General features: G+C 63.5%; 52 protein-coding genes, 1 tRNA gene and 1 pseudogene. 24 read left to right on the plus strand and 30 right to left on the minus strand.

Features of this window, described 5'->3' with window-relative positions; all coding sequences use genetic code 11:
* Positions 1 to 244: pseudogene (locus tag FNA46_RS11070) on the minus strand (hypothetical protein); the annotation flags it as partial.
* Positions 245 to 489: 245 nt separating this feature from the next.
* Between FNA46_RS11070 and FNA46_RS11075 the strand changes: the two are divergent.
* Positions 490 to 1,449, plus strand: coding sequence for a diacylglycerol/lipid kinase family protein (locus FNA46_RS11075; protein ID WP_143125305.1), 960 nt, complete (start codon positions 490 to 492; stop codon positions 1,447 to 1,449).
* A gap of 6 nt (positions 1,450 to 1,455) precedes the next feature.
* On the opposite strand, the gene FNA46_RS11080 is transcribed toward FNA46_RS11075, so the two are convergent.
* Entirely contained in the window at positions 1,456 to 2,814 is a 1,359-nt protein-coding gene (locus FNA46_RS11080) for a glutamine synthetase family protein (protein WP_143125261.1), read from the minus strand.
* Positions 2,815 to 2,969: 155 nt separating this feature from the next.
* On the opposite strand from FNA46_RS11080, the gene FNA46_RS11085 reads away from it, so the two are divergent.
* A complete protein-coding gene (locus FNA46_RS11085; RefSeq protein WP_143125262.1) occupies positions 2,970 to 4,337 on the plus strand; it encodes an aspartate aminotransferase family protein in 1,368 nt (455 codons plus the stop codon).
* Between the two features lie 37 nt (positions 4,338 to 4,374).
* Here FNA46_RS11085 and FNA46_RS11090 read toward each other — a convergent pair whose 3' ends face one another.
* The 3 genes from FNA46_RS11090 to FNA46_RS11100 all read right to left on the minus strand — a co-directional run bounded on the left by FNA46_RS11090 (position 4,375) and on the right by FNA46_RS11100 (position 8,739).
* Positions 4,375 to 5,895 (minus strand): ArnT family glycosyltransferase, encoded by a 1,521-nt coding sequence (locus FNA46_RS11090; protein WP_185969805.1) that lies wholly within the window; start codon positions 5,893 to 5,895, stop codon positions 4,375 to 4,377.
* The gene (locus FNA46_RS11095; RefSeq protein ID WP_185969806.1) at positions 5,876 to 6,892 is read right to left on the minus strand and encodes a glycosyltransferase family 2 protein; all 1,017 of its coding nucleotides are present in this window, start codon (positions 6,890 to 6,892) and stop codon (positions 5,876 to 5,878) included. The genes FNA46_RS11090 and FNA46_RS11095 overlap by 20 nt, the downstream gene beginning before the upstream one ends.
* A gap of 224 nt (positions 6,893 to 7,116) precedes the next feature.
* Positions 7,117 to 8,739, minus strand: coding sequence for a glycosyltransferase family 39 protein (locus FNA46_RS11100; protein WP_185969807.1), 1,623 nt, complete (start codon positions 8,737 to 8,739; stop codon positions 7,117 to 7,119).
* A 162-nt stretch (positions 8,740 to 8,901) separates the two neighbouring features.
* On the opposite strand from FNA46_RS11100, the gene FNA46_RS11105 reads away from it, so the two are divergent.
* Positions 8,902 to 9,864, plus strand: coding sequence for a lysylphosphatidylglycerol synthase domain-containing protein (locus tag FNA46_RS11105; RefSeq protein WP_143125265.1), 963 nt, complete (start codon positions 8,902 to 8,904; stop codon positions 9,862 to 9,864).
* A 22-nt stretch (positions 9,865 to 9,886) separates the two neighbouring features.
* On the opposite strand, the gene amn is transcribed toward FNA46_RS11105, so the two are convergent.
* The 3 genes from amn to FNA46_RS11115 form a co-directional block, all read right to left on the minus strand.
* Positions 9,887 to 11,386, minus strand: coding sequence for an AMP nucleosidase (gene amn, locus FNA46_RS11110; RefSeq protein WP_143125266.1), 1,500 nt, complete (start codon positions 11,384 to 11,386; stop codon positions 9,887 to 9,889).
* Positions 11,387 to 11,478: 92 nt separating this feature from the next.
* Positions 11,479 to 11,619, minus strand: coding sequence for a hypothetical protein (locus tag FNA46_RS26005; RefSeq protein WP_185969808.1), 141 nt, complete (start codon positions 11,617 to 11,619; stop codon positions 11,479 to 11,481).
* Positions 11,620 to 11,860: 241 nt separating this feature from the next.
* Positions 11,861 to 12,202: a DUF2147 domain-containing protein gene (locus tag FNA46_RS11115; protein ID WP_143125267.1), complete on the minus strand. Its 342-nt coding sequence runs from the start codon at positions 12,200 to 12,202 to the stop codon at positions 11,861 to 11,863.
* Positions 12,203 to 12,712: 510 nt separating this feature from the next.
* Between FNA46_RS11115 and FNA46_RS11120 the strand changes: the two genes are divergently transcribed.
* The gene (locus FNA46_RS11120; RefSeq protein ID WP_143125268.1) at positions 12,713 to 12,979 is read left to right on the plus strand and encodes a sel1 repeat family protein; all 267 of its coding nucleotides are present in this window, start codon (positions 12,713 to 12,715) and stop codon (positions 12,977 to 12,979) included.
* A gap of 86 nt (positions 12,980 to 13,065) precedes the next feature.
* On the opposite strand, the gene FNA46_RS11125 is transcribed toward FNA46_RS11120, so the two are convergent.
* The gene (locus FNA46_RS11125) at positions 13,066 to 14,178 is read right to left on the minus strand and encodes a pyridoxal phosphate-dependent aminotransferase (RefSeq protein WP_143125269.1); all 1,113 of its coding nucleotides are present in this window, start codon (positions 14,176 to 14,178) and stop codon (positions 13,066 to 13,068) included.
* Positions 14,179 to 14,330: 152 nt separating this feature from the next.
* Positions 14,331 to 14,684 (minus strand): hypothetical protein, encoded by a 354-nt coding sequence (locus FNA46_RS11130; RefSeq protein ID WP_143125270.1) that lies wholly within the window; start codon positions 14,682 to 14,684, stop codon positions 14,331 to 14,333.
* Between the two features lie 200 nt (positions 14,685 to 14,884).
* Here FNA46_RS11130 and FNA46_RS11135 point away from each other — a divergent pair, with 200 nt between their 5' ends.
* The 4 genes from FNA46_RS11135 to FNA46_RS11150 all read left to right on the plus strand — a co-directional run bounded on the left by FNA46_RS11135 (position 14,885) and on the right by FNA46_RS11150 (position 19,418).
* Positions 14,885 to 16,138, plus strand: coding sequence for an NAD(P)/FAD-dependent oxidoreductase (locus FNA46_RS11135; protein ID WP_185969809.1), 1,254 nt, complete (start codon positions 14,885 to 14,887; stop codon positions 16,136 to 16,138).
* Between the two features lie 117 nt (positions 16,139 to 16,255).
* A tRNA-Ser gene (locus FNA46_RS11140) sits at positions 16,256 to 16,346 on the plus strand.
* A gap of 411 nt (positions 16,347 to 16,757) precedes the next feature.
* Entirely contained in the window at positions 16,758 to 17,768 is a 1,011-nt protein-coding gene (locus tag FNA46_RS11145; RefSeq protein ID WP_143125272.1) for a porin, read from the plus strand.
* 639 nt (positions 17,769 to 18,407) lie between these two features.
* On the plus strand, positions 18,408 to 19,418 hold the full coding sequence (locus FNA46_RS11150; RefSeq protein WP_143125273.1) for a porin: 1,011 nt from the start codon (positions 18,408 to 18,410) through the stop codon (positions 19,416 to 19,418).
* Positions 19,419 to 19,514: 96 nt separating this feature from the next.
* On the opposite strand, the gene FNA46_RS11155 is transcribed toward FNA46_RS11150, so the two are convergent.
* Positions 19,515 to 20,408 carry an alpha/beta fold hydrolase gene (locus FNA46_RS11155; RefSeq protein WP_143125274.1) on the minus strand — a complete coding sequence of 298 codons (894 nt, stop codon included), beginning with the start codon at positions 20,406 to 20,408 and terminating at the stop codon, positions 19,515 to 19,517.
* A gap of 73 nt (positions 20,409 to 20,481) precedes the next feature.
* On the minus strand, positions 20,482 to 22,554 hold the full coding sequence (locus tag FNA46_RS11160) for a lytic transglycosylase domain-containing protein (RefSeq protein ID WP_143125275.1): 2,073 nt from the start codon (positions 22,552 to 22,554) through the stop codon (positions 20,482 to 20,484).
* A gap of 218 nt (positions 22,555 to 22,772) precedes the next feature.
* Here FNA46_RS11160 and dapA point away from each other — a divergent pair, with 218 nt between their 5' ends.
* Together dapA and smpB are read left to right on the plus strand one after the other, a co-directional pair.
* Complete coding sequence (gene dapA, locus FNA46_RS11165) at positions 22,773 to 23,657, plus strand: 4-hydroxy-tetrahydrodipicolinate synthase (protein WP_143125276.1); 885 nt, start codon at positions 22,773 to 22,775, stop codon at positions 23,655 to 23,657.
* A 142-nt stretch (positions 23,658 to 23,799) separates the two neighbouring features.
* Positions 23,800 to 24,276, plus strand: a complete 477-nt coding sequence (gene smpB, locus FNA46_RS11170) for an SsrA-binding protein SmpB (RefSeq protein ID WP_143125277.1) — start codon at positions 23,800 to 23,802, stop codon at positions 24,274 to 24,276.
* 82 nt (positions 24,277 to 24,358) lie between these two features.
* On the opposite strand, the gene FNA46_RS11175 is transcribed toward smpB, so the two are convergent.
* The 3 genes from FNA46_RS11175 to FNA46_RS11185 form a co-directional block, all read right to left on the minus strand.
* Positions 24,359 to 24,655, minus strand: coding sequence for a hypothetical protein (locus FNA46_RS11175; protein ID WP_143125278.1), 297 nt, complete (start codon positions 24,653 to 24,655; stop codon positions 24,359 to 24,361).
* A gap of 175 nt (positions 24,656 to 24,830) precedes the next feature.
* Positions 24,831 to 25,916, minus strand: coding sequence for a bifunctional transcriptional activator/DNA repair enzyme AdaA (locus tag FNA46_RS11180; protein ID WP_143125279.1), 1,086 nt, complete (start codon positions 25,914 to 25,916; stop codon positions 24,831 to 24,833).
* A 130-nt stretch (positions 25,917 to 26,046) separates the two neighbouring features.
* The gene (locus FNA46_RS11185; protein WP_143125280.1) at positions 26,047 to 26,625 is read right to left on the minus strand and encodes a LabA-like NYN domain-containing protein; all 579 of its coding nucleotides are present in this window, start codon (positions 26,623 to 26,625) and stop codon (positions 26,047 to 26,049) included.
* Positions 26,626 to 26,909: 284 nt separating this feature from the next.
* Here FNA46_RS11185 and rpoZ point away from each other — a divergent pair, with 284 nt between their 5' ends.
* The 8 genes from rpoZ to era all read left to right on the plus strand — a co-directional run bounded on the left by rpoZ (position 26,910) and on the right by era (position 33,532).
* The gene (gene rpoZ, locus FNA46_RS11190) at positions 26,910 to 27,323 is read left to right on the plus strand and encodes a DNA-directed RNA polymerase subunit omega (protein ID WP_143125281.1); all 414 of its coding nucleotides are present in this window, start codon (positions 26,910 to 26,912) and stop codon (positions 27,321 to 27,323) included.
* A 118-nt stretch (positions 27,324 to 27,441) separates the two neighbouring features.
* Complete coding sequence (locus FNA46_RS11195) at positions 27,442 to 29,670, plus strand: RelA/SpoT family protein (RefSeq protein WP_143125282.1); 2,229 nt, start codon at positions 27,442 to 27,444, stop codon at positions 29,668 to 29,670.
* A gap of 133 nt (positions 29,671 to 29,803) precedes the next feature.
* On the plus strand, positions 29,804 to 29,956 hold the full coding sequence (locus tag FNA46_RS11200; protein ID WP_143125283.1) for a DUF3563 family protein: 153 nt from the start codon (positions 29,804 to 29,806) through the stop codon (positions 29,954 to 29,956).
* 142 nt (positions 29,957 to 30,098) lie between these two features.
* The gene (locus FNA46_RS11205; protein ID WP_185969810.1) at positions 30,099 to 30,605 is read left to right on the plus strand and encodes a DUF2062 domain-containing protein; all 507 of its coding nucleotides are present in this window, start codon (positions 30,099 to 30,101) and stop codon (positions 30,603 to 30,605) included.
* Positions 30,606 to 30,638: 33 nt separating this feature from the next.
* A complete protein-coding gene (gene acpS / locus FNA46_RS11210) occupies positions 30,639 to 31,037 on the plus strand; it encodes a holo-ACP synthase (RefSeq protein WP_143125285.1) in 399 nt (132 codons plus the stop codon).
* A gap of 84 nt (positions 31,038 to 31,121) precedes the next feature.
* On the plus strand, positions 31,122 to 31,868 hold the full coding sequence (gene lepB, locus FNA46_RS11215; RefSeq protein WP_143125286.1) for a signal peptidase I: 747 nt from the start codon (positions 31,122 to 31,124) through the stop codon (positions 31,866 to 31,868).
* Positions 31,865 to 32,581: a ribonuclease III gene (gene rnc / locus FNA46_RS11220; protein WP_143125307.1), complete on the plus strand. Its 717-nt coding sequence runs from the start codon at positions 31,865 to 31,867 to the stop codon at positions 32,579 to 32,581. Before lepB ends, rnc begins: the two co-directional genes overlap by 4 nt.
* Positions 32,582 to 32,590: 9 nt before the next feature.
* Positions 32,591 to 33,532: a GTPase Era gene (era, locus tag FNA46_RS11225; RefSeq protein WP_143125287.1), complete on the plus strand. Its 942-nt coding sequence runs from the start codon at positions 32,591 to 32,593 to the stop codon at positions 33,530 to 33,532.
* A gap of 36 nt (positions 33,533 to 33,568) precedes the next feature.
* On the opposite strand, the gene FNA46_RS11230 is transcribed toward era, so the two are convergent.
* A complete protein-coding gene (locus FNA46_RS11230; protein ID WP_143125288.1) occupies positions 33,569 to 33,958 on the minus strand; it encodes a hypothetical protein in 390 nt (129 codons plus the stop codon).
* Between the two features lie 202 nt (positions 33,959 to 34,160).
* Between FNA46_RS11230 and recO the strand changes: the two genes are divergently transcribed.
* Complete coding sequence (gene recO, locus FNA46_RS11235) at positions 34,161 to 34,928, plus strand: DNA repair protein RecO (RefSeq protein ID WP_143125289.1); 768 nt, start codon at positions 34,161 to 34,163, stop codon at positions 34,926 to 34,928.
* A gap of 9 nt (positions 34,929 to 34,937) precedes the next feature.
* Here the strand turns inward: recO and FNA46_RS11240 are convergent, their stop codons facing one another.
* From FNA46_RS11240 to FNA46_RS11265, 6 genes are all read right to left on the minus strand, one after another.
* Complete coding sequence (locus FNA46_RS11240) at positions 34,938 to 36,152, minus strand: MFS transporter (RefSeq protein ID WP_143125290.1); 1,215 nt, start codon at positions 36,150 to 36,152, stop codon at positions 34,938 to 34,940.
* Between the two features lie 159 nt (positions 36,153 to 36,311).
* Complete coding sequence (locus FNA46_RS11245) at positions 36,312 to 37,286, minus strand: flagellin N-terminal helical domain-containing protein (RefSeq protein WP_143125291.1); 975 nt, start codon at positions 37,284 to 37,286, stop codon at positions 36,312 to 36,314.
* Positions 37,287 to 37,488: 202 nt separating this feature from the next.
* Complete coding sequence (locus FNA46_RS11250; protein WP_143125292.1) at positions 37,489 to 38,388, minus strand: DMT family transporter; 900 nt, start codon at positions 38,386 to 38,388, stop codon at positions 37,489 to 37,491.
* A 91-nt stretch (positions 38,389 to 38,479) separates the two neighbouring features.
* Positions 38,480 to 39,322 carry an MOSC domain-containing protein gene (locus FNA46_RS11255; RefSeq protein ID WP_143125293.1) on the minus strand — a complete coding sequence of 281 codons (843 nt, stop codon included), beginning with the start codon at positions 39,320 to 39,322 and terminating at the stop codon, positions 38,480 to 38,482.
* A 9-nt stretch (positions 39,323 to 39,331) separates the two neighbouring features.
* A complete protein-coding gene (locus FNA46_RS11260) occupies positions 39,332 to 39,985 on the minus strand; it encodes an HD domain-containing protein (protein WP_210245870.1) in 654 nt (217 codons plus the stop codon).
* Positions 39,982 to 42,726, minus strand: coding sequence for a DUF2339 domain-containing protein (locus tag FNA46_RS11265; protein ID WP_143125294.1), 2,745 nt, complete (start codon positions 42,724 to 42,726; stop codon positions 39,982 to 39,984). The genes FNA46_RS11260 and FNA46_RS11265 overlap by 4 nt, the downstream gene beginning before the upstream one ends.
* A gap of 246 nt (positions 42,727 to 42,972) precedes the next feature.
* On the opposite strand from FNA46_RS11265, the gene FNA46_RS11270 reads away from it, so the two are divergent.
* The 3 genes from FNA46_RS11270 (at position 42,973) to FNA46_RS11280 (ending at position 45,825) form a co-directional block, all read left to right on the plus strand.
* Positions 42,973 to 44,004 (plus strand): ABC transporter substrate-binding protein, encoded by a 1,032-nt coding sequence (locus FNA46_RS11270; protein ID WP_143125295.1) that lies wholly within the window; start codon positions 42,973 to 42,975, stop codon positions 44,002 to 44,004.
* Positions 44,005 to 44,218: 214 nt separating this feature from the next.
* Positions 44,219 to 45,007, plus strand: coding sequence for an ABC transporter ATP-binding protein (locus FNA46_RS11275; RefSeq protein ID WP_185969811.1), 789 nt, complete (start codon positions 44,219 to 44,221; stop codon positions 45,005 to 45,007).
* 5 nt (positions 45,008 to 45,012) lie between these two features.
* Positions 45,013 to 45,825, plus strand: a complete 813-nt coding sequence (locus FNA46_RS11280) for an ABC transporter permease (RefSeq protein ID WP_425468716.1) — start codon at positions 45,013 to 45,015, stop codon at positions 45,823 to 45,825.
* 5 nt (positions 45,826 to 45,830) lie between these two features.
* Here FNA46_RS11280 and FNA46_RS11285 read toward each other — a convergent pair whose 3' ends face one another.
* The 7 genes from FNA46_RS11285 to FNA46_RS11315 all read right to left on the minus strand — a co-directional run bounded on the left by FNA46_RS11285 (position 45,831) and on the right by FNA46_RS11315 (position 50,101).
* Positions 45,831 to 46,346, minus strand: coding sequence for a tyrosine phosphatase family protein (locus tag FNA46_RS11285; protein WP_143125297.1), 516 nt, complete (start codon positions 46,344 to 46,346; stop codon positions 45,831 to 45,833).
* The gene (locus tag FNA46_RS11290; protein WP_143125310.1) at positions 46,343 to 46,924 is read right to left on the minus strand and encodes an HD domain-containing protein; all 582 of its coding nucleotides are present in this window, start codon (positions 46,922 to 46,924) and stop codon (positions 46,343 to 46,345) included. Before FNA46_RS11290 ends, FNA46_RS11285 begins: the two co-directional genes overlap by 4 nt.
* A gap of 32 nt (positions 46,925 to 46,956) precedes the next feature.
* Positions 46,957 to 47,808, minus strand: coding sequence for a CAF17-like 4Fe-4S cluster assembly/insertion protein YgfZ (ygfZ, locus tag FNA46_RS11295; protein WP_143125298.1), 852 nt, complete (start codon positions 47,806 to 47,808; stop codon positions 46,957 to 46,959).
* Between the two features lie 190 nt (positions 47,809 to 47,998).
* Positions 47,999 to 48,739: a hypothetical protein gene (locus tag FNA46_RS11300; RefSeq protein ID WP_143125299.1), complete on the minus strand. Its 741-nt coding sequence runs from the start codon at positions 48,737 to 48,739 to the stop codon at positions 47,999 to 48,001.
* 18 nt (positions 48,740 to 48,757) lie between these two features.
* Positions 48,758 to 49,015, minus strand: a complete 258-nt coding sequence (locus tag FNA46_RS11305; protein WP_143125300.1) for a hypothetical protein — start codon at positions 49,013 to 49,015, stop codon at positions 48,758 to 48,760.
* Positions 49,016 to 49,122: 107 nt separating this feature from the next.
* Positions 49,123 to 49,539 (minus strand): TIGR02301 family protein, encoded by a 417-nt coding sequence (locus FNA46_RS11310; protein WP_143125301.1) that lies wholly within the window; start codon positions 49,537 to 49,539, stop codon positions 49,123 to 49,125.
* Between the two features lie 97 nt (positions 49,540 to 49,636).
* Complete coding sequence (locus tag FNA46_RS11315; protein ID WP_143125302.1) at positions 49,637 to 50,101, minus strand: NUDIX hydrolase; 465 nt, start codon at positions 50,099 to 50,101, stop codon at positions 49,637 to 49,639.
* A 156-nt stretch (positions 50,102 to 50,257) separates the two neighbouring features.
* Between FNA46_RS11315 and FNA46_RS11320 the strand changes: the two genes are divergently transcribed.
* Together FNA46_RS11320 and FNA46_RS11325 are read left to right on the plus strand one after the other, a co-directional pair.
* Entirely contained in the window at positions 50,258 to 50,584 is a 327-nt protein-coding gene (locus FNA46_RS11320) for a YnfA family protein (RefSeq protein ID WP_143125303.1), read from the plus strand.
* 46 nt (positions 50,585 to 50,630) lie between these two features.
* A complete protein-coding gene (locus FNA46_RS11325; protein ID WP_143125304.1) occupies positions 50,631 to 51,416 on the plus strand; it encodes an SOS response-associated peptidase in 786 nt (261 codons plus the stop codon).
* A 43-nt stretch (positions 51,417 to 51,459) separates the two neighbouring features.
* Here the strand turns inward: FNA46_RS11325 and FNA46_RS26535 are convergent, their stop codons facing one another.
* The gene (locus tag FNA46_RS26535) at positions 51,460 to 51,585 is read right to left on the minus strand and encodes a hypothetical protein (protein WP_281288938.1); all 126 of its coding nucleotides are present in this window, start codon (positions 51,583 to 51,585) and stop codon (positions 51,460 to 51,462) included.
* Positions 51,586 to 51,788 lie beyond the last annotated feature (203 nt).

A 51,788-nucleotide genomic window follows, 5' to 3' on the forward strand; every position in this document is an offset into this window, starting at 1 on the left:
TGATCGGCGCGCCGATCACCACACCCAGCGCATAGGCACTGATCACGTGGCCGGCCTGCGGAATGCTGACATCATAGGTTGCGGCCACGTTGGGCAGCAGGCCCATGATGGCGAATTCCCCGGTGCCGATGCCGAAACCGCCGACGGCAAGTGCCAGTTCGATCAGGACAATGGAAAGGGGCGTCAGGCGGTCCGTCTGCTCGATATGGCAGTCGGATGCGAGGGTGGCGGGGGCATCTGTCATGGCGTTCGCAAAGAGAGGCCGTCTGCCGGGGCGGGCATGGGCCTTTGAGTTTTGGGAGGAGATCATTTCGGTGGATCGATAGTAAGGCTACCATAGTATTTTGCGTTGCGGGAGAGGCTAAATGCACTGCCGCGAAATAATCATGATCGGGGATCAGCATGATGGTGCTTGCCGGGCTTGAGGCAAGCAACCATTTGAAGGCCTGCGTCGTTGTCACGCGCACCTGTCTCTGGATTCCGGACCCCATGAACCTTATTGCCATTTTCAACCGCGATGGCGGCACCTTCAAGACGACGGACATGGCGGCCTATTGTCATCGTGCCGAACAGGTCTTTCGTCAGGCAGGCCATGAGATCGAATGCCGCGTGGTCGCGGGCGATGACGTGGTCGAGGCGATGGAGAACGTAGCGGCGACCAGAGGTGTCGAGGGTCTGATTGCCGGCGGCGGCGACGGCACCATTTCGGCAGCCGCGTCCATTGCCTGGAAAAGCGGCCTTGTGCTCGGCATCGTGCCGGCCGGCACCATGAACCTGTTTGCGCGATCGCTGAAACTGCCGCTCGATATCTGGCAGGTTCTGGAGGTTCTGGCGAAGGCCGAGGTGGAGGCGGCCGACATCGCCAGCGCCAATGGTCGCCCCTTCATCCATCAGTTCTCGGCCGGCCTGCATGCGCGCATGGTGCGCTATCGCAACCGCATGAGCTATGCCTCGCGCCTCGGCAAGATCCGGGCGAATGTCCGGGCAGCTTTCGGCGTGATGCTCGATCCGCCGGTCTTCGAGGTCGAATTCGCGGCACATGACCGCAGGGACTATCGCCGGGTATCCGCCATTTCGGTCTCCAACAACGAGTTCGGCAATGACGCGCTGATGTATGCGGACAGCGTCAATGGCGGCCATCTGGGCTTCTATGTCGCCGATGCGCTGACGCCGGCCGGGGTTGCGGCGCTGACCATCGACATCCTTCGCGGTCGGCTGAAGGACAATCAGGCCGTCAGCGCCATGAAGGTGACGGAAGTGGACCTGCATTTCCCGAAGGCCCGGCGCGATATCCGCTGCGTGATGGATGGAGAGCTTCTACCGATGGATCGCGACGTCGCACTCAAGGTGCATGCCGGCGAGCTGAAGGTGCTGGTGCCGGCCGCGCCACGCCCGGTGAACGCCGTGCGGGCTGCGGAAGGAACGGCCGGAAACCCCGTAACCCTCTGAGCCGGTTCAGATCCGTGGCAGGTAGGTCTGGTAGTCGAAGCTCGACACCGTGCGCAGGTAGGTGATGGCTTCCTTGCGCTTGGTGTCGCCATAGATGCGCTGGTAGTCGGCGCCGAAGATGTCGCGGATGAAGGCCGAGGCGCGGAAGCGGTCGACGGCTGTCAGGAAATCATGGGTGAGGATGTCCGGACTGTCCGGTGCGCTTGTGGGGGAGGTGGCCGGGCCCGGATCGAGCGTCTCGTCGAGCCCGAGCAGCATGCCGCCGAGGATCGCCGCGAGCAGCAGGTGCGGATTGGCGTCGGCGCCGGCCACGCGGTGCTCGATGCGGGAGCCCGGTCCGTTGCTGTCGGGGATGCGTACCGCCGTGCCGCGATGGCCAAAACCCCAGTCGATCTTGTCGGGCGCGAACGATCCCGGCTGGAAGCGGCGATAGGAGTTGGCGAAGGGGGCAAAGATCAACTGCGCCTCCTGCATGGTCTTCAGCATGCCCGCGGTGACGGATTTCAGCCGGAGCGGATCGCCGCCCTTTGCATCGAGAACATTGTTGCCGTCGCGGTCGAGGATGCTGGCATGCACATGCAGGCCGGAGCCGGCCTGGTCGCCATAGGGTTTGGCCATGCAGGTGGCTTTGAGCCCATGCCGGCGGGCGGCAAAATCCACGACGCGCTTCAGATAGATGCAGTCGTCGGCGGCGGCCATGGCGTTGGGCTTGTGCAGGAGGTTGACCTCGAACTGGCCGGGGCCGAATTCCGCCGTCGTGGCGTCTGCCGGCAGGCCCATGTCGTCGCAGTAGCGGCGTACCGTATCGAGATAGTCTTCCATCGCGGCGGTCGCCCGCATGTCGTAGAGCTGAAACCCTTCCACCTCGCCATTCATCACCAGCGCCTTCGGCGGCATGGGCCGGCCCGTACTGCGGAAGTCCGGTTCGATGACGTAGAATTCCAGTTCCGTCGCCACCACCGGAGTGAGTCCACGCGCCTCGTAACGTTTCAGAACGCGCGCCAGAATGGCGCGCGGGCAGATATAATGGGGTTCGCCAGCCAGCGTGTGCATGGTCGCCATCACCTGTTTCGAGCCCTTCGGCCCCCAGGGCAGCGTGGTCAGCGAGGTCCTGTCCGGCACGCAGATGCCGTCGGGATCGCCGAGCGTCAGCGAAATGCCGGTGATGTCGTCATTGTCATCGCCCCAGATATCCAGCGACTGGGTGGAGGAGGGCAGGCGCACGGTGTTTTTCCACACCTTCTCCTCGGCGCCGAGGGGAATCATCTTGCCGCGCAGGTCGCCGTTCATGCCCACCAGCAGCACCTCGATCCGCGGTGCCGTTGCCGTTTCGCCGCCTGCCTGCCCGGCCGAATGTTGCGTCATGAAAACCCGTCCTGCTGGGGCCGGCCTGCGCCGTCCGCGGCTGCTTGCCAAACCTGTTCCCGTTGGTCCATGTTCGTAACCGATCGGTGATCGCCTTACAATCAGTCAGGGCGACGCGCGGATCGCTCGCTTTATGTCCATGCGGAGGAAAATTCGTGAACCCGTTGACGTCCCAGTCTAATCTCGGCGCCATCGATGCAGCCCACCACCTGCATCCCTTCTCCGACATGAAGCAGCTGAACGAGAAGGGCACCCGCATCATCGCCCGCGGCGAAGGCGTCTATATCTTCGATGCGCAGGGCAGGAGATATCTCGATGGTTTCGCCGGTCTCTGGTGCGTCAACATTGGCTACGGGCGAAAGGAGATTGCTGAGGCGGTGCAGCGGCAGATGAACGAGCTGCCCTATTACAATACCTTCTTCGGCACCACGACGCCGCCGACCACGCTTCTGGCGCAGAAGATCACCGCGCATACCGGCGGCCGGCTGAACCATGCCTTCTTCACCAATTCCGGCTCTGAGGCGACCGACACCTGGTTCCGCATGGCGCGCGTCTACTGGAAGGCGCTCGGTCATCCCACCAAGACGCATGTGATCGCGCGGCGCAACGGCTATCACGGCTCCACGGTCGCCGGTGCCTCGCTCGGCGGCATGAAGCACATGCACGAGCAGGGCAACCTGCCGATCGAGGGTATTTCCCATATCGGCCAGCCCTACTGGTATGCCGAGGGCGGCGACCTGACACCGGATGCGTTCGGCCGGAAGATGGCGCGCGAACTGGAGGCGAAGATCGATGAACTCGGCGAAGAGAATGTCGCGGCCTTCGTTGCCGAACCGATACAGGGTGCAGGCGGGGTCATCGTCCCACCGGCGACCTACTGGCCGGAGATCGCCCGCATCTGCAAGGCGCGCAACATCCTGCTGGTTGCCGACGAGGTGATCTGCGGCTTCGGTCGCCTCGGCACCTGGTTCGGCCACCAGCATTTCGGCTTCGAGCCGGATCTCGCGCCCGTCGCCAAGGGCCTGTCCTCCGGTTATCTGCCGATCGGCGCGGTGCTGGTCAGCGACCGCGTGGCGAAGGTGATGATCGAGGAGGCGGGTGACTTCAACCACGGCTACACCTATTCCGGCCATCCGGTCTGCGCGGCCGCCGCCTTGGAAAACCTGCGTATCATCGAGGAGGAGGGGCTGGTGGACCGTGTTCGCACCGATATCGGTCCCTATTTCGCGGCCGCCCTGAAAAGCCTCGAGGACCATCCGGTGGTCGGGCAGGTGGATACGGTCGGCCTGATTGCAGGCGTGCAGCTGGCTGCCGACAAGGGAACACGCCGTCGCTTCGCCAAGCCGGATGATGCCGGCATGAACGTGCGCAATCACTGCCTGGAGAATGGTCTCGTCATGCGCGCAACCGGAGACCGCATGCTGGCCTCGCCGGCGCTGATCATCAGCCGCTCAGAGGTGGACCAGATGGTCGAGACGCTGCGCAAGGGGCTCGACCATCTGCGCGATACGATGACAGAATGAGCGAAGGCGGCGAGGGCTTCGTCGCCTCATCCAGGTATCAGCGCTGCGCCTGCGGCGCCGCATCCAGCCAGGCATAGCCGAAGCGCATCGACTGGCCGTTTCGCGCGAACTTGTAGGGCACGCTGATCCACTGAACCGCAAGCGTTTCCGGCGGGATGTTGTCGTCGCGAAGCAGCGTGGTCAAAAGATCGGGCATCGCTGTTTCGCCGGCATTGGCGGGCCATACCAGCAGTCCCGGGCCCTGCTTTCTGACAGTATCGAGCGGCACCGGCTGCACGAAGCCCGGCAGCAGGGCGGGTACGCTCGGCAGGTTCAGCCGCGCATTGCCGGCCAGCATCTGGTCACTGCTGACGATGTAGGCCGGCCGTTCGCCACGCGCATCAATCAGCTGGTCGAGCAGGGCGCGATAGGGCACGTGTTCCTTGCCGTACTGACCGATGAACGGGCCGAGAATGATGCTGATGGCGAGATAGACGATGAAGGCGGTGACGATGCCGATGACCGGCGGCGCCATGCGGGCCACGCTTTGTCGGCTGTCGACACCGGCAGCGGCGAGCTTCAATGTCAGATAGAGTGGCAGGAGCAGAAGGAAGGGCGACAGCCATTTTTCGCGGATGCTGGAAGCGCCGAAGCCGATGCCGATCAGGGCGACGATCACCACGCAGGCGATGATCATGCGGCCGGTGATCCGCGTCCATCGACTTTCGGCGCGCATCGCGGCCCCGATGCTGCGGAAGAAAACGGCGGCAAACAGGATCAGCACCGCGACGGTGCCCTCGATGGTGGAGATCAGGATCGAGGTGAGGCCCCGGATGGTATCCTTGGCGGCATCGCCGGAGGAGCCGACGCGCATGGCATCCACCGTACCGCTGGTGGCGGCATCCAGATGCGAGAGAACCCAGAGAAAATTCGGCAATGCAATGGCGGCTGCGACGGCCGCGCAGGGCAGGATGCGCCAGTCGAACAGACGCTTGCGCAGGTCCGGCTCCGGCAGCACGGCGAGGGCCGCCGCAACCGGAATGATGACGAAATTGTATTTGGTGATCACGCCGATGCCGATCACCACGCCCAGCAGAAGATAGCTTGGCACGCTCGGGCTTTTCAGCGTGCGGAAGAACAGACAGAGGAAGAGCGAGACAAGACAGAGCGTGGCCACCGCATGCGTCAGATCGCGCTGGGCCAGCACCGTGACGGACGGGACGGCGAGAACGCCGAGCATCGCCACCAGCGACAGGCGCCGGTCATCGATCACCATGCGCGCTGCCAGCCAATAGAACAGACAGCACAGAAACAGCAACGTGTTCTTCAGGAGCGAGATCGTCGCGACCGAAATGCCGAACAGCTCGAAGGTGCCGATCTGCAGCCAGTTGTAGAAGGGTGGCTGGCGACCATACCCAAGCAGAAGGAACTGCGCCTGGAAGACCTGCTCGGCCTCGTCATTCTGCAGGCTGTCGGACCGGATGACGCGCAGCAGCACCGACAGGACGAAATAGCCGAGGATCAGCCAGACCACGATATGCGGCCGGCGGATGAGGAGGTTATGAATTCGATTGCTCACCGCTGTACACTTCTCTGACAATATAGTTCACGGAACTTTCGTCCCGGTAATAGGTGCGTGCCAGCATTTCGGCGAGGATGCCGGTCGTGATCAGCTGCACGGCGGAGAGAAACAGCATCACGCCGATGAGGAAGAGCGGGCGCGTGCCGATGTCATTGCCGAGAATGAACTTGTCAACGAACAGATAGGCGAGGATCAGGCCCGAGAAGGCGCCAAGGCCAAGGCCCAGCGAGCCGAAGAAATGGCCAGGGCGTGCCCTGAAGCGCATGAAGAACATCACCGACAGAAGATCGAGGATGACGCGGAAGGTGCGCGAGATGCCGTATTTGGAAACCCCGTGCTGGCGGGCATGGTGGGTGACCGGCATTTCGCCGATCCGCGAACTCGGGACGACACCTGCCACCCAGGCCGGGATGAAGCGGTGCATCTCGCCCATCAGCTTGACCTGCTTGATGACGGAGGCGCGATAGATCTTCAGGCTGCAGCCGTAATCGTGCAGGCGCACGCCGGTGATGCGGCCGATCAGCCGGTTGGCGATCCAGGACGGCACCTTGCGCAGGAGAAGCCCGTCCTGGCGATTCTTGCGCCAGCCAACCAGCAGGTCGAGCTCGCGCCGTTCCAGTTCCGCGACCATGGCAGGAATGTCACGCGGGTCGTTCTGCAGATCGCCGTCCAGTGTCGCGATCAGACGGCCGCGGGCCTGCGTGATGCCAGCCTGCATCGCAGCCGTCTGGCCGAAATTGCGCTGCATTGCGACGATATTGAGGTCGAGGCCGCTCTTGCCGATGGACATGCGGGCCTTTGACAGCGTGGCGTCCGTACTTCCATCATCGACCAGGATCAGTTCCCAGCGCTTTTCATAGCCGGCCATGGCCTCCTCGATCCGCGCGATCAGAGGTCCGACGCTTTCCTCCTCGTTGAAGACGGGGACGACCAGCGACAATTCCATGGGTACGGTCTCCGGCACGCCTTCGACCGGTTTGACGACTGACTGCACCTTCACAACTCCTGCCTCGGCATCCCTGTCTTGCCTGATGCCGGTTTCAAACGCGCACGCGAAGGCTTCTCGCGCGGCCAATCCGTGGCCTCTGTTATAGCAAGACGCCGCGGCTTGCCAGCGACAAGCGGCGGCCTGCAGGGAACGCGGCCAATCACGGGCGCACTCTGTTGCACGGGATGCTCACGTGCCGGCCATTTCCGTCGGCAGGCCTCAGTCCGCCGTCATTGCGCCTCGGGGCGCACGATCACGTAGCGGAAGGCTTCGGCCAGCCGGTCACGAAAACCGGTATAGGGTGCGAGGAAGGTTTCGACCGCAAAGCGGGAGGCATCGAGGCCCTTTTCCTTTGCCAGCCATTCCTGCAGGTCTTCGGGCACCGTTTCGCTGCCACGCCAGACCAGCAGGATCGGATGCTCGGCGCGCCAGGTAAAGGGCAGGCGCAGATGGCTGAAATCGGTGGCAATGACGGAGCTTCCGGGAAATTCCATCTCGAGATTGCCGGCAGTCTGCCAGTTGACGGTGACGATCAATCCCGCCGTCTTGATGCCTGTCTGACGTCTGAAGGCCTCGCCGAACGCATCGAACGGTTCGACATAGTCGGCATTGGTGTTGAAACGGCCCACCCCATAGGTCGTTGGCACGATCAGCGTCATGATGATGAGCGCGGCGGGGAGCACGCGCCTCAGCGCCGCCCTGCCGTCCAGATCGGCCGCCTTCAGCTTCAGGCACAGCAGCAGCGGCACCATCTGCATCAGTGGCAGCAGCCAGCGGTCACGGAAATTGGTGAAGGTCAGGGCGAGCACCACCAGGACGAGAAGCAACAGGACGGCGCCGAGGAGAACGAGAAAGAAGTCCGACCAGGCGTTGCGCGCCCTCAGGGCCCGCAGAAGCGGACGGCCGAAGCCCGCCAGCAGAAGCACAAGGCCAGGCGCGGCAATCACCGCCGTGTTGATCAGCAGGCTTGCGGTGCCGGACAGGATTTCCACGCCGCGGCTGATCTTCTCGGCATTTTCCGCCATGCGTTCCGCCGTCACGCTGGAAGCCACGTCCAGGTGGTTGAAAAGCCACAGCAGGTGCGGTGTCAGGATGGCAAGTGCCACGGCGGCTGTCAGCATGATCCGTCGGTCGAACAGCCTCTGCCGGCCGACAGGCAGCAGCAGGACAGCGAGAAACAGGGCTGCCACCAGGATTGCGAAATTGTACTTCGTCAGCATGCCGAAGCCGATGGCCGCGCCAAGGAACAGGTAGGCCGTGAGGTTCGGGCGGCGAATGGTGTGAACGGTGGCAATCATCAGCAGATTGACGAGCAGCATCATCGCGGTCGTATGTGTCAGATCCCGCTGTGCCTGCCAGAACACCTGTGGTGTCAGGAACAGCGCGAGGCAGCCCAGCGCCGCAAAAGCCCTGTCACGCAGCACCATGCAGCCGAGCGCGTAATAGCTGGCCATGACCGCAAACAGCACGATGCCCTTGAGGGCAGCAAGGCCGAGCAGATAGTCTCCCGTGACCGCGAAGACGGCATATTGCAGCCAGTTGTAGAGCGGCGGCTGCGCATCATAGCCCGGCAGCAGCCACTGGGCGAGAAACACCTGCTGCGCCTCATCGATGCGCAGGCCATGCGGAATAAGCAGTCTCACGCCGACCTGTGCCAGATAGTAGACGGCAAAGACGATCAGCAGGCGTTCCGGCCGGCGGGCCAGCGTGTCGGCGAATTCTGCAAGCCGTGCGAGAAGACGGGTGGGGTGCGGTGGTGCTGGCCGTTCGTCCATCGCCCGGGTGTGGTGTGCGACCGGTTCCTCGCGAAAAGGCGAGGGATCAGCGTCGCGGATATCGATACCGTTGTCCATCGCCTGCTTTCCAAAGCCTTCAGGCGGCGACAGAGGCTGAAACGGCATCATGCCAGATCTGTCACGCCACGCATCATGCACGGTCTCCGGGCCACCAGATGGCAAAGCCGGACGGAACTGTGCTACAGGTCCGGCCCAGGAGAAATCGAGCACAACGACTATATGACTTCCCCCCGATTTGCCAGAGAATCACGCTGGGTTGTGCGCCATCGCATGGCGCTTGTTACTGCGGGTGTCATTCTTGCCTATGCAGCCTTTCTCGAGTGGAGCATCGGCTGGTCCGTGCTCGGTGCACGTTTCGCTGACATTGGCTTTCTGCCGCTCGCGATCGCCCTTGCGGCGCTGACGATGACCTATGTCATCCGCTGCTGGCGCATTCACGACTATTTTCCGAACGAGACGCGCGGCCAGTTCGCACGGCTGCTCAGGGTCACGCTGGTGCACAACCTGCTCAACGTGATGCTGCCCATGCGCACGGGCGAAACCAGTTTTCCGCTTCTGATGCGCACGGAATTCGGCATGCCGCTCGCCCGCGGCACGGCGGCGCTCCTGGTGATGCGGGCGCTGGACCTGCATGCGCTGCTCGCCGCCGCCGGCGTCGGGCTGGTGATGGAGCGGGGCTGGGCGGCGTGGGCCATTGTGCTGTGGCTGCTGTTTGTCGCGCTGCCCTTCCTCGCCTTTGCCGCAAAGGAGCCGGTGATGCGCCACCTTGCCGGCCGCGTTCCGGCAAAGCTCGCCCGACTGCTGGACGAGGTGATGCTTGGCCTGCCGGTAAACCATCCGGCATTTCTGCGTGCCTTTGCCGCGACGCTGATTAACTGGGGCATCAAGGTGGTGGTGCTGGCCTGGGCGCTGGCGGTGATGGGGGTCTTCCCGGTTGCCGCGGCCTTTGGCGGTGCGCTGGGGGGCGAACTCTCCTCGGTGCTGCCCATTCACGCGCCCGGCGGTGTCGGCACCTATCCGGCCGGCATCGTGGCGGGCGCTGCGTCCTTCGGCGCCGATGTCTCGACGAATGCAATGGTAAAGCTGGCGGCGGCGGCGGTGAACGCCCACCTGCTGATCCTGATGTCGGCCTTCACCGGCGCCGGTCTCTCGCTGTTCCTCTCGCCGAACCGGAAGCCGTAAGGCTTCCGACCGGCCGGATGGCTCACTGGAACGCGGTTTCGTAGAAGCTGCGCAGCTTGCGCGAATGCAGCGTTTCCGTCGGCATGGCTGCCAGCTTCTGCACGGCGCGGATGCCGATCTTCAGATGCTGGCGCACCTGCGTGCGATAGAATTCCGTCGCCATGCCCGGCAGCTTCAATTCGCCATGCAGCGGCTTGTCCGACACGCAGAGCAGGGTGCCGTAGGGCACGCGAAAGCGGAAACCGTTGGCGGCAATCGTCGCCGATTCCATGTCGAGCGCGATGGCGCGCGCCTGCGACAGCCGCTTGACCGGCCCGCGCTGGTCGCGCAGTTCCCAGTTGCGGTTGTCGATCGTGGCGACCGTGCCCGTGCGCATGATGCGCTTCAGCTCGAAACCCTCAAGACCGGTAATCTCTTCCACTGCATCTTCCAGCGCTTTCTGCACCTCGGCCAGCGCCGGGATCGGCACCCAGACCGGCAGGTCGTCATCCAGCACGTGATCTTCGCGCATATAGGCATGGGCGAGGACGTAATCGCCCAGCCGCTGGCTGTTGCGCAGGCCGGCGCAGTGGCCGACCATCAGCCAGGCATGCGGGCGCAGCACCGCGATGTGGTCCGTGATCGTCTTGGCGTTCGAGGGGCCGACGCCGATGTTGACGAGCGTGATGCCGGCATGGCCCTTCTTCTTCAGGTGATAGGCGGGCATCTGCGGCAGCCGTGCCACCTGTTCCGGCGAGCGTTCGGCACCGGCCGGCGTGATGATGTTGCCGGGCTCGACGAAGGCTGTATAGCCTTCCCCACCATTCGCCATCAGTTCGCGCGCCCAGGCGGCGAACTCGTCGATGTAGAACTGGTAGTTGGTGAAGAGCACGAAGTTCTGGAAATGATCGGCGCTCGTTGCCGTGTAGTGGCTGAGCCGCGCCAGCGAGTAATCGATGCGCTGGGCCGTGAAGGGGGCCAGCGGCGCCGGTTCGCCCGGCACCTGATCATATTCGCCATTGGCGATCAGGTCGTCTGTGATGTTGAGGTCCGGCGTGTCGAACAGATCACGCAACGGCATGTCCGACAGCACCGTCGAGGCGGAGGCTTCCACATGGGCACCTTCGCCGAAGGCAAAATGCAGCGGGATCGGCGTCGTCGATTCGGACACTATGACCGGAACCCGGTGATTGCGCATCAGAAGCCCGAGCTGTTCCTTGAGGTAATGTCTGAACAGGGTCGGGCGGGTGATGGTGGTCGTGTAGACGCCCGGCGCGGTGACATGGCCGTAGGAGAGGCGCGAATCGATATGGCCGAAGCTCGTGGTCTCGATGCTCACCTGCGGATAGCAGGCGCGGTAGCGTCCGCTGACCGCAGCCCCCTTCGCCAGGTCCTCGAACCGGCTGATCAGGAAGGCTGTGTTGCGTTCGTAAAGAGCAGTCAGCGCATCCACCGCCTTGACCGGATCGTCAAAACTCTGCGGTGCAAAGGGCTCAGGGCTGATGCAGGCGGAATGGGTGGGGGAATGGATTCGTTTGCTCATGGCGCATCATAATGCGCTCTTCTTAACAAGCCAATTACGGGCCTCGGCCTGCGGCAAAACTTTTCCGCCGGGGCCGTGTTCCCGAGCAATGCTCAGCGATAGCGCGGCAGCATTTCCAGGTGCACTGTCAGGTCTGTGTCCTTGTTGACCTCACGCGCCAAAAGGCCGAAGGCGCCGGCAAACAGCGCGATCAACAGGGTCATCAGGGCAAAGCGGCGGGCAAGATAAGGCATGAACATGTCCCCCTCGAATTGCATGCAGAGTGAAGACACATGGCTTAACCGGCGCTGATCCCCCCATTCATCCGGCATTCATCTGTCGTGGATGGTCCCGCAGCGCCCTGCCTGCCGCTGCCATCTTGTCAGCGATGCAAATGGGGCCGGACTGGCGCGCGGTATGCCCGCGTTTTCATGAGGCAGGGCGCGCCGTGTAGACCGTCTGTCCGCGCCCGCCCCATCGACATCCCACCAGAGGTTAGAGGCGGCTCCAGGTCTGACTCTTGCAGAAGATGCTCAGCACGCAGCCCTTCATCTTCAGCGAATTGCCGGTCACGGTGCCGGAGCCGCTATAGGTCTTGTCGTTTTCCGGATCGGTGATCTCGCCGTCATAGGTTCCGGCCTGGCCGCTCATCTTGCCAATCTGGCGCCCGGCATATTTTCCGGTCTTCAGCGTCACGCAGAAGGCGGGACCGCATTTGGCAATGGCTGCCGTCTCACCGCTTGCGGTCTTCCAGTTGCCCTCGATGGGTTCCGCTGCCAGCGCAAATCCCGTCGAGCCTATCAGCAGTCCGGCAATCAGCACGATCCTGATCGTCATTCCTTACTCCTCCATCCGAGCCGGCATCCGTCCTTGCCCTTTCCGCTCCCCCGGAACGGGTGGAATGCCCTGCCGGAATCTAGCTTACGCGCACGTAAAGGTAAACATGATTTGCATGCATCGGCTGCCATCCCGGAACGTCTTCCGCCGTCACCTTTTTTCGTCGCGGACCGGAATCGACATGCGAAACAGGGTGAATGAAGGGTGAAGACACCATGGTGAACGAAAGCTGAAGGGATCGCGAAAATCCTTAATTTCCGGGCCCTCCCATGCTTAACGAAATATGCGGTTTACGACCCGTTTAGACTTTGTTTTCAGCAAATTAAGCATGCATTTTAGGCGAATTTTGAAGTCGCGGCGGCATAGTGGAGCCATCGAACGAGCAGGGAAAACCTGCCGGCCGGACGGCTCGCGAAACACCGCTTGAAGATGGTGCGGATCGCCCGGTGCCCCCCGAGGGCCGATGAAAACAGGGAATACCAAAACAGGCTCCGAACAGGGATCTTCTCGATGGCACGCTTTGACATGAACAGTTCCGAAACGGCCGACATGGGCGGCAAGGCCCATGCAGAGGTCTTCTGCGACATGGGCCTGAAATATGCCACTGGCCGCGGCTGCCCGGTCGATCTGGTGGCGGCGCACACCTGGCTCAACATCGCCGCCATTCGTGGCTGCGATCGTGCGGCGGAACTGAGAGCCGATCTGTCGAAGTCGATGACCAAGATGCAACTGGCCGAAGCGCTGCGCGCCGCCCGTGAGTGGATGACCACCCACTGATCCGGCATCGCATGCATTGAAAAAAGCCGCGCCCGGTCTTCTGCCCGGCGCGGCTTTTTCGCATCGTGATCGGCGATGTGCCGTGATCAGGCGAGGCGTTTCAGAACCTGCGGCAGGGCTTCTTCCAGCAAAGCCATATCCTCCGGCCGACCGGCGCTGATGCGGATGCAGCGGTTGAGCGGCGCGACCCCCGGCATGCGGATGAACACGCCATGTTCCATCAGCCCGTCGACGATGGCGCGGGCATAGGTTCCGTCCCGGCCGCAATCCACGGCGACGAAATTGGTGGCGGATGGCAGAGCCGCAAGGCCGTTTGCCGCGGCAATCGCGGCGATCTTCTCGCGCGACCGGCCGATCGCCGCAATGGCCTCGGCGAGGTAGGCCTGATCCTTGAGGGCTGCCAGCGCTGCCGCTACGCTCACCCGCGCCATGCCGAAATGATGGCGGATCTTGTCGAAGGCTTTTGCATTGCCTTCTGCCGCAATGACATAGCCGACGCGGGCGCCGGCCAGGCCATAGGCCTTGGAAAAGGTGCGGGTCCGCATCACGTTCGGCAGATCGAGAAGGGCGTCGACCGGCGGCGTGGTGCGGGCTGGTGCCGTTTCGCAATAGGCCTCGTCCAGAATGAGCAGACAGCTGGCAGGCAGCGCCCGGGCAAAGGCGACGACGCTGTCGGCATCCCACCAGCTGCCCATCGGATTGTCCGGATTGGCGAAATAGACGAGCGGCGCATTGTCCCGCCGCACGAGATCCAGCAAGCCGTCGAGATCCTCCCGGTCGTTGACGTAAGGCGTGGTGACAAGGCGCCCGCCATGGCCGACCACATGGAAATTGAAGGTGGGATAGGCGCCGAGCGAGGTGACGACGGGCGTGCCCGGTTCAATGACCATGCGGGCGATGTGGCCGAGCAGCGAATCGATTCCCTCGCCGATCGCGAGATTCTCGGGCCGGCAGCCAAGATGGGCTGCGAGCGCCTGCTTCAGCTCGAAATTTTCGGGATCGGCATATTTCCAGGTGTCGGCCGCAGCGTCCGCGATGGCACGGATCACCGAGGGCGCAGGACCGAAGCCGCTTTCATTGGCGCCGATGCGCGCCTTCACGGCAAGGCCGCGATTGCGCTCGATGGCTTCCGGCCCGACAAAGGGCACGGTGGCGGGCAACTGGTCGAGAAGAGGGGTGAAACGGGAAAACATCGTCATGCGGTCTTGTCCGGCGCAAAGAAAGTCCGCCTACCATAGGGGGCTTTGTCGACCGCGCAAGGCCGGTTGGGCGCCTTGCCGTTGGTGCCGGATGAACCGGTGAGCCGCCCGCATAAAAGGGCGGGCGGTCCACCCTGCTGCACCGCTGCGCCTCAGTGGCTGGTTTCAAAACTCAGCCGGATGACGTGATGCAGGAAATCCGCGTCGATCAGCATATTGAAGCCGACGGTGACCTTTTCCTTCTGGCGGCGGATCAGCGTGCAGCCGATTTCGTCGCGCACGCCGAGGATTTCCAGGAAAAAGTGATTCGGGACCGGAAGGTGGGGGCTGACTTCCAGTTCCGCCCCGTAGAGCGACATGCGGCGAACCAGGCAACGCATCTGGTTCTTGGTGCTGAGATGGTGGCCGACGAAGATGATCTTGCCCGGCCGGTCGATCTCGAATTTTTCGAACACCTCATCATGAGGGATGTTGGCTTTCGTCTCTCTCACAATGTTCAAGGGCATCGAACCCTCCTGTGGATGCTACACCCTTATTCTGACCTTATAGATATGACGCTTCCTGAAGCCGGACGATAAAATGCAAGCGTTCACCGCGATTTTGTCGCATGTCGGGAGCGTGGCGGGGATGCTGTTGACCCGATCAGTCCGCGGCGTTACCCACGGACCGGAGAAGAGCGCCGTGGAAGCGCTCTGTTGCGGGCCTGATGGAAAGCCGCGGACTGGACGAGGGAGTGGCAGGAGTGTCGGACAATATCGTGATCATTGGTGGCGGTCAGGCTGCCTTCGCGCTCTCGGCCAAGCTGCGGGCGCTGAAGGACGAGCGACCGATCACTCTGGTCAGCGCCGAAGCCGTGCCGCCCTATCAGCGGCCGCCACTCTCAAAGAAGTATCTGCTGGGCGAGATGGAGTTTTCCCGGCTGCTGCTGCGTCCCGAGGCCTGGTACCACGAAAACGGTGTTGATCTGCGGCTTGCCACCTTTGCCGAGGAGATCGACCGTGCGGCCTGCACTGTGCGCCTGCAGGACGGAACTCTTCTATCTTATGGCACGCTGGTGCTGGCGACCGGGGCCACGCCCCGCACCCTGCCGGCAGCGCTCGGCGGCGATCTCGCTGGCGTCCACGTGATGCGCGACAAGCGCGATGCCGATCATCTCTCCGGCGCATTGCTGTCGGGGCGGCGTGTTCTCATCATCGGCGGCGGCTATATCGGCCTGGAAGCGGCGGCGGTCGCACGCCACCGGGGGCTCGAGGTCACCCTCATCGAGATGGTCGACCGCATCCTGAAGCGGGTGGCGGCGCCGGAAACGGCCGATATCCTGCGCGGGGTGCACGCAAGGCATGGGGTCACCATCCGCGAATCGACCGGTCTGGCCCGCCTGATCGGCCGCGACGGCCATGTCTGCGGTGCCGAGCTGTCCGATGGCAGCATGCTTGATGTCGATCTCGTCATCGTCGGCATCGGCGTCACTGCCAATGACCAGCTGGCCAAGGCTGCCGGTCTTGATGTCGCGAATGGCGTGATCGTGGATGCCTACGGTCGTACCTCCGATCCGGCGATCTATGCGGTCGGCGACTGCACGGAGCTGCCCTACGGGGAAGGGCGGGTGCGACTCGAATCGGTACAGAATGCGGTGGACCAGGCCGAATCGGCCGCGCTTGCGATTCGCGGCGAACCGGTTGCCTACGTGCCCAGGCCCTGGTTCTGGTCGGACCAGTATGACGTGAAGCTGCAGATCGCCGGCCTCAATCAGGGCTATGACGAGACACTGGTGCGGCCGGGCGCCCGGGACGGCGCGGCCTCGGTCTGGTATTTCAGGGCCGGACGCTTCATCGCCGTCGATGCCGTCAACGATGCCAAGGCCTATGTGACCGGCAAGAAGCTGCTCGATCTCGGACGCACGCCGGAGCGGGCGATTCTGGCTGATCCCGCCGCCGACCTGAAGGTGCTTCTGGCCTGATATGCCGGGGGCAATGCCCGCGATGGCGGGCATTTCGGTTCTTTTCACGGAGAAATGCGGGAAAGCGTGCAAAATTCCTTGCAATCGTCGTCTGTCCGCAATAATCACCACCGCACCGGAGAGGTGGCCGAGTGGTCGAAGGCGCTCCCCTGCTAAGGGAGTATACGTCAAAAGCGTATCGAGGGTTCGAATCCCTTCCTCTCCGCCACTCCCCAGAAATAATCTTAACGTTCATTAGTATTTCAGTGGATGCTGCGGAGTGTGCGCAAGTCACGATGGAATCGTTTCGGCGTCGCTATACTGATTCCGTTGCTGCGCCGACCTTTCCTGCATGGCGTGTAAGTTTCCCGTTCTCCCTGCACTTCTTAACCAAAGGTAAAAATCCGGGAGGCCGGTCATTGCGTCTGTGCTGTTTGTGCAACAGGGGGGTGGGGAAGCGGGTGTATCGGAACGAAACCGATCCAGTTCACGATTGCATGAACGAAGCGCTCTAGTATGTTCACCATCAGAAGCGAGGCGGTGGATCGTCTGTCTTCTAAGAACCGACGGGGATGGGGCAGGGAATGCTGTCCTTCAGCCAAAAAACCCAGACCCTTACGAAACTTGACTGGAGGTCATTATGAACATCAAGAGCCTTCTTCTCGGCTCCGCTGCTGCCCTCGCAGCAGTATCCGGCGCTCACGCTGCCGACGCTATCGTTGCCGCTGAGCCGGAACCGATGGAATACGTTCGCGTTTGCGACGCTTTCGGCGCTGGTTATTTCTACATCCCGGGTTCTGAAACCTGCCTGAAGATCAGCGGCTACGTCCGTTTTCAGGTTGACGTCAGCGAACTCCAGAACGACTCCGACAACGTTTCTGGTACGGCTGGCAACTGGAATGCCAAGACCCGTGGTCTCGTAAGCTTCGCAACGAAGTCTGACACGGAACTCGGCGCTCTCGGCAGCACCATCACGATCCGCGCTTGGGGCGACAACTCCAGCGGTTCGTCGCTCGAACTCGACGAAGCTTTCCTGACCCTCGGCGGCTTCCGCGCTGGTTACGGCTACAACTACTGGGATAACGGCATCGTTGGCGAAACCGACTCGCTCGGCTCCAATCGCATCAACCAGATCGGCTACGAAGCAACCTTCGGCGCCATCAAGGCTGGCCTGTTTGTTGACGAGCTGACCAACACCACGCTCAACAACAACGACACCTGGGGCGTTGAAGGCCAGGTCTCCGGCGCATTTGGTCCGGTCAAGGCCTACCTGCTTGGCGGCTACGATGTCGACAAGGATGAAGGCGCGATCCGCGGTATCCTGTCTGCCGCTGTCGGCCCGGGCACGCTCGAAGGCGCAGTTGTTTACTCCTCTGGCGTAAACGCTTACTACAAGGACGCTGAGTGGGCATTTGCTGCCGCTTACGAAGCCAAGATCAACGACAAGATCAAGGTTACCCCCGGCTTCCAGTACTGGGACAAGCTCGGCTTCGTCGACGGCGCAAACGGCTGGAAGGCCGGCGTTGCTGTAGACTACGCCATCACCAAGGGCTTTGCTGCCAAGGTTTCGGCTCAGTACACGGACCGCGACGACAAGAACAACGGCGACGGCTACTGGGCTGGTTACTTCCGCCTGCAGCGCTCGTTCTAATTCGATCTAGATCGAATGGGAGAAAGCCCGGCTTTGCCGGGCTTTTTTCGTTTGGCGACAGGCTGGGCGTTTCCAGCTTCTTTCCCGTCCCGTCCTGTCCCGTCGCTGATCGCCGCGTAACCGGACGCGTCCGCCGTCGACAGCTCGTCGTCTGAGGTCCGTTCCGTACCGCCTACATGTTGTCGTTCGACCTTGCTGTGTGCGCGAAGCGGCGGACTGTCCCCTGTGCCGGCGTGGCACGATGCCGGGCGGCCGGTTTGCGATTCGCGTTGTCCCGTCCGTTCGGCCGCAGAAGGAAACGATTCGGCCGCTTCGGCGTAAGCCGGTGGGGGTGCTTCGGCGACTCGTTCCGACCGAGGCGAAAGATCCTGCCCGATTTTTGCCATCAACATTGCTGCAATGTTTCTGGAAAATGCAGGCTTTCTAAGTGCTTGGCTAAAAAAACGGCACCGGTGCGCTCCATTTGGCCCGCCGCTGCGGCGTATGTCACGAAAGCGCAACAGTGCCGGGGTAGAGAGTTTGCTGGAACCGAAATCCGGGCGTTTTTAATTTTCTCTGCGGGCAAAACGGTGGTTTAGTTTGGACAACTCAGGCGGCAATAGTGTCTGAGGTGTCCCAAATCAGTCCCGAGGAAAAAACATGAACATGAGAGCTATCGTACTGAGCTCTGTTGCAGCGCTTTCTTTCGGCGCAGCAGCCCACGCAGCTGACGCCATCGTTGCTGCTGAACCGGAGCCGATGGAATATGTCCGCGTTTGCGATGCATTCGGCGCCGGTTATTTCTACATCCCGGGTTCTGAAACCTGCCTGAAGATTTCCGGTTACGTCCGCTTCCAGGTTGACGCCAGCGAACTCCAGAATGATGCCAACAACGTTTCTGGTACGGCTGGTAACTGGAATGCCAAGACCCGCGGTCTCGTGACCTTCGACACCAAGTCCGACACGGAATACGGCGCTCTCGGCAGCACCATCACCGTTCGCGCCTGGGGTGACTCGTCGTCCTCCGGCAACCTCGAAATCGACGAAGCCTTCCTGACCCTCGGCGGCTTCCGCGCTGGTTACGGCTACAACTACTGGGATACCGATATTGCCGGCGAAACCGACGACCTCGGTTCCAACCGCATCAACCAGATCGGTTACGAGCACACCTTCGGCGCCATCAAGGCCGGCCTGTTCGTTGACGAGCTGACCAACACGACCGCGACCAACAACGACACCTGGGGTGTTGAAGGCCAGGTCTCGGCTGCTATCGGTTCGATCAACGCTGCCCTGCTCGGCGGTTACGACGTTGACGCCAGCGAAGGCGCTGTTCGTCTGATCGTCACGGCTCCGGTTGGCCCGGGCACCCTGAACCTCGCCGGCATCTACTCCTCCGGCAACAACGCCTACTACGGCGCTGGCGAATGGACGGTTGCCACCTCCTACGAGCTGAAGGTCACCGACAAGTTCTCCGTTACCCCGGGCTTCCAGTATTGGGACAAGCTCGGCTGGGTCAGCGGCCAGAACGGCTGGAAGGCTGGCGCAACGCTCGATTACGCCATCACCAAGGGCTTTGCTGCCAAGGTTTCCGCTCAGTACACCGACCGCGACGACCAGAACAACGGCGACGGCTACTGGTCTGGCTTCTTCCGCCTGCAGCGCTCGTTCTAATCCGAACGAACTCTCTCTCGAAGGCCCGGCATTGCCGGGCCTTTTTGCGTTGGGGCCTTTTTGCGTTGGGGCTTTTTTGCGCGACTGTCCCTTTGGTCAAGCATGCGTCGCGCTGGCAAGAAACGCGCCGAGCGGTGCGGCGATCTCCGGGCGGTGAAGAAGAGGCGCGTGTCCCTGTCCGGGCGCGACAACCGCTTGCAGTGAAGGGCGTCGCGCGGCCATCGCAGCCACCGTGTCGGCGGTCAGCAGCCGTGAATGCTCGCCGCGAATCACCAGCATCGGAATGTCCGGAAACTGGTCGAACTGCGCCCAGAGCGCGGGCAGGGGGGGCGTCAGATCGGCAGCGGCAAAGGCCGTAGCGATGGCCGGATCGCAGTCGGCCACAATGCCGTTCTCATCCTGCGTGTAGATCGCTTCTGCCATTTCCGCCCAATCCGTCTCGCTGAGGCACGGGAAGGCTGCGCCATGCACCCGCTTCAGGTCCTCCCTGGCATCCATCCAGGTTGCGAGACGACGCGGCGCCCTGAGATAGTCCTGGATCTGGCGCAGGCCCTCGATGCCGAGTTCCGGCCCGATGTCGTTGAACACGATGGCTGCCAGCCGTTCGGGTGCGAGGGCGGCGAGAACGTGCAAAATCAGTCCGCCGCGCGAGGTGCCGATGAACAGCGCGCGGTCGATCGCGAGATGGTCGAGCACGGCCATCACGTCCTGCGCTTCCGTTGCCACGGTATAGCTCGCCTTGTCGATGGCCCGGCCGGAGGAACCGCGTCCGCGATAATCGATGCAAACGACAGACCTCGGCCGCTTTGGATCGGTGATGATCCGCTTCGCCAGCGGATGGAAGTCGCGCGCGTTGCGGGTGAGGCCCGGCAGGCAGATGACCGGCAGCGTGTTTGGCGATGCTGCAGCCTCTGCCGCCGGAGCGTAGATTCGATAGCCAAGCTGCGTCCCATCGGTCGCGGCGATGTGGTATTGGGTGTGGTCTGCCATGGGCTTCCTCCTTGTCCGGGAGGAAGCCTATCGCAAGGCAGCCGGGCGCGGCAGGGGAAAATGCCAGAGGGGATTAACGGCGGCCGAAGCGCAGGTCGTCCTCGATATCGGCCTGCTGGCCCAGCCGGATCTTGTAGACCTGATAGTTTTCCATCACCCGCTGCACGTAGTTGCGGGTTTCCGGGAAGGGAATGCGCTCGATCCAGTCCACGACCTCGTCGAGCGACTTGCCGCGCGGATCGCCATAGCGGGCGATCCATTCGGGCACGCGCTTCGGCCCGGCATTGTAGGCAATGAAGGTGAGGATGTAGGAGCCGCCAAAGCTGTCGATCTGTTCGCCGAGATAATGCGCACCGAGCGTGGCGTTGTATCCGGGGTCCGAGGTCAGCCGGGCGGGCGTGAAGGTCATGCCATGGCGGTTGGCGACCCCTTTGGCCGTGCCCGGCAGGATCTGCAGCAGGCCACGGGCATCGGCTGCGGAAACGGCCGCCGGATTGAAGGCGCTTTCCTGGCGGGCAATCGCATAGGCCAACGCCTTGCCGGAGCCCTGGATGTTGGCGCTGGCGGGAATGACGCCGACCGGGAAGGCGAGGGCGGCCACATCGATGCCGCGGCTGAAAGCGCTCTTGCCGATCTGCAGGGAGAGGGCGTGATTGCCGTTGCGCTCGGCACGGGCCGCCAGGATCGCCAGTTCGCCGGGGCTCGTCAGCTGCTCGCCCAGCGCGCGATAGAGCGCATCCGCCCGTTCCGGATGGCCGGCGGCATCCAGCCTGTCAATCGCGCGCACGGCCTCGCGGGCCTGGAAATCGCGGCGATCTTCCGACGTTGGCTGCGGATAGGCGACGTCGAGCGTCTTCCGCTTCAGGCGTGCGGCGGCCAGCTGTCCATAGAAGGTGGCGGGATAGGCGGCGGCCTTGGCGTAGAACGCGGCGGCCTTGCCGGAGCCGCCTTGCTCCGCCGCCCGGCCAAGCCAGTACCAGCCGCGCGAGGCCGACATCGGCCGCGACGAGGTGTCGATGATTCGCTGGAAATGCGTTTCGGCCGTTTCCGGATCGTTCAGCCCCCGCAGGGCATACCAGCCGGCATGAAATTCGGCATCGACGATATCTGCCGTCGCCTTGGCATTGTGGTTTGCGACCAGCCGGTAGGCATTGCGAAAATCGCCCTGATCCGCCAGGCCACGGGCAATGATGCGCCGCTCGTTCCACCATTCGGTAGCATTCACCTGTTCGGCATGGTCCTGCGGTGCGCGTGCCAGAAGGCCGGCTGCTTCGCCATAACGCTCCTGCTGCCGCAGGAATTCGATCTGGGCAAACAGGAAGGCCGGATCGCGCCCCCACCCGGCGGCCGCCTTGTCGAGCAGAGCGCCGGCCGTCTTGGCGCGGCTTGCGACCGCGCTCCAGGCGGCATAAAGCGGCGCGGCGCGCCCCAGGTCCCCGAAGCGCTTTGCCTGCGAGACCCGGTTGCGATACATCAGAAAATCCATGCGGGCGCGATGGTCCGTGCTGGTCAACAACGGCCCGAACTCCTGCAGGATGCGATCCTCGAGATCCTTGTCGAGCGTCTGGCCGGTCCAGAAGGGACGCAGCACCGATGCTGCCTGCGGCGCACGGCCGGTAGCGGCAAGCGCGCGGGCCAGAATGATGGCGCCCTGCGGCGTTTCCGGTACGGTGCGGCCAAAGGCGGCCAGAATATCCGGTGCTGGCGGATTTTCCTGGTAAAGGGCGCGCTCCGAATTGCCGCGCAGCCGGGAAAGGCCCGGCCAGCCCTGCAGGTCGCGCTGGGCCGCGGCAATCTCGGCGGAGGGGACGTCGCGCAGGCCGGATGTCACGATCGCCCAGGTCAGAAGATGCCGGTCGAGCGAGCCTTGCGGCAGGCGGTCGCGCACGGCAAGCGCGCCGGCAGCATCGTTGTCGGAGAGAAGATCGAGCCCTGCCTTCAGCGCCGCGATGGAGGTGTCGGCTTCACCGGTTCCCGGTGCGCGGGGAATGGCGCCGGTAATCTCGGGTGTCGGCATGGCGACCTGCTGCAGTTCCACCGGCCGTGGGCGCGGCACGGGTGCGCCGTCGTCCGGCAATGGTGCTGCCGATAGCACCCCGGCGCCCAGCGAAAGCCCGATACTGGCCATCACGAACGATTTCTTCATCCCACAACCCGCACCAGAAAGACTGTCATCCCAATTAGCTGGAGTGATGATTAACGGAAGCTTACCATAGTCGTGTCCTTGCACGATTTCTTTGATCACGATCCGGTGCGAAACCGGAAACAGCCTGCTTGTTTCAGTCTGTGGGCCGCTCTATGGTGCGCGTCACAGTATCAGAGAATGCGGCCGAAGCATGAAGCGGGCCGTTCGGGAGTGTTTGCATGTTCAAGGGGTCCATGCCCGCGCTGGTCACGCCGTTTACGGATGCGGGCGCGGTCGATGAGGCGGCATTTGCCGCTCATGTGGAATGGCAGATCGCAGAAGGTTCGACGGGGCTCGTCCCGGTTGGAACCACCGGGGAGTCGCCCACCCTCTCGCATGCCGAGCACAAACGCGTCATCGAAATCTGCATCGAGGTGGCCGCCGGGCGCGTGCCCGTGATTGCCGGTGCAGGCTCCAACAACACCCGCGAAGCGATCGAACTGGCCCAGCATGCCGAAAAGGCGGGCGCCGACGGTCTCCTCGTCGTCACCCCCTATTACAACAAGCCGACGCAGAAGGGCCTGATCGCTCATTTCAGCGCGATTGCCGAGGCCGTCAGCCTGCCGATCATCATCTACAACATTCCGCCGCGTTCGGTGATCGACATGTCGCCGGAAACGATGGGGGCGCTTGTGAAGGCGCACAAGAACATCGTCGGCGTGAAGGATGCGACCGGCAAGCTGGAGCGCGTCTCCGAGCAGCGCATGAGCTGCGGCAAGGAGTTCATCCAGCTGTCCGGCGAGGATGGCACCGCGCTCGGTTTCAACGCCCATGGCGGCGTCGGCTGCATTTCGGTCACCGCCAATGTCGCGCCGCGGCTCTGTGCGGAATTCCAGCAGGCGACGCTGGCCGGGGATTACGCCAGGGCGCTTGAGTACCAGGACCGCCTGATGCCGCTGCACAAGGCGATCTTCATGGAGCCCGGCGTCTGCGGCGCGAAATACGGCCTGAGCCGCGTGCGCGGCATGAACCGGGCCGCCCGTTCGCCGCTCCTCTCCACGCTGGAGCCCGCCACCGAAGCCGCCATCGATGCGGCACTGCGCCACGCCGGCCTGCTGAACTGAGCTTGATCCGGTCAGCGGGCGGCGCGTTTCGGTGCCCCCGCTTCCCTTCGGACATCGCGCACACTACATTGGGTCGGTCGAACCGTCGCCTCAGGGCGGATTGTCAACGAGAACCCTCAAAGGGCGGAGCTAACCACCTTCCATGGCACCCAAAGGCAGCCAGCGCGTCGTCAACAAGATCGTTGCGGAAAACCGCAAGGCGCGCTTCAACTATGAAATCATCGATACCTACGAAGCGGGCATGGTGCTGACCGGCACCGAGGTCAAGTCGCTGCGCGAAGGCAAGGCGAACATCGCCGAATCCTATGCCTCCGATGAAGATAACGAGATCTGGCTGATCAATTCACATCTGCCGGAATATCTGCAGGCCAACCGTTTCAATCACGAGCCGCGCCGTCGCCGCAAGCTGCTGCTGTCGAAGCGCGAGATCAACCGTCTGCGGGCTGGCATCAACCGCGAGGGCATGACGCTGGTGCCGTTGAAGATCTACTTCAACGAGAAGGGGCGGGCCAAGCTGGAACTGGCGCTCGCCAAGGGCAAGAAGCTGCATGACAAGCGCGAGTCCGAGAAGGAACGCGACTGGAATCGCCAGAAGAGCCGGCTGCTGAAGTCCGGCTGAACGGCAACGTTCGCCCATTCGCAGGCAGGAAACAGCCGCCACGCGTCCCGCGTCGCGGCTGTTTTTTCGCCAACGGATATCCTCAGCGGCCGCCCATGCCCATGGTGAACATCAGCGCCACCCGGCGCGCTTCGCTCACTCTCGCATCCTGCCGTGCGGCGCGGTCGAGAGCGTCGCAGGGCGGCAGGCCGTGATCCTCGAACCCGATGTCGCGCAGGCCGTGGGCGGTGAGATCGGCGGCATGATTGGGGCCGTGCCGGTTGCCGAACAGGCGATAGGCGATCGATGCGATCCAGCGAAGTCCGGCAAGGCCCGTGCGTCGGGTCAAGGACGCGGGGCTGGAGGAAGGGGTTTCGGCGGTCTGGTCGATCGTGCGCATGATCCTGTCCTTTCGAAGAGGCACGAGAAAAGTCGCTCCGTGGCCGGCAGGGCGGCGGAGAAACGGCGAGGGGGCTGGAGGTTGCTTGCGGGGTGAAATGGGCAGCCTTCTGCTGCGGGCGGCAAACTGTCGCAGAAGAAGCCATTCGTCCAGTGAATGTTCTGAATGCGATTGATCAGCGCAGCTGATGAACTTCTGCCGTGTTTGACGCCTGTTGAAAGCGCTGCTCATGGCGCAAAAGCCATTCCTTGCGCCACAGGCCACCGCCATAGCCCGTCAGACTGCCATCGGCGCCCATCACGCGGTGGCAGGGAATAAGGATGGCAATCTGGTTGGCGCCATTGGCGCGGGCGACGGCGCGCACGGCGCTCGGCCTGTCGAGATCGCGGGCGACAGCGGAATAGCTGCGGCTTTGTCCCGCCGGAATCTGCTGCAGCGCCCGCCACACCTCGCGCTCGAAGGGCGTGCCGTGTCCGCCGATCCGAACCGTGAAGTCCGCGGCGTGGCCGGCAAAATAGGCCGCAAGCTCCGTCTCGACCGTATCCGTCACGCCTGTCCGACCCATGATGATGCCACAGCGTCCGCGTTCCTGCAGCCGCTTGAGTTCCGTCGGCAGGGCCGGGCGATCGGCAAATTCCAGAAGGTGAAGGGCATGGTCGCAGACCACCGCCAGCATCGGCCCGATCGGCGTTTCGAGCCAGTCGGCCTTCAGCAGCCTCTGGTCCTTCAGGTGACGGGGTGCGGCACCCAGCCGCTGCGTGATGGCGTGGCGAAAGCCGCTGCCGGACTCAAAGCCCGCATCCAGCTGTGCCGCGATGACCGGTGCACCGGTGTTGAGTGTGTTTACGGCCTGGCTCAGGCGGCGCTGTCGGGCAAGCTCCAGAAAGCTCATGCCGAATCGTCGCTTGAAGGCGCGGCGCACGGTGGAGGGATCGTGGCCGAGGGCAATCAGATGCTGTTCGCTCCAGCGCCGGTCGGGTTCTGCGTCGAGGGCTGCCAGCAGGGTCGCGATGGTTGGGTCACCGTCGCCATAGCGCAGCATCGGCGTGCAGCGCTTGCAGGGGCGGTATCCAGCCGCCAGGCAATCGGCGATGCTCGTTTCAAAACGGCAGTTTTCGCGGCGCGGCTTGCGCGCCGCGCAGGTGAAGCGGCAGAAGATGCGAGTGGAGGTAACACAGACATAGGCAAAGCCATCATAGGCCGCGTCGCGGTCAAGAAGGGCCTGGTAAAGCGTGTCGTCGGAAGGTCGTAAGGTCAGCATGCATCGACCATACGAGGTCTTGGCTCGTTCCGGCGCCGAAAAACGGGCGTGCATTTTGATGAAGCCCGAAATGTGCAGGCAGCACCGCGAAAAGCCTCCCAACCTCTCTGCGGTGCCGCTTGCGCCTGTCTCAGGCGTCCGCCGGATCGGAAACCGGTTCCACCACGCGCTGTACGCGCTCGGACGGATCGCGACCGATCTCGGCCTTCAGTGAAATCAGATCGATGAAATGATCCGACTGGCGGCGCAGATCGTCTGCGATCATCGGCGGCTGCGTTGCCATGGTCGACACGACGGAGACCTTGCGGCCCTTGCGCTGCAAGGCTTCCACCAGCGTGGTAAAGTCGCCGTCGCCGGAGAACAGCACCAGATGGTCCACCGTTTCGGACTGTTCCATCGCATCGATGGCCAGCTCGATGTCCATGTTGCCCTTCACCTTGCGGCGGCCCATGGAATCGGTGAACTCCTTCGCCGGCTTGGTCACGACCTTGTAGCCGTTGTAGTCCAGCCAGTCGATCAGCGGGCGGATCGACGAATATTCCTGATCCTCGATCAGCGCGGTATAATAATAGGCGCGCAGGAGGTAGCCGCGCTTCTGAAAGGCCTTCAGAAGCTTGCGGTAGTCGATGTCGAAGCCGAGGCTCTTGGAGGCGGCGTAGAGATTGGCGCCGTCGATAAAAAGGGCAATTTTTTCGCGTGGATCAAACATTGTTTCCTCCATCCATTCTGAAAATATTTCGCTTTCCCGGTTTCCTCCCTTCCCGGGAACCCCGCTTGCGTCTGCAGCGGGCTGTGGTATTTTATCATATATTCATATTGAAAGTATTTAATGCACGATTGATTCAACTCCAAGCGGTTTGACGGCGTTTTCCCTAGGGAATTGGTCGCATATGGGGCCCTCGGCAAGGCCGGGTGAGGAAAAACTTGAATTCCCGCCCCTTTGCCTGTATCGGGCGTTCTAATCCTCGAAATACCGATCGTAAAGGACAGGCAATGGCCCGTGTCACAGTAGAAGATTGCATCGACAAAGTCGATAACCGTTTCGAGCTGGTCCTGCTTGCCAGCCATCGCGCCCGCCAGATTTCCCAGGGTGCTGCGATCACGGTTGATCGCGACAACGACAAGAATCCCGTCGTTGCCCTGCGCGAGATCGCCGACGAGACGCTCTCGCCCGACGATCTGAAGGAAGACCTGATCCACTCGCTGCAGAAGCATGTGGAAGTGGACGAGCCGGAGCCCGATCCCTCGACCCTCATTGCCGCCAATGCCGGTGCGGCTGCCAGCGCCGAAAAGGTTCTGGACGAGGACGATCTGCCGGAAACCCTTACTTTCGACCAGATGTCGGAAGAGGAACTGCTGGCTGGTATCGAAGGTCTGGTGCCGCCGGAAAAGAGCGACGACTACTGACGATTACCAATCGTCAAGGATCTCGCCTTAAGGGCCTTGTGTCTTGCATATCGGCAGCGTCAATCTCCGGGTTGGCGCTCCTTTTCTTTTTCTGGGTGTTGGAAGGGTCTTCGGAAGCATGATGCGGCAATACGAGCTCGTCGAGCGGGTTCAGAAGTACAAGCCCGACGCGAATGAAGCTCTCCTCAACAAGGCCTATGTCTATGCCATGCAGAAGCATGGCAAGCAGAAGCGCGCCAGCGGCGACCCCTACATTTCCCACCCGCTGGAAGTTGCCGCCATCCTCACCGAAATGCATCTCGACGAGTCCACCATCGCAGTCGCCCTGCTGCACGACACGATCGAGGATACCACCGCCACCCGCGCCGAGATCGACGAACTGTTCGGCGAGGATATCGGTCGCCTCGTCGAGGGGCTGACCAAGCTCAAGCGTCTCGACCTTGTCTCGAAGAAGGCCAAGCAGGCGGAAAACCTGCGCAAGCTGCTGCTGGCCATTTCCGACGACGTGCGCGTGCTGCTCGTGAAGCTCGCCGACCGCCTGCACAACATGCGCACGCTTGAGCATATGCGCGACGACAAGCGGGCCCGCATTTCCGAAGAGACCATGGAAATCTATGCGCCGCTTGCCGGCCGCATGGGCATGCAGGACATGCGTGAGGAACTGGAGGACCTGTCCTTCCGATACATGAATCCGGAGGCTTACGAGACCGTCACCAAGCGGCTGGCGGAGCTTTCGGCGCGCAACGAGAACCTCATCACCAAGATCGAGGATGAACTGCGCGATCTCCTGATCGCCAACGGCCTGCAGAATGCCGCCGTCAAGGGCCGGCAGAAGAAGCCCTATTCCGTCTTCCGCAAGATGCAGTCGAAGTCGCTGTCCTTCGAGCAGTTGTCCGATGTCTACGGCTTCCGGCTGATCGTCGACGATATTCCCGCCTGCTACCGGGCGCTTGGCATCGTCCATACGCGCTGGCGCGTGGTGCCCGGTCGCTTCAAGGATTATATCTCGACGCCAAAGCAGAACGATTACCGTTCGATCCACACAACGATCGTCGGTCCGTCGCGCCAGCGCATCGAACTGCAGATCCGCACGCGGCGCATGCACGAGATCGCCGAATACGGCATTGCCGCCCACAGTCTCTACAAGGACGGCGAGACCGGGGAGGGCGGCGAGCTTCTGTCGAAGGAAAGCAATGCCTATTCCTGGCTGCGCCATACCATCGAGGCGCTGGCCGAGGGTGACAGCCCCGAAGAATTCCTCGAGCACACCAAGCTCGAACTCTTCCAGGACCAGGTGTTCTGCTTCACGCCGAAGGGCAAGCTGATCGCGCTGCCGCGCGGTGCCACTCCCATCGATTTTGCCTATGCCGTCCACACCAATATCGGTGACACCACGGTTGGCGCCAAGATCAACGGGCGGATCATGCCGCTCGTCACCCGGCTCAGCAATGGCGACGAGGTGGAGATCATCCGCTCCGGCGTACAGGTCCCGCCGGCGGCCTGGGAAGAGATCGTCGTTACCGGCAAGGCGCGCGCTGCCATCCGCCGCGCCACCCGCATGGCGATCCGCAAGCAGTATGCCGGCCTTGGCCATCGCATTCTGGAACGCACCTTCGAGCGGGCCGGCAAGGAGTTTTCCCGCGATATCCTGAAGCCGGCGCTGTTCCGCCTTGGCCAGAAGGAGGTCGAGGATGCGATCGCCGCCGTCGGACGCGGCGAACTGTCCTCGCTCGACGTGCTGAAGGCCGTCTTCCCGGATTTCAAGGACGAGCGCACCACCATCAAGCCGGCCGCCGACCAGGGCTGGTTCAACATGCCGACCGCCTCCGGCATGATGTTCCGTCTGCCGGGCGGCGAAAAGGCGGCGGCAAAACCGGCGGGAGAGGCGGGCGGACCCGAGCCCCTGCCGATCCGCGGTCTTGCCAGCAATCTGGAAGTCCGCTTCTCCCCCTCCGGCGCCGTGCCGGGTGACCGTATCGTCGGCATCATGGAAGAGGGCACGGGCATCACCATCTATCCGATCCAGGCGTCTGCCCTGCAGAAGTTCGATGACCAGCCGGAACGCTGGATCGACGTGCGCTGGGATCTGGACGAGGCGAACAAGTCCCGCTTTGCCGCAAGGCTGGTGATCAATGCGCTGAACGAGCCGGGAACGCTCGCCAAGGTCGCCCAGACGATCGCGCGCCTCGATATCAACATCCGCGTCTTGACCATGGGTCGCGTCGCCACAGATTTCTCCGAACTCCAGCTGGAGGTGGAGGTCTGGGATCTCAGGCAGTTGAACCAGCTCCTCGCCCAGTTGAAGGAGCTGGACTGCATTTCCACGGTCAGGCGCCTCTACGATTGAACATTTGTTAAGCATGGCATCGGGAAGAGTCCTGGTGCCATGCATCCAATGCATGGCTGACAGCGGAAGGCTGCGTTGGTGCCGAAGCGTTGCATGAACTATATCTTGTGCATCGCAACATTAGGAGGCAAACATGTTCAAGCCGCTTCGTACTTTCGCCCGCGCCCTTCGCGCTCCGACCCTTCAGGAACGGGAAATGGCCTATCTGAATGAATCGCATGATGCCATCGAACTGGAATACCGCATGCGCCAGGTTGATCGCGGTCTGTTCCGCAAGGTCATCTGATCGGGGCGACCGAGACGCCCCGGGCGTCCATGCATCGGAAGGCCGGTAGATGGCCATGACGGTGTTGCATCGCCTGTTCTTTGCACGACATGCTCGACCCGCCGGACGGCGCGGGCTGAGACACAGGAGACGCAGAAGCCCCTTGCGTTCCCTGCGCTACATGAGGGCAAGGGCCGTGAGGCTGACCGGTTCGCCGCATGCGGTGGCGATCGGTTTCGCCGTCGGGGTGATGTCTGCCTGGACGCCCTTTTTCGGTTTTCACATCGCCATTGCGCTTGCTGCCGCCTTTCTGTTGCGCGGCAGCCTTGTCGCCGCGACGCTTGGGACTGCCTTCAGCAATCCGCTGACCATTCCGCTCATCCTGCCGCTGACCTGGCAGATCGGCCATCGCATGCTGGACCGCGCGCCCGATTCCGGCGCCACGGCCGCAGCCCTGGTGCGACAGCTGGAAGGCCTGCATGTGACCGAACTCTGGCATCCGCTGTTCGAGCCCCTGACGCTCGGTGCTCTTCCTCCCGCAATCGTGAGCGGTCTCTGCTGTTATCTCGCCACGTTTGTCGGCATCAGGAAGTATCGCGCCGCGCGAGCCGTAAGGTTTGCGGCGCGTCGTGCCGCCGCAAGGCCGGTCGACAAGGGCAGTCGTGTCTGACACAGATTGGGTCAGCCAACGAAGAGGAACGGCATGATCATCGGCATGGGCAGCGACCTGATCGATATCCGGCGGGTCGAGAAATCGATAGAGCGCTTCGGCGAGCGGTTCACGCATCGCTGTTTCACCGAGACCGAGCGGCGCAAATCCGACGGGCGCAAGATGCGCGCTGCCTCCTATGCCAAGCGCTTCGCCGCCAAGGAGGCCTGTTCGAAGGCGCTCGGCACGGGGCTGGCACAGGGCGTATTCTGGAAGGACATGGGCGTCGTCAACCTGCCGGGCGGCAAGCCCACCATGGTCTTGACCGGCGGCGCGGGCGAGCGGCTGAAGGCCCTGATGCCGGCGGGTCATGAAGCCGTCATTCACCTCACCATCACCGACGAATTCCCCTATGCGCAGGCCTTCGTGGTCATCGAGGCGCGGCCGCTCTGACCGGCGGGCGCCGGCCAAGGCCATTGCCGAGGTCCGGGGAAGAGTTTAGAGAAGCGCAAAACGCGGAAAACGAAAGACGTGCACGTGTCCGAACAAGTCGACAAGAAGCCGAACGCCCTCTGGGAAAACATCAAGGTCATCATTCAGGCACTGCTGCTGGCCATGGTCATCCGCACCGTGCTGTTCCAGCCCTTCACCATCCCCTCCGGCTCGATGATGCCGACCCTGCTCGTCGGCGACTACATCTTCGTCAACAAGTTCGCCTACGGCTTCTCGAAATATTCGCTGCCGCTGTCGCCGAACCTGTTTTCCGGCCGCATCCTGGAGTTTTCCGAGCCGAAGCGCGGCGACGTGATCGTCTTCCGCCTGCCGAGCGATCCGGACGTCGACTATATCAAGCGCCTGATCGGCCTGCCGGGTGACCGCGTGCAGATGATCGACGGCGTGCTGCATATCAATGGCAAGGCCGTGCCGAAGCTCGCCGATGGCAGCTTCACCTCCGATTACCGCCTCGATCCCGGCTCGGACGTTCCGGTGTTCCGCGAGACGCTGGACAATGGCAAGACCTACGACACGCTCGACCAGGTACCGAATTCCCGCGGCGACAACACGCGTGAATTCATCGTGCCCGAAGGCCACTACTTCTTCATGGGCGACAACCGCGACAATTCGCTCGATAGCCGCTTCGACGTGGGTTATGTGCCGGCAGAAAACATCGTGGGTCGCGCCAGCGTGATCTTCTTCTCGCTCGGCAACGACACGTCCTTCCGCGAAATCTGGAAGTGGCCCGCCAACATGCGCTGGGACCGCCTGTTCAAGGTGGTCGACTGATGAAGGCCGCAACGCTATCCGCAGACGAGCGCGCCCGGTTGGAAACCGTGATCGGGCATGTCTTCTCGGACAAGCAGTGGCTCGACCGGGCGCTGACCCATGCCAGCACGGGCAGCGCCAAGAACGCCAATTACGAGCGCCTGGAATTTCTGGGCGATCGCGTGCTCGGGCTCTGCGTCGCCGAACTTCTGTTCAAGACCTTCCGCAATGCGACGGAAGGTGAGCTTTCGGTCCGGCTGAACCAGTTGGTGAGCGCCGAAAGCTGTGCCGGCATTGCCGACGAACTCGGCATCCACGAGTTCATCCGCACCGGCGCCGACGTGAAGAAACTGACCGGCAAGCGCATGATGAACGTGCGCGCCGACGTGGTGGAAAGCCTGATCGCCGCACTTTATCTCGATGGCGGGCTGGAGGTTGCGCGTCGCTTCATCCTGCGCCACTGGGAAAAGCGTGCTATACATGCCGATGCGGCCCGCCGGGACGCCAAGACCGAGTTGCAGGAATGGTCGCACGCCCGGTTCGGCACCACGCCGGTCTACCGGGTGGATGACCGTTCCGGCCCCGATCACGACCCGCGCTTCACCGTGACGGTGGAGGTGGAGGGCGTGGCCCCGGAAACCGGCGTTGACCGGTCCAAGCGCGCTGCCGAGCAGGTGGCCGCGACGAAACTGCTTGAACGTGAGGGCGTCTGGCCGAAGCCTGCCGCCAATTGAAGGACCTTTATGACCGAAGACGACAACATGGCCGGCTCGCCTGAAGACGCGGCAATCTCCACGCGATCCGGCTTCGTGGCCCTGATCGGCGCGACCAATGCCGGAAAATCGACGCTGGTGAACCGCCTGGTGGGTGCCAAGGTGTCGATCGTCAGCCACAAGGTGCAGACGACGCGCGCCATCGTGCGCGGCATCGCGATCCACGACAACGCGCAGATCGTGTTCATGGATACGCCCGGCATCTTCAAGCCGCGCCGCAGGCTCGATCGTGCCATGGTCACCTCCGCCTGGGGCGGCGCCAAGGATGCCGACCTGATCATGCTTCTGATCGACAGCGAACGCGGCATTCGCGGCGACGCGGAAGCGATCCTGGAGGGCCTGAAGGAGGTCCACCAGCCGAAGATCCTGGTCTTGAACAAGATCGACCGGGTAAAGCCGGAGGATCTGTTGAAGCTTGCCGCCGCGGCCAACGAGGCCGTGCGGTTCGAGCGTACCTTCATGATTTCGGCGACGACAGGATCCGGCTGCAAGGATCTGCTCGATTATCTGGCCGCCGAACTGCCGGAAGGTCCCTGGTACTACCCGGAGGACCAGATTTCCGACCTGCCGATGCGTCAGCTGGCCGCCGAAATTACCCGTGAAAAGCTGTTTCTGCGCCTGCATCAGGAGCTTCCCTATTCCTCCCATGTCGAGACGGAGAAGTGGGAAGAGCGCAAGGATGGCTCCGTGCGCATCGAACAGGTGATCTATGTGGAGCGCGACAGCCAGAAGAAGATCGCGCTCGGCAAGGGCGGCGAGGCGATCAAGGCGATTTCCACTGCCTCACGCAAGGAACTCTCGGAAATCCTCGAACAGCCCGTGCACCTCTTCCTGTTCGTGAAGGTGCGCGAGAACTGGGGCGACGATCCCGAACGGTTCCGCGAAATGGGCCTGGAATTCCCGAAGGGCTGAAGCCCGGCCTTTGTCGGCCGGGCAGCGGCCCGCGCGCTATTTCTGGCGTGCGAGCAGCGCCTTCATTTCCTCGAAGCGGCGGCGATGCTCCGGTTTCTCCTCGCTCGCGGAATAGCAGGTGTCGGATACACAGAAGCGCGTCAGGCCGAATGGGGCGGTGGCGCGTTCGAAGCTGCATTCGATCTGGTCCGTGAAGTCCGTTGCCTCCGGCTTGTCGCGCGTGGAATAGGTCAGTCGGGCGCCGGGCGGGTCCAGTTCCGGGAAGGACTGCACCATCCCGGTCTTCAGCGCGGGTGTCAGCAGGAAGTTCTTGGCCACGGTGATGCAGGCCTGTTCCAGTTCCGGTGACTGGGCGGCGGCGGGGGCCGCGGTGAGGCTCGTGACGGGAATGGTGATAAGGGCGGTAGCGAGGAGGACGTGTCGCATGGCATCTCCGGAATTGATTGTGCGCCCAGCAACCCGCAAGACGTCGCTTCGGTTCCATCGTCGGAGCGGTTGGTAATGGTGTAGAAGCGGCAGGTGAAGGACTTGCACCGGCAGACCGCCCTTCTCGCTGGTCCATGCATCGTTTTTCGCAAGTCCGGTACGGGCGTGCCGGCTTCAATGGGCAGACAGGACGACGACCCGCATGCAATGGCAGGATGAAGGCATCATCATCGGGGTGCGGCGTCACGGCGAAACGAGCGTGGTGGCCGAACTGATGACGCGCCAGCGCGGCCGCCATATGGGCATGGTGCGCGGCGGTCGCTCGCGCAGCATGCAGCCGCTGCTGCAGGCCGGCAATCGCGTCGATGCCGTCTGGCGCGCTCGCCTTGATGAGCATCTCGGCGATTTCCGGCTGGAGCCCCTGCATCTCCGCGCGGCACGGCTGATGGAAAACGCCACCTCCGTCTACGGCGTGCAGGCCATGGGCGCCCTGCTGCGGCTACTTCCCGAGCGCGATCCGCATCCGCATCTGTTCGAAGCGCTGGACGTGATCCTCGACCATATGGACGATCCGGCCGGCGCCGGCGAACTCTTCGTGCGCTTCGAGCTTGCGGTGCTGAACGATTTGGGCTTCGGGCTCGATCTCACCGCCTGTGCGGCGACCGGCACTTCGGAGGATCTCGTCTATGTCTCGCCGAAAAGCGGGCGGGCGGTCTGCCGCACGGCCGGCGCTCCCTATGCCGACCGTCTGCTCACGCTGCCAGCCTTTCTGGTCGCGCCAAGTTCGCAACGACTCGACCGCCATGCGCTGGCCTCGGCCTTCCGTCTCAGCGGCTTCTTCCTCCATCGCCATGTCTATGAGCCGCGCGGCATCAGCGAAAATGCCGCACGCGATGGTTTCATCACGGCCGCCCTGAAGGCGCTGGACCGGCTGGAAGCCTCCCGAGATGGCGGGCAGGGGGCGTCGTAGCAGACGTCCTCAGGCTGCGAGGGCGCGCTCGACCGGGCGTTCCCGGATCGGCCAGTGAACGATCGCGGCAAACAGGCCAAGTGCGACACCCAGCCACCAGACCGGACCATAGGTGCCGAAATGGTCATAGAGGTAGCCGCCCAGCCACACGCCGAGAAAAGAGCCGATCTGGTGCGAGAGGAACACCACCCCGCCCAGCATGCCGAGATGGCGCGTGCCGAACATGATCGCGACCAGCGCATTGGTGGGCGGCACGGTGGAGAGCCACAAGAGACCCATCACCACCGCAAAGAGAATGACGGAGGTCGGGGTCTGCGGAAACAGCAGGAAGGCCGTGACGGCGATCGAGCGGCCGACATAGATCAGGGCGAGAAAGTAGGGCTTGGAATAGCGCTGGGCGATGACGCCGGCGGCCAGCGAGCCAAGGATGTTGAAGAAGCCGATACAGGCCATGGCGATCACCGCATAGCGCGCATCGATGCCGATATCGCCGAGATAGGCCGGGAAGTGCGCGGTGATGAAGGCCACCTGGAAGCCGCACACGAAGAAGCCGCTGGTCAGCAGCAGATAGCTTCTGTGGCCGAGCGCTTCGCGCAGCGCCGCGCCCGCGCTCTGCTGGAACTGCCCCTGCGACTGGCTGCCGGAGGAGGCATTGCCGCGCAAGGGAAGGGCCAGCAGCGGCACCGCCAGCATCATGGCGCCCATGATGGTCAGGCTGTCGGACCAGCCATAGAGGGTGATCAGCGTCTGGCTGACCGGCGCAAACAGGAACATGCCGGCCGAACCTGCTGCGGTACCGATGCCAAACGCCATGGAGCGCTGCTGCGGCGTGACATGCCGGGCAAAGGCCGAGAGCACGACGCTGAACGAACCCGCGCCGACCGCCATGCCGGTCAGAAGGCCACCTCCCACATGCAGCCACAGCGGCGCTGCGGCATGCGCCATCACGAAGAGGCCGAGCGCATAGAGGAGGCCGGACAGCACCAGCACGCGGCCGGTGCCATGCTTGTCGGCCAGCGCACCGAAGAAAGGCTGGCTGAGACCCCAGAACAGGTTCTGCAGCGCCATGGCAAGTCCGAATGTCGAGCGCTCCCAGCCGGTATCCATCAGCATCGGCAGCAGGAAGAACCCCATGGCCGAGCGCGGCCCGAAGACCAGCAGCACGATCATGGAGCCGCTGGCAATGATCAGCCACGGCATGGGTGGTGCGGTCTTCGCGGACATGATGGCCTCCCTCGTCTGTTCGAACGAGAATAAACCAGCACTTTCGCAAGCCAAGCGTGTTTTGCTGTTCTATCGATGAGGGAAATTGATGAATGTTTATTCTATTGCCCGCGACGGAGCCGTTCGTCTCCGCCGCGTTCACTCAAGAGCGGGTGAGCGCTATCGGAACAGCGACAGGATGTTCTGTTGTGAATTGTTGGCGATGGAGAGTGCCTGGGTGGCCAGCTGCTGCTGGGTGGTCAGCGCCTTGAGCCGGGTCGCCTCCTCGTCCATGTCGGCATCGACAAGCGTGCTGATGCCGCCCTTCATCCAGTCGCGCAGTTTCGACACGTAATCGAGCTGCAGGTCGACGCGTGACTGCACCGAACCGATATTGGCGCCGGCATCGGCCATCATCTGCAGCATGTCGTCCACGACCGAAATCATGTCGTCCAGCTGGCTGTCGGTGGTGTTCTTGCCAATGCCGATTTCAATCGCCGAGGCGCTGGTGTTGCTCTGATTGGCGATCAGCACATAGTTGTTTGCGGCGCCCACATTGGTGGCGAACTGCGTGCTGGTGAAGATGCCGGCGCCGCCATTGGTGCTGGTTGAGCGGTTGTCGACCAGCGCCGTCACCGTGCCGTCGCTGGAGACGAGGTCGAGGGTGATCGTTTCCATGAAGACGCTGCGATCGATGTTGCGGTAGAAAGAGGCGGCCACCTTGGCCGTTGTATCGCTGCCGTCGCTGATCTTCAGCCAGTTGACGCCGTTGAAGCTCGCAGCATCGGTGATGGAGACGAGCTGCTGCTTCAGCTGCGTGATTTCCTTGTTCACCTTCTCCTTGTCGACGCCCGGCTGGCGCGCGGCGATCAGCTTGGACTTTATCTCGTCCACCACGTCGATCGAGGAATCGAGACCGGCATAGGCGGTGTCGGCGGTGGCCGCTCCAAGATTCATGGCATCCTGCACGGCAGAGAGTGCCTTGTCGTCGGATCGCATCGTCGTTGCGATCGACCAGTAGGCGGCATTCTGCGAGGACTGTCCCACCCGCAACCCGCTCGCCATGCGCTCCTGGGTCACTTCCAGATGCGTGGTGACATCGCGCAGGGTCTTCAGGGCCACCATGGCGCCTGTGTTCGTGATGATACTCGTCATACCAAAACTCTACTGTACAAACACTCGAACGGATGCGGCGTTGCGGAAGGTAAGCGTATGGTTAATGTTTCCATAACGCCGCTATGACGTTATTGATACATAAGTAACCTTAATGCTCACTTAAGTGGGCTCCGCAAGTTTTACGTATTTCCGATAGGGGTCTGCACTCGCCGACGGGCGCCGGCAACCGGAGCAGGGGGTGTCAGGCCTGACCGTTTGCCGCCCGTGCGCGGGCAAGGCGGCTTTCGCGCCAGATGGTGAAGAAGCCGGCGCCGATGACGAGAAGGGCTCCCAGCAGCATGTTGGCGGTCAGCACCTCGCCATAGATCAGAACGCCGAGCAGGCAGACGAGAACCACCTGGACATAGCCGATCTGCTGCACGGTCACGGCATCGACAAGGTCATAGGCACGGATGAGAAGGTAGTGCCCGCTCATGCCGGTGCAGCAAAGCGCGGCCATCCAGATCCAGTCCACCGGCGCCATGCTCGTCCAGTAGAAGGGACCGATGAGGGTGATTGCCACGGCGCCGGCAATGCCGGTGTAGAAGAAGCTGGTGGTGGAGGAATCCACCCGGCCGGCAAGGCGTGTCGTGATAGCGTAAAGAGCGAAGATCGAGGATCCGGCAATCGGCAGCAGCAGTTCCAGCTTCAGCGAGGCCGTCGTCGGGTTGATGATCATCAGCACGCCGAACAGGCCGACGCAGATCGCCGTCCAGCGTCGCCAGCCCACCTTTTCGCCGAGCAGCGGCACGGACATGGCCGCAACGAACAGCGGCGTGGCGGCAAAGATTGACTGGGTGTGCGACAGGCCGACCAGCGCGAAGGAATAGACGGCAACGACGATCTGGATCACGAGGATCACGCCGCGAAAGATCTGCAGCAGCGGCTGGCTGGTGCGCGCTGCCCCGAGAATGCCACCGCTGCTCCTTGCCGTCAGCGCCAGCACGAACAGGGCAAAGGCCCAGAAGCGGATCATCGTCACGAAGATCGGCGGATAGAGCGTGCCGAGATGCTTCGAGATCACGTCCTGCCCGGCAAAGATGGTGACGGCCGACAGGGCAAAGACGAGGCCGCGGGTTTTTCCGGCGCTTTTTCCGGTCATGGACATCTCGGACAGGCTGCTCCGCCGGCAGAAGGGCGGTCAAGGAAAGGAAAAGCGTCCCGCAGGGCAAACGGCTGCGAGGCGCCCGATATCAGCGGCGCTTGATCGACCAGGGGGCCCGCTCGCCCAGCACGCGGACGGGATCTCCGAGCGTCAGCGCGCCGGCGCCGACCGGCACGGCATTCCAGCCGAACAGAGGGCCGGGGACGCGCCGGTCCGCCGACATGCGGATGCGCCCCATGGCCGGCATCGGATTGGCGCCCTCGCGCGAGCCGGTCTGCTGGTCCTGCGTCGTCATGATGCAGCGGGCACAGGGTTTCACCAGACGAAGCTCGACATCGCCGACCATGATCGCCGTCCAGCCATCCTCGGCCCAGGCCACGTCATGCTCCAGCACGATGTTGGGCCGGAAGCGCTCCATGCCGACGGGTGCTTCGCCATGGGCTGCCATATCCGCATTCAGCGCCGCCAGCGAGCCGGTGGTGGTGACCAGAACCTGATAGCCGTCGCCAAAGGCAACGGGCGAATCGGGGCCGGCCCATTCGGCACTCGCCATCCGACGCGCCTGCGCATCGAAATGCACGAGACGCACGGGGCGGCCGAGCCAGGCGGAGAGGGTGGCATTGGCCGCATCCTCCGCCACGGCGGCGCTGACGGTGGATTTCCAGACCACCACATCGCTGCGGCGCTGCGGATCGGGGACGCTGATCGCGAGGTCTTGCCCGTCCATGGCGATCGACAGGCCGTCATCGGTCGGCAGCACGGAAAGGCGAGCCAGCGCCGGCAGTTCGCGCTGGGTGATGAACTGCCCCTCCGGATCGGTCAGCATCCAGCGCCGGTCGCCGGCAAGGCCCATGGCATCGATCGGGCTTTCGGCCAGCGCAATGCCGCGCGCGCTTTTCATCGGATAGATGGAGAGGGCCGCAAGGCGCATGAAAATACCTCAGAGTTCGTCGAAGAAGAGATCGCGAAAATCGCTCAGCCGCTGGTGACGGTCTGCCGCCAGCCGCCGGCCCGACGCCGTCTGGAAACCGTCGGCAAGCTTCAGCAGCTTCAGGGCAAAGTGATCGATGGCATAGGCCCTGTCGTCAAGGTCACGGGCATGGCCTTGCGGATCGCCGAGGTGATAAAGTTTCGACCCCATGCGGGCGGCGGTGTAGAAGGTGCGGGCAATGCCGATCGCCCCAAGCGAATCCAGCCGGTCGGCATCCTGCAGGATCTTCGCCTCCAGCGTCTGCGGTTGAAGATTGGCGGAAAAGCTGTGGGTCAGGATGGCATGCGCCACCGCCTCCACCTTGGCCGCGTCCCAGCCGAGTGTCGTCAGCAGGCCGGCGGCCTTGTCCGCGGCAAGGCGGGAGGAGTGGGCCCGGTCCGGATGGTTCTTCGGCAGCGAGACGCAGTCATGCAGCAGCACGGCGGCGGCCAGCACCTCGGCATCGCCGCCTTCCTCGGAAGCGATCTTCTGCGCATTGTGGAAGACGCGCAAGAGATGGGCAATGTCGTGGGCGCCGTCATCGCCCTCGACAGCATGCGGCAGAAGCGTTTCGGCAAGCGCCGCAAAGGGGGCAAAGGCGGCGCTCAAGGGGTCGTCGGTCACGATGGGTCTCCGGCAGGCGGGGCGGGTTGTCCCCCGGGGGAACGCGCGAGAATGCGCTGGTAGAACAGGCCGATTCCGATCAGCACGGCGCCGAGCCCGATGAAGGAGAGGGCGCGCAGAATGCCTTCCAGGTTTGCCATATCGATCAGGAACACCTTGCAGACCGCCATCAGCACCAGTCCCGCCGAGGCGAGACGCAGCCTGCGTGCATCGAGTCGGGAGCCGAGCGCAAGCAGGCCGACGCCGATGATCAGCCAGACCACGGAATAGGTGTAGGTTTCGCCGGCCGTGAAGCCTTTCCACAGGCCCATATGCTGGCCCTGCCAGAACCAGCGTACCGACAGTGTCGCCCATGCAAAGCCGAGCACTGCCGCGGTCAGCGAGAGCAATGCGACGTAGGCCTGGGGCCGCTTGCCCCGCGCATGAAGTGCAAGGCCGGCATAGGCGGCCGCCGGCAGCAGGTAGCCTGGCAGCAGCAGGTTGACCACCGGCCATGTGCCCGCATCCTCGTTGGTGAGGGCCGGGTTGAGGGCGACGAGATGGACGAACAGGGCGTTCAGCGCCGCCAGCACGCCCGCCAGCATGCTGCCATAACGGAAGCTGCGGCTGGGGCTCTTCAGGTCCAGCGTCATCAGGATGCCGGAAAGGCCGATCAGGAGCAGGGTGTAGAGCGACTGTTCGCCAAGCGTGGGTACCCGCGCATCGAGCGTGCCGCCGGTCATGGCATGGCGCACCAGAATGGATGCCGTCAGCAGGCCGGCCAGGGCCGCCAGCCCCTGCAGGACATTCAGCGCGCGCCGGCCCGGCCAGTGGCGAAGCCACCAGGCCGAGGCCGCCAGAAGGGCGGCGGGAATGCCATAGCCGGCGAGCAGCGCATTGAAGACGGGCGTCGTGCCGAGCCGGTCGGGGCCGACCACGGTCGGCTCCCAGGCGATCCGGGCGCCGATCACCACGGCGGCTGCCACCATGGCCCAGGGCAGACCGCGCCAGGGGCGATGACGGGTGAGGAGCACGAAGAGGAATCCGAGTCCTGCCACCGACAGCGTGGTGGTGAGCCCGCGGGTCAGGGCATGCAGCGCGAAGGTCAGCGCGGCGAAGGCGCCGAGCACCAGCAGATCGCGCGCCAGCGGCGGTCGCGCCATCATGCGGGATGTCCGCTCGGCGGACCAGAGCAGCGCCGCACCGAGTGCCAGCCCGTAAAGGCCGTAGAGCCCGTCGCCGCCCAGCCGGCCATGCGTGAAGAAGGTGACGGTGGCCAGCGTCACCGGCACGGCTGCGGCAAGCAGCGCCCAGAGGGCCGCAAGATCCGGATCCCGCTCGCCCTGCCGCCGGATGAAGAGGACGCCGCACAACGTGAAGATGGCGCCAAGGACGAGCGCTCCGGGCACCGTCGGCCCGATCGCGGCGAGAAGGGGTGTCGGGACGCCGAGTTCCGGGAGCGGGATTGTGGCCGCATCGGTCAGCGCGACGAGGCCTGTGCCGGTCACCGCAATCAGAGCCGCAAACAGGGCGGGCAGGGCACCCGCCCGGCGGCCCGCACCCAGCCCGGCCAGCGCGCCGGCCACCGCCACCAGCATCAGAACCGGATGCGCGGTCGAGGGGCCGGTGCTGCCCGTCAGTGTCAGCAGGCCGAGGAACACCGACAGGCCGGCCGAGAGCAGGATGCCGGCTGGCGGACGGGCAAGCAGGCGCCCGACGCGTCGCCAGGGATCGCGTGTGCCCTCGCCCTCGGCTGCATCGGTGTCGAGCAGGCGTCCCGGCCACAGAAAAGCGGTGCCGGCGACCAGCACCAGCAGCGCAAGGCCCGGCGGTACGGGGTCAAGCACATCCGTATTCAGCACATAGGCGATCACCCAGCCGGTGAGGCCGAGATTGGAAAGAACCGGCAGCCGGTGCCAGCGACGCAACCGCGCCGCCCCGGTCGACGCCAGCCAGACGAGGGCCAGAAAGCCGAAAAGGAAATCGATACGGGGCGCCTCGGAGGAGACGAGCGCCGGGGTGGCCAGCGATGCGGCAAGCCCGAGGCCGGCCAGCGCCTGTCCATGCAGCAGCGACAGCGCAAGCGTGCCGAGCGAGACGAGCGCCAGCAGCGCAAAGGCCGTGGTTTCCCCGATGAAGCCATAGAGACCATAGGCGGTGTAGACGGTGGCGATCAGTGTCACACAGCCCGCAGCGGTGAGCGCGCCGGGGATCATCGCATCGTTGCGCCTGCGGGTGGCGTCCGCTGCCGTTGCCGAGGCGGGCGCAATGTGCGGCAGCACGCGGCGGCGCAGCACCTCGCCGGCGAGCCCAAGACCAAGGCCGAACAGGCTTGCCAGAACAAGCCGGGCACCGGGGCCGAGCAGCCCGGCATCGATCGAATAGCGCACCAGGAAGATGCCGCCGAGCGCCAGTGCCAGCCCGCCGACCCAGACGCTCCACCGGGCGCCGAAGCGACTTTCGAAAGTTTCCCGCGCGGCGAAGGGGGTAGGTTCTTCGCCTTCCGCTTCATCCGGTTCGCTGTGTGCGGCCCGTGCCGCCTCCTCGACAGGAGGCGTGGCCGCAGGGCCGTCGGTCTCGTTTTCGGTCTCCGCTGCCGCCTCTTTCGTCTCCAATGCCGTCTGCGGCGCAGGGGTGCCCGCCTCGGCGAGCTGGCGGGTCAGGACATCGATCCTCTGTTCCAGCAGGCGGACTCGGGCCGAGAGGCGTCGGTGCGCAATCAGCAGCACCACAGGAAGCAGCAGGAGAAAGAGTTCGATCATCGCGCACCCGACAGTGTGAAACACGCCCGTTATATTGGCTGGCATTCCGCAATGGAAAGATCGTGGTGCAGACGGGCTTGACCGGATGGTCAAAGATTTGGCATGCGGCGACCAATTTGCGCGCACAGGGATATTTTTTGAGCAATAAATGTAAATGTCTATATTGTGTGCAATTTTGGCTTGCATCGCCGCGGCGGATTGGTTTTGATGAGCCCTGTCTTATAAAATCCAGGGGGAAACCAAGACATGTTCACGCGCCGCCTTTTCACCCGGTTGACCGCCGCTGCCATCCTCTCGCTGTCGGCGGGCCTTGCCCAGCCGGTGCTCGCCGATACGCCGGTCAAGCTGACGCTCGACTGGAAGTTCGAGGGGCCGGCCGCCGGCTTCCTGCTCGCGCTCGACAAGGGCTACTTCAAGGCCGAGGGCCTCGACGTGACGATCGATACCGGCAATGGCTCGGTGGAGGCCATTCCGCGCGTGGCGACCGGCGCCTACCAGATGGGGTTTGGCGACATCAATTCGCTGATCAAGTTCCTGGATGAGGATCCGAGCCAGAAGGTGAAGGCGATCATGATGGTATACGAGCGACCGACCTTCGCGGTTGTCGGCCGCAAGTCGCTCGGCATCACCACGGATCCGAAGTCGCTCGAGGGCAAGAAGCTCGGCGCGCCGCCGCCGGATGGCGCCTTTGCCCAGTGGAAGGCTTTCAAGCAGGTCGCGAAGATCGATGACAGCAAGATCAAGATCGAATCCATCGGCTTTCCCGTGCGTGAGCCGATGCTTGCCAAGGGTGATGTCGATGCCGTCTTCGGCTTTGCCTTCTCCGTCATTCTGAACCTGAAGAAACAGGGCATCAAGGACGAGGACATCGCGACCATCCTGATGGCCGAGCATGGCCTGAACCTCTATGGCAATGCCGTGCTGGTGAACACGGATTTCGCGGCCAAGAACCCCGCTGCGGTCAAGGGCTTCGTCAAGGCGCTGGCCAAGGGCTTTGCCGATGCCGTTGCCAAGCCGGAAGAGGGCGTCGCCGCGGTGCTCAAGCGTAACGAGACGCTGGACAGTGCCATCGAACTCGAGCGCCTGAAGATGGCGAACGCCATGAACATCAAGACGCCCTATGTGGTGGAAAACGGCTTCGGCGGCGTCGACATGGCCCGTCTCGGCGCGTCCATCGACACGCTGAAGATCTCCATGGGGCTGAAGGGCGCCGTGAAGGCCGAGCAGGTGTTTGATGCCGGCTATCTGCCGCCGAAGTCCGAGCGGATGCTGCCTTAACGGTGAACCTCTCCCCAGGATGGGCTGAACCTGCGGTGCGATTGCGTGAGGCCGCGCCGTGTCACCCCTTCTCCCCGTGGGGAGAAGGGGCCCGAAGGGCGGATGAAGGGGGCCATCTCGACGTTGCGCCGCGCCGCCCCCCTCATCGTCTCGCATGCGCACGGCTTTTCCCCCGCAGGGAAAAGGGAAAGCCGCCGTTGAAGGAGAGTTTGCAGTGTCCCACCTCGTTTCCATCGATAATGTCGACATGCGTTATGGCGGCGCTTCCGGCACACTCGCGGTGTCGGGGCTGACCATGCGCGTCGACAAGGGGGAGTTCGCGGCCGTTGTCGGGCCGTCCGGCTGCGGCAAGTCCACGCTGATGAAGCTGGTCACCGGCCTGCACATTCCGCAGACGGGCGTGGTGATCGTCGGCGGCCAGCAGGTGACGAAGCCGGTCTCCATCGTCGGCATGGCCTTCCAGAATCCCACCATGCTGCCCTGGCGCACGACGCTTGAAAACATCCTGCTGCCGCTCGAAATCGTGGAGAGGCACCGCCACCGCCTGCGGGCGCACAAGCGCGAATATGTGGAGAAGGCGGAGCAGTTGCTGGAGATCGTCGGCCTTCGCGGCTTCGGCTCGAAATTCCCCTGGCAGCTCTCCGGTGGCATGCAGCAGCGCGCCAATCTCTGCCGGGCCCTGATCCACGAGCCGGAACTGCTGATGCTGGACGAGCCGTTCGGCGCGCTCGATGCCTTCACCCGCGAGGAGCTGTGGTGCGTGATCCGCGACCTGCACGCCGCCCAAGGGGTCACCATCATTCTCGTCACGCATGACCTGCGCGAGGCGGTGTTCCTCGCCGACACGATCTTTGTCATGAGCGCAAGACCCGGCCGCATCCTGAAGGAGCATCGGGTGCCCTTCGAACGGCCGCGTGATCTCGACGTCATGTATCAATCGGCGTTCAACGACATGGTGCACGCGTTGCACGGCGAAATCGCCAAGGCGAGGGTGGTGGCATGAGCGCGATGACCGACACGGCGACACAGGCGAAAGCCGCGGCCAAACCTCTGATGGCCCGGATCAACTGGGTGAAGGCCGCGCCCTGGCTCTATACGCTGGCGCTGTTTGCGCTGTGGGAACTGCTGGTGATGGCGCTCGACATGCCGCCGACCATCCTGCCGGCGCCGAGCAACGTGTTCGCGGCGATTGCCAAATACTGGTCGCCGATCTGGAAGAATTCGCTGCAGACGCTCTATACCACCACCATGGGCTTTGCGATCGCGGTGGTGGCGGGCCTTGCGATCGGCCTCTTCATCGGCTGGTCGAAGACGATCTATGCCGGCCTCTATCCTCTGATGATCGGCTTCAATGCCATCCCAAAGGTGGCGCTGGTGCCGATCCTCGTCATCTGGTTCGGCATCGGCACGGTGCCGGCGGTGCTGACGGCCTTCCTGATCTCTTTCTTCCCGATCGTCGTCAATGTTGCGACCGGGCTTGCCACCATCGAGCCGGAAACCGAGGATGTGTTGCGGGCGCTGGGGGCGAAGAAAATGGATATCATGCTGAAGGTCGGCATTCCCCGCTCCATGCCCTATTTCTTCGGCTCGCTGAAGGTGGCAATCACGCTTGCCTTCGTCGGCTCCGTGGTGTCGGAAACCGTCGCCTCGAACTATGGCCTCGGCAACATGATGAGTTCGGCGCAGAGCCAGTTCAACGTGCCGCTCGTCTTTGCCGGCCTGCTGATGCTGGCGGTGGAAGGCATTGCCATGTACGCCCTGATGGCCTGGATCGAGCGGCGCATGACGGGCTGGGCACATCGCTCCACGATGGCGCAGTAAAACCCTCAGGCAAGCGGCAGAACGAAGCTTGCCCGCCCATCCGTCTCGGCGCCGCGGCCGATCGCCTTGATGGCGGCGATCAGCCGGCCCCCACGGTTCAGCGCCCGGTCGCCGAATTCGATCAGCCGTGTGTTCGGTGTCGCGTGCGGCGCGACCTGCCGCAGACGCTGTGCAAGGGCCTCGTCGTCCTGATCGGGATCAAGCGCCAGCGCCGCGATCACGGCTGCTGCGGGGGAGCGGGACACGCCCATCCAGCAATGGATCAGCAGCGGCGCGCTGCGGTCCCAGCTTCTGGCAAAATCGATGAGGCGGGCCACATGCTCCTCACCGGGCGCTACCAGATTGCCGGTGCCGGCAAAGGCGATGTCGTTCATCCGCAGCATCAGGTGCCGGTCGGCGCGGATCACGCCGGGGCGATGGAAATCCTGGCCTTCGGCCATCAGGCTCACCATCTCGCAGGCGCGGTGGCGCACGGCCAGCTCGGCGATCTTCTCCAGCGGGCAGACGATGATGGCCGTCATGTCGGGGCACTTTCCTGCCGGGCGCGGTCCAGCGCGTGGAAGCGGTCGAGAAACAGTCGCTGCGCCTCGATGGCCGCCATCGGCGCCATTGGCAGCATGTCGCGGGTGATGCCGCGCGGCAGGCCGAAGAATTTCCTGGCTTCCTCATGCGAGAAGCCGGCAAGCTCCGTCGCCTCGAAATAGGCGGCCACCGTATCGGCCTTCTTGATGCGCGTCTTCAACTCGCGCGAGGGGTGGGGCGGCAGTCCGAAGCGCAGATGCACCGCCGCCTCCAGCCGCTTCTCCACCGCCTTGTAGCCGCCGCCGACCACCGCCTTGAACGGCGAAATCATGTCGCCGATCACATATTCCGGCGCGTCGTGCAGCAGGGTCATGGCGCAATCCGTCGCCGAGGCGGAGGGATGGGTCAGCCGGAAAATCTCTTCAACGACGAGGCAGTGCTGCGCCACCGAAAATGCGTGGTCGCCGCGCGTCTGGCCGTTCCAGCGGGCAACGCGCGCGAGCCCGTGGGCGATATCGGTGATTTCCACGTCAAGCGGCGAGGGATCGAGAAGGTCGAGGCGTCGGCCGGACAGCATGCGCTGCCAGGCGCGGGCGGAAACGAGGGTGCTCACGCCTCGGCCTCGCCGGCTCCCGTCGGGAAGGACAGGCCCGTCCAGGCCGGCAGGGTCAGCGTCACCGGGCTGTCCGCCGCCACAAGCGGTGTGCCGCTGGCCATGGCATCGCCCACCCGGTCGGTGCGAACGATGGCAAGGCCCCGGTTGCCGATCACGGTGCCGAGCGTGCCGACCGGTTTGCCGCCGGCCGAAATCTCCGCGCCGGAGGCGGGCAGGGCGGTGTCGGCCGACACCTGCACCACGCGTCGGCGCGCCGTGCCGCGGTGCTGCATGCGCGAGACAACCTCCTGGCCGATATAGCAGCCCTTGCGGAAGGAGAGGCCGCCATCGAGATCGAGCAGCACATCATGCGGAAAGGCGTCCTGGAGGGGAAAATCCCGGCCGCCGACGGCAAGGCCCGCCTCGATGCGCAGCGCATCATAGGCATCCTCGTCGCCGCTTGAGGCACCCGTTTCCATGCCCGGCCGGCGCTTCAGCCGAATGCCCGCCTTCAGGAAGGCGCCGTCGGGCACGCCGGAGGCCGTTTCCGCCTCGTCGCCCCAGGTCACGGTGACGCCTGTTTCACCCTCCGCCAGCGTCACGGCGGCGCGCAATTTGTAGAGCGTCAGCCGCTTGATCAGTCCCGGCCGCTGTTCGCCATCGCATTCCAGCAGGAAACCGTCACCCTCGCGCCAGATCAAAAAGTCGAAGAGGATCTTGCCCTGCGGCGTCAGCAGCGCGCCCGGCCGCGCTTCGCCGGTCGGCAGCCCCTCGACGTCTGTGGTGATGATCCCGTGCAGGAAGGATTGCGCGTCGGCACCCTCGATTCTGATCAGGCTGCGGTTCCGAAGGAGGGCATGGGTCATGGTCGTCTGTCCGGTCAGGGCAATGCCCGTCAGGCGACCTTTTGGCCTGTCAGACGGACTTGCATCAAAACAAGGAACTAGCACATTTCAGAGGATTCTGGCGCCCGAAGGTGCTGTTGGCCAAGACATAGGCGCATGGCCCATGCAGTGCAAGCGTGAGAAAGGGGCGCAATCGGCCGAAGGGCAGGGATCAATCCCCGCCGCTGAACATCTTCCACTTTCCGTCCGGGCTGATGCCAAGCCGGTAGAAATTGTAGTTGTTATTCTCTTCCATGGCGATCAGGTCGCCGGCGGTGATGATGCGCAGCAGTTCGACCCGCTCTGACGCAGACAGAGTGTCAAGCGGCTTGCCGACGAAATAGGGCCAGACATAGATCTCATCCGGTGTGCCGGCATTCAGCCGCGCGGCTCCTGTCTGCAACAGGTCGAGCATGATGGCGAGGATTTCGAGGCCCTCCTGATCGCCCGACAGGCTTTTCAGCGCGTCGAGCGTATCGTCGCCGGCGGCACCCAGCTGGCGCATCTGGTCGCCGTCGAAATTCAGCAGGGGGCGCAGCCGCTCGAAGTCGCCGGAGCTTGCAGCATCGATGATTGCCTGTCGCGTGGCGCGGACCGGCTCGGGCAGCGCATTCAGGTCACGGATGATCTCGACCGAGGCCGGAGGGCTTGCTTCGGCATCCGGCTTGTTGCCGGGCACGGCTGGCTTCTCCGTCGTATCCTGGCCGAACATCGGCGCGGGCTTGGCCGTGCCGCGCGCATCCGGCGCGGCCTGGTCCGATGTCGCCGTGCCTGCAGCCTCAGGCGTCGCGGATGCACCGCTCAGCGCCCAGGCACTCTGGCCATAAAGGGTGGTGGAAAACACAAGGCAGGCGGCGGCCAGTAGCCGCACAAAGGAGCGGTGGCGCATTGCAGTCGCCGCGACGGTCAGCATGAATGGCCCCGGATCTTGTTACTGCAGGATGCGCTCCGGCGAAAACTCGCCGGCCAGCATGCGGGCGCGCAGGGATTCCAGCATGGCTTCCGCACCTTCCTCGCCATGAATGCGGATGGTTTCGCGCATGGCAAGGGCAATGGCGGCGTCGGCGATGATCTCCGGTTCGATGCCGTCCGCACGGCCATCGGCCCAGGCTTCATTCTGGTATTCGAGCGCCGCCTGCATCTTCTCGTGCACAATCATGTCGTCGATGTCGTTGCGCGCTGTCTGCATGTGTATTCCTCTTTCAAGGGATGCCTGTTGTTTACCGGCACGTTAACAAGACTAGCAGCCTTTTATCAAAACAACACGCCCCCATGGCGAAAGAGGTAAATAAAACCCTAATTTCCGTAGCGGGCGGCGATTTCGGCTGCCAGTGTTGCACCTTCGTTACGGTGGTTTTCTTCGGCAATACGAGCCGCCGGCGTGCAGGTGGAATGCACTGCCGCAAACGCCCTGTAGCCCCGGTTGAAAGAGGCGGTCAGGCGCTCGCGCCGCGCTGGCTCCTTTGCCGCCTCGGCATCCAGCAGCTCCTGCATCGAGGCGCGCCAGCCAACCGAATCGTCACCGCAAAGCGAGCGCAGGTATTGAACCGAGCCGAGGATTTCCGCAAGTCGCAAAAGCTGGCCATCATAGGGTGCGGGTTTCTCCGTCGGCGGTTTGGCCGGCTGTGGCGCTGCCGCCGGCGTGTGCCCGCTGGCCTTCTGTGCGACAGCCGGCGCGGGACTTGAAAGAACGGCGACCACAAGAAGACCCATCAATGTCTTCAGTGACTTGCCGCGCTTTTCTCGTGCAGCATGACGGGTCTGCCGCGGTTCCGCACAGGCACTTGTCGTCACCATCCACGCCATCCGGTTACACCCCTTCGCGACCGGCGATCAGTCGCTCGGCGCAATCGAGGACGCTTGGTGGGACGGGCAGGCTGCGGATCTCCTCCAGCGTGAACCAGCCGGCATCCGCAGCATCGTCGGCGGCAATGGCGGGTGTTGTCGCATCGGCCTTCACCAGAAAGACCGACAGGAAGAAGTGACTCTGGAGATTGCCTGCTTCGTCGCGGGTTTCCAGATCATAGGTGGCAAACAGGTGCGGATCCCGTGCCGTGATGCCGGTTTCCTCGAGGAACTCGCGCAGGGCTGTCTGCGCGGGCATTTCACCGGGTTCTGCCCGCCCGCCCGGAAAGGCGTAGAGATCAGCCGAAGGCGGATTGCGCCGGCGGATGAGCAGCAGGCGCCCCTCGCGCTCGAGAATGGCGGAGGAGGCGGCCTGTGGCCGGGCAGAGCAAGGCGCGGGCTGGGTGGAGGGTGGGGCTGCAATGGTCATGGTGGGCAACATAGCGCATGGGCCACAAAAATCCCCAGCCCTTTCTCGGCCATTGCACCTGATACGACGAAGGATGGGCATGTCCGCCCCGCGAACCCGTCTTCCCTCGCATGGCAGGGCTTGCATCGCCAGGCCGCGGATGCGACGACGGGAGCCATGAAGACCACTCTGCTTTTCGCGGCCGCCGCGCTGTTCGAGATCGCCGGCTGCTTTGCCGTCTGGGCCTGGTGGCGTCTCGACAGACCGGTTTGGTGGCTGGCGCCCGGCCTCGTGTCGCTTGCCCTGTTTGCGGGCGTGCTGGCGCTGGTGGAAAGCGAAGCGGCAGGCCGCACCTTTGCGGCCTATGGCGGCATCTATGTCGCTGCCTCGCTCGCCTGGCTGTTTCTCGTGGAAGGACGCGTGCCCGACCGCTGGGATCTTACTGGCGGGGCGGTGTGCCTTGCAGGCTGCGGGCTTATCCTCTTCGGTCCCCGCAGCGGTTGATCTCGCCGCGCTTGACCCGTCGCACCGGCAATGCGATCACAATGCCATGTGTGGACGCTACGCCCTGACCGCGACGCCAAAGGACATTTTCGAATTCCTCAGCGTCATATCGATCGACGATTTTCCGAAGCGCTACAATATAGCGCCGACGCAGCCGATCCTCATCGTCGCGGCCGGCGAACGGCAGGCGCCGGGCAGCAATCTGCCAGTTCGGCAGGCGATGCTGGCGCGCTGGGGCTTTCTGCCGGGCTGGGTGAAGGATCCCAGGGACTTTCCGCTGCTGATCAATGCGCGGGCCGAGACGGCTGCGGAAAAGGCATCGTTTCGTGCCGCCATGCGCCATCGCCGCGTGCTCGTGCCGGCCTCCGGCTTCTATGAATGGCATCGTCCGGGGAAGGAGGAGGGCGGTAAGGACGGGGCGGGCAAGGCGCAGGCCTACTGGATCCGGCCGAAGCACGGCGGCATCCTTGCCTTTGCCGGCCTGATGGAAACCTGGTCGTCCGCGGATGGGTCGGAGGTCGATACGGCGGCCATTCTGACCACGCGCGCCAATGACGCGATCGCGCCGATCCATGATCGCATGCCGGTGGTGATCGCGCCCGAGGATTTCGAGCGCTGGCTGGACTGCAAGACCGGCGAACCGCGCGACGTCGCCGATCTGATGAGGCCTGCGGAGCCCGATCTGTTCGAAGCCATTGCCGTGTCGGACCTCGTCAACAAGGTGTCCAACATGGGGCCGGATCTTCAGGCGCCGGTCACGCCCTTGGTGCCTCTTCCGGCAAAGAGAAAGCCCGTTCCGCCGAAGGGCAGCGGCCAGCTTTCCCTGTTCTGATCGCAACCCGCCGCCTTGGCGGCTTTCGGTTGCGCGATCCAGATCAGGCGGATTTCAGCGTCTTGCGCTTCAGCATCAGCGCTGCCGCAACAACGGCTTTCAGGCCGAGCGGGCGCAGAGGGGCATGCAACTCCTGCTTGGGTTGCGGGGCGGTCTTGTCCTGGCTCATGATGATCTCCTCAAGAATGCGAATCCGTCGCCAAACGGCGTGGATGCGCCTCTCGGGGTAAAACAGGGCGGAAATACGGCGGAATTCAAGGCGTTTTTGCCGGATCCACGATATGGAAATCCAAGAATCCGGTCCTGTTGTCGAAAAGACTCAGATCGTTTGTGTTGCAATCTATTCTTGCATTGCAGCATCGGTGATGCTGC

The organism is Affinirhizobium straminoryzae, assembly GCF_007004135.1.
Lineage (GTDB): Bacteria > Pseudomonadota > Alphaproteobacteria > Rhizobiales > Rhizobiaceae > Neorhizobium > Neorhizobium straminoryzae.

What these genes read in the sequence shown, in the direction of transcription:
- FNA46_RS11145 (WP_143125272.1), top strand. Translation starts at nt 16,758, where the DNA reads ATGAACATCAAGAGCCTTCTTCTCGGCTCCGCTGCTGCCCTCGCAGCA.
- FNA46_RS11125 (WP_143125269.1), bottom strand. Translation starts at nt 14,178, where the DNA reads ATGACGATGTTTTCCCGTTTCACCCCTCTTCTCGACCAGTTGCCCGCC.
- FNA46_RS11130 (WP_143125270.1), bottom strand. Translation starts at nt 14,684, where the DNA reads ATGCCCTTGAACATTGTGAGAGAGACGAAAGCCAACATCCCTCATGAT.
- rpoZ (WP_143125281.1), top strand. Translation starts at nt 26,910, where the DNA reads ATGGCCCGTGTCACAGTAGAAGATTGCATCGACAAAGTCGATAACCGT.
- FNA46_RS11325 (WP_143125304.1), top strand. Translation starts at nt 50,631, where the DNA reads ATGTGTGGACGCTACGCCCTGACCGCGACGCCAAAGGACATTTTCGAA.
- FNA46_RS11080 (WP_143125261.1), bottom strand. Translation starts at nt 2,814, where the DNA reads ATGACGCAACATTCGGCCGGGCAGGCAGGCGGCGAAACGGCAACGGCA.
- FNA46_RS11105 (WP_143125265.1), top strand. Translation starts at nt 8,902, where the DNA reads ATGACTTCCCCCCGATTTGCCAGAGAATCACGCTGGGTTGTGCGCCAT.
- FNA46_RS11245 (WP_143125291.1), bottom strand. Translation starts at nt 37,286, where the DNA reads ATGACGAGTATCATCACGAACACAGGCGCCATGGTGGCCCTGAAGACC.
- FNA46_RS26535 (WP_281288938.1), bottom strand. Translation starts at nt 51,585, where the DNA reads ATGAGCCAGGACAAGACCGCCCCGCAACCCAAGCAGGAGTTGCATGCC.
- FNA46_RS11155 (WP_143125274.1), bottom strand. Translation starts at nt 20,408, where the DNA reads ATGGCAGACCACACCCAATACCACATCGCCGCGACCGATGGGACGCAG.
- FNA46_RS11315 (WP_143125302.1), bottom strand. Translation starts at nt 50,101, where the DNA reads ATGACCATTGCAGCCCCACCCTCCACCCAGCCCGCGCCTTGCTCTGCC.
- FNA46_RS11250 (WP_143125292.1), bottom strand. Translation starts at nt 38,388, where the DNA reads ATGACCGGAAAAAGCGCCGGAAAAACCCGCGGCCTCGTCTTTGCCCTG.
- FNA46_RS11285 (WP_143125297.1), bottom strand. Translation starts at nt 46,346, where the DNA reads ATGACGGCCATCATCGTCTGCCCGCTGGAGAAGATCGCCGAGCTGGCC.
- FNA46_RS11150 (WP_143125273.1), top strand. Translation starts at nt 18,408, where the DNA reads ATGAACATGAGAGCTATCGTACTGAGCTCTGTTGCAGCGCTTTCTTTC.
- FNA46_RS11305 (WP_143125300.1), bottom strand. Translation starts at nt 49,015, where the DNA reads ATGCAGACAGCGCGCAACGACATCGACGACATGATTGTGCACGAGAAG.
- acpS (WP_143125285.1), top strand. Translation starts at nt 30,639, where the DNA reads ATGATCATCGGCATGGGCAGCGACCTGATCGATATCCGGCGGGTCGAG.
- FNA46_RS11230 (WP_143125288.1), bottom strand. Translation starts at nt 33,958, where the DNA reads ATGCGACACGTCCTCCTCGCTACCGCCCTTATCACCATTCCCGTCACG.
- FNA46_RS11280 (WP_425468716.1), top strand. Translation starts at nt 45,013, where the DNA reads ATGACCGACACGGCGACACAGGCGAAAGCCGCGGCCAAACCTCTGATG.
- FNA46_RS11175 (WP_143125278.1), bottom strand. Translation starts at nt 24,655, where the DNA reads ATGCGCACGATCGACCAGACCGCCGAAACCCCTTCCTCCAGCCCCGCG.
- ygfZ (WP_143125298.1), bottom strand. Translation starts at nt 47,808, where the DNA reads ATGACCCATGCCCTCCTTCGGAACCGCAGCCTGATCAGAATCGAGGGT.
- recO (WP_143125289.1), top strand. Translation starts at nt 34,161, where the DNA reads ATGCAATGGCAGGATGAAGGCATCATCATCGGGGTGCGGCGTCACGGC.
- FNA46_RS11265 (WP_143125294.1), bottom strand. Translation starts at nt 42,726, where the DNA reads ATGATCGAACTCTTTCTCCTGCTGCTTCCTGTGGTGCTGCTGATTGCG.
- FNA46_RS11290 (WP_143125310.1), bottom strand. Translation starts at nt 46,924, where the DNA reads ATGCTGTCCGGCCGACGCCTCGACCTTCTCGATCCCTCGCCGCTTGAC.
- FNA46_RS11195 (WP_143125282.1), top strand. Translation starts at nt 27,442, where the DNA reads ATGATGCGGCAATACGAGCTCGTCGAGCGGGTTCAGAAGTACAAGCCC.
- FNA46_RS11300 (WP_143125299.1), bottom strand. Translation starts at nt 48,739, where the DNA reads ATGCTGACCGTCGCGGCGACTGCAATGCGCCACCGCTCCTTTGTGCGG.
- FNA46_RS11270 (WP_143125295.1), top strand. Translation starts at nt 42,973, where the DNA reads ATGTTCACGCGCCGCCTTTTCACCCGGTTGACCGCCGCTGCCATCCTC.
- FNA46_RS11200 (WP_143125283.1), top strand. Translation starts at nt 29,804, where the DNA reads ATGTTCAAGCCGCTTCGTACTTTCGCCCGCGCCCTTCGCGCTCCGACC.
- era (WP_143125287.1), top strand. Translation starts at nt 32,591, where the DNA reads ATGACCGAAGACGACAACATGGCCGGCTCGCCTGAAGACGCGGCAATC.
- FNA46_RS26005 (WP_185969808.1), bottom strand. Translation starts at nt 11,619, where the DNA reads ATGCCTTATCTTGCCCGCCGCTTTGCCCTGATGACCCTGTTGATCGCG.
- FNA46_RS11240 (WP_143125290.1), bottom strand. Translation starts at nt 36,152, where the DNA reads ATGTCCGCGAAGACCGCACCACCCATGCCGTGGCTGATCATTGCCAGC.
- dapA (WP_143125276.1), top strand. Translation starts at nt 22,773, where the DNA reads ATGTTCAAGGGGTCCATGCCCGCGCTGGTCACGCCGTTTACGGATGCG.
- FNA46_RS11135 (WP_185969809.1), top strand. Translation starts at nt 14,885, where the DNA reads ATGGAAAGCCGCGGACTGGACGAGGGAGTGGCAGGAGTGTCGGACAAT.
- FNA46_RS11075 (WP_143125305.1), top strand. Translation starts at nt 490, where the DNA reads ATGAACCTTATTGCCATTTTCAACCGCGATGGCGGCACCTTCAAGACG.
- FNA46_RS11120 (WP_143125268.1), top strand. Translation starts at nt 12,713, where the DNA reads ATGGCACGCTTTGACATGAACAGTTCCGAAACGGCCGACATGGGCGGC.
- amn (WP_143125266.1), bottom strand. Translation starts at nt 11,386, where the DNA reads ATGAGCAAACGAATCCATTCCCCCACCCATTCCGCCTGCATCAGCCCT.
- FNA46_RS11255 (WP_143125293.1), bottom strand. Translation starts at nt 39,322, where the DNA reads ATGCGCCTTGCGGCCCTCTCCATCTATCCGATGAAAAGCGCGCGCGGC.
- FNA46_RS11310 (WP_143125301.1), bottom strand. Translation starts at nt 49,539, where the DNA reads ATGGGTCTTCTTGTGGTCGCCGTTCTTTCAAGTCCCGCGCCGGCTGTC.
- FNA46_RS11115 (WP_143125267.1), bottom strand. Translation starts at nt 12,202, where the DNA reads ATGACGATCAGGATCGTGCTGATTGCCGGACTGCTGATAGGCTCGACG.
- FNA46_RS11320 (WP_143125303.1), top strand. Translation starts at nt 50,258, where the DNA reads ATGAAGACCACTCTGCTTTTCGCGGCCGCCGCGCTGTTCGAGATCGCC.
- FNA46_RS11185 (WP_143125280.1), bottom strand. Translation starts at nt 26,625, where the DNA reads ATGTTTGATCCACGCGAAAAAATTGCCCTTTTTATCGACGGCGCCAAT.
- FNA46_RS11100 (WP_185969807.1), bottom strand. Translation starts at nt 8,739, where the DNA reads ATGGACAACGGTATCGATATCCGCGACGCTGATCCCTCGCCTTTTCGC.
- FNA46_RS11180 (WP_143125279.1), bottom strand. Translation starts at nt 25,916, where the DNA reads ATGCTGACCTTACGACCTTCCGACGACACGCTTTACCAGGCCCTTCTT.
- FNA46_RS11160 (WP_143125275.1), bottom strand. Translation starts at nt 22,554, where the DNA reads ATGAAGAAATCGTTCGTGATGGCCAGTATCGGGCTTTCGCTGGGCGCC.
- smpB (WP_143125277.1), top strand. Translation starts at nt 23,800, where the DNA reads ATGGCACCCAAAGGCAGCCAGCGCGTCGTCAACAAGATCGTTGCGGAA.